This is a genomic window from Pseudomonas sp. LARHCG127 (genome assembly GCF_052871455.1).
Map to the genome: position 1 here is coordinate 109919 of NZ_JBIXJT010000012.1, position 56194 is coordinate 166112.

58 protein-coding genes (2 of these 58 cut by a window edge) are annotated in these 56194 nt (G+C 61.8%); 14 read left to right on the forward strand and 44 right to left on the reverse strand.

Translation table 11 applies throughout. The annotated features are described in order from the left end of the window. The 11 genes from ACIPQ1_RS20590 to ACIPQ1_RS20640 form a co-directional block, all read right to left on the reverse strand. Positions 1–415: the start of a DNA polymerase III subunit delta' gene (locus tag ACIPQ1_RS20590; RefSeq protein ID WP_411385284.1), read on the reverse strand. Its footprint begins 572 nt before the window's first position; the window shows 415 of its 987 coding nt (coding positions 1–415); the start codon lies at positions 413–415; its stop codon lies off the left edge, out of view. Then, positions 408–1040: a dTMP kinase gene (gene tmk / locus ACIPQ1_RS20595; RefSeq protein WP_411387541.1), complete on the reverse strand. Its 633-nt coding sequence runs from the start codon at positions 1038–1040 to the stop codon at positions 408–410. Before tmk ends, ACIPQ1_RS20590 begins: the two co-directional genes overlap by 8 nt. 19 nt (positions 1041–1059) lie before the next feature. Further along, the gene (gene mltG, locus ACIPQ1_RS20600) at positions 1060–2220 is read right to left on the reverse strand and encodes an endolytic transglycosylase MltG (protein WP_434703318.1); all 1161 of its coding nucleotides are present in this window, start codon (positions 2218–2220) and stop codon (positions 1060–1062) included. Between the two features lie 3 nt (positions 2221–2223). Next, entirely contained in the window at positions 2224–3039 is an 816-nt protein-coding gene (gene pabC / locus ACIPQ1_RS20605; RefSeq protein WP_446534711.1) for an aminodeoxychorismate lyase, read from the reverse strand. After that, on the reverse strand, positions 3039–4283 hold the full coding sequence (gene fabF / locus ACIPQ1_RS20610) for a beta-ketoacyl-ACP synthase II (protein WP_018613569.1): 1245 nt from the start codon (positions 4281–4283) through the stop codon (positions 3039–3041). The genes pabC and fabF overlap by 1 nt, the downstream gene beginning before the upstream one ends. A gap of 108 nt (positions 4284–4391) precedes the next feature. Continuing rightward, a complete protein-coding gene (gene acpP, locus ACIPQ1_RS20615; RefSeq protein ID WP_003175607.1) occupies positions 4392–4628 on the reverse strand; it encodes an acyl carrier protein in 237 nt (78 codons plus the stop codon). Between the two features lie 191 nt (positions 4629–4819). Next, on the reverse strand, positions 4820–5563 hold the full coding sequence (fabG, locus tag ACIPQ1_RS20620) for a 3-oxoacyl-ACP reductase FabG (RefSeq protein ID WP_186707194.1): 744 nt from the start codon (positions 5561–5563) through the stop codon (positions 4820–4822). 15 nt (positions 5564–5578) lie between these two features. Then, a complete protein-coding gene (fabD, locus tag ACIPQ1_RS20625; protein ID WP_186707193.1) occupies positions 5579–6517 on the reverse strand; it encodes an ACP S-malonyltransferase in 939 nt (312 codons plus the stop codon). 123 nt (positions 6518–6640) lie between these two features. Then, the gene (gene plsX, locus ACIPQ1_RS20630) at positions 6641–7651 is read right to left on the reverse strand and encodes a phosphate acyltransferase PlsX (RefSeq protein ID WP_411385287.1); all 1011 of its coding nucleotides are present in this window, start codon (positions 7649–7651) and stop codon (positions 6641–6643) included. A 4-nt stretch (positions 7652–7655) separates the two neighbouring features. Beyond that, positions 7656–7838 carry a 50S ribosomal protein L32 gene (gene rpmF, locus ACIPQ1_RS20635; RefSeq protein ID WP_003179396.1) on the reverse strand — a complete coding sequence of 61 codons (183 nt, stop codon included), beginning with the start codon at positions 7836–7838 and terminating at the stop codon, positions 7656–7658. Between the two features lie 13 nt (positions 7839–7851). After that, a complete protein-coding gene (locus ACIPQ1_RS20640) occupies positions 7852–8379 on the reverse strand; it encodes a YceD family protein (RefSeq protein ID WP_003204262.1) in 528 nt (175 codons plus the stop codon). Between the two features lie 105 nt (positions 8380–8484). Between ACIPQ1_RS20640 and ACIPQ1_RS20645 the strand changes: the two genes are divergently transcribed. Beyond that, a complete protein-coding gene (locus tag ACIPQ1_RS20645) occupies positions 8485–9063 on the forward strand; it encodes a Maf family protein (RefSeq protein WP_446534712.1) in 579 nt (192 codons plus the stop codon). Positions 9064–9198: 135 nt separating this feature from the next. Here ACIPQ1_RS20645 and ACIPQ1_RS20650 read toward each other — a convergent pair whose 3' ends face one another. From ACIPQ1_RS20650 to rluC, 3 genes are read right to left on the reverse strand one after another with little or no spacing between them, the layout of a single operon-like run. Beyond that, on the reverse strand, positions 9199–10188 hold the full coding sequence (locus ACIPQ1_RS20650) for a S49 family peptidase (protein WP_250962543.1): 990 nt from the start codon (positions 10186–10188) through the stop codon (positions 9199–9201). A gap of 19 nt (positions 10189–10207) precedes the next feature. Next, positions 10208–10870 carry an HAD-IA family hydrolase gene (locus tag ACIPQ1_RS20655; protein WP_186707189.1) on the reverse strand — a complete coding sequence of 221 codons (663 nt, stop codon included), beginning with the start codon at positions 10868–10870 and terminating at the stop codon, positions 10208–10210. Next, positions 10860–11816: a 23S rRNA pseudouridine(955/2504/2580) synthase RluC gene (gene rluC, locus ACIPQ1_RS20660; RefSeq protein WP_060743156.1), complete on the reverse strand. Its 957-nt coding sequence runs from the start codon at positions 11814–11816 to the stop codon at positions 10860–10862. The genes ACIPQ1_RS20655 and rluC overlap by 11 nt, the downstream gene beginning before the upstream one ends. Before the next feature lie 699 nt (positions 11817–12515). Here rluC and rne point away from each other — a divergent pair. Continuing rightward, positions 12516–15713 (forward strand): ribonuclease E, encoded by a 3198-nt coding sequence (gene rne / locus ACIPQ1_RS20665; protein ID WP_446534713.1) that lies wholly within the window; start codon positions 12516–12518, stop codon positions 15711–15713. 733 nt (positions 15714–16446) lie between these two features. Here the strand turns inward: rne and ACIPQ1_RS20670 are convergent. The 12 genes from ACIPQ1_RS20670 to ACIPQ1_RS20725 form a co-directional block, all read right to left on the reverse strand. Next, the gene (locus tag ACIPQ1_RS20670; protein ID WP_446534714.1) at positions 16447–17037 is read right to left on the reverse strand and encodes a nucleotidyltransferase family protein; all 591 of its coding nucleotides are present in this window, start codon (positions 17035–17037) and stop codon (positions 16447–16449) included. A gap of 20 nt (positions 17038–17057) precedes the next feature. Next, on the reverse strand, positions 17058–18029 hold the full coding sequence (locus tag ACIPQ1_RS20675) for an XdhC family protein (protein ID WP_411385290.1): 972 nt from the start codon (positions 18027–18029) through the stop codon (positions 17058–17060). Continuing rightward, a complete protein-coding gene (locus tag ACIPQ1_RS20680) occupies positions 18029–20344 on the reverse strand; it encodes a molybdopterin cofactor-binding domain-containing protein (RefSeq protein WP_446534715.1) in 2316 nt (771 codons plus the stop codon). The genes ACIPQ1_RS20675 and ACIPQ1_RS20680 overlap by 1 nt, the downstream gene beginning before the upstream one ends. Next, positions 20341–20811, reverse strand: coding sequence for a (2Fe-2S)-binding protein (locus ACIPQ1_RS20685; protein ID WP_250962537.1), 471 nt, complete (start codon positions 20809–20811; stop codon positions 20341–20343). The genes ACIPQ1_RS20680 and ACIPQ1_RS20685 overlap by 4 nt, the downstream gene beginning before the upstream one ends. A 266-nt stretch (positions 20812–21077) precedes the next feature. Beyond that, a complete protein-coding gene (gene murB, locus ACIPQ1_RS20690; RefSeq protein ID WP_411385292.1) occupies positions 21078–22097 on the reverse strand; it encodes a UDP-N-acetylmuramate dehydrogenase in 1020 nt (339 codons plus the stop codon). Beyond that, the gene (locus ACIPQ1_RS20695) at positions 22094–22558 is read right to left on the reverse strand and encodes a low molecular weight protein-tyrosine-phosphatase (protein WP_186707183.1); all 465 of its coding nucleotides are present in this window, start codon (positions 22556–22558) and stop codon (positions 22094–22096) included. The genes murB and ACIPQ1_RS20695 overlap by 4 nt, the downstream gene beginning before the upstream one ends. After that, on the reverse strand, positions 22558–23322 hold the full coding sequence (gene kdsB, locus ACIPQ1_RS20700; RefSeq protein WP_186707182.1) for a 3-deoxy-manno-octulosonate cytidylyltransferase: 765 nt from the start codon (positions 23320–23322) through the stop codon (positions 22558–22560). The genes ACIPQ1_RS20695 and kdsB overlap by 1 nt, the downstream gene beginning before the upstream one ends. Next, a complete protein-coding gene (locus tag ACIPQ1_RS20705; protein WP_003179363.1) occupies positions 23319–23504 on the reverse strand; it encodes a Trm112 family protein in 186 nt (61 codons plus the stop codon). Before ACIPQ1_RS20705 ends, kdsB begins: the two co-directional genes overlap by 4 nt. Positions 23505–23527: 23 nt before the next feature. Next, positions 23528–24538: a tetraacyldisaccharide 4'-kinase gene (lpxK, locus tag ACIPQ1_RS20710; protein ID WP_411385293.1), complete on the reverse strand. Its 1011-nt coding sequence runs from the start codon at positions 24536–24538 to the stop codon at positions 23528–23530. Then, a complete protein-coding gene (locus tag ACIPQ1_RS20715; RefSeq protein WP_250962532.1) occupies positions 24538–24966 on the reverse strand; it encodes an ExbD/TolR family protein in 429 nt (142 codons plus the stop codon). Before ACIPQ1_RS20715 ends, lpxK begins: the two co-directional genes overlap by 1 nt. Next, a complete protein-coding gene (locus tag ACIPQ1_RS20720) occupies positions 24963–25598 on the reverse strand; it encodes a MotA/TolQ/ExbB proton channel family protein (RefSeq protein WP_024616893.1) in 636 nt (211 codons plus the stop codon). Before ACIPQ1_RS20720 ends, ACIPQ1_RS20715 begins: the two co-directional genes overlap by 4 nt. 95 nt (positions 25599–25693) lie before the next feature. After that, positions 25694–27940, reverse strand: coding sequence for a DNA internalization-related competence protein ComEC/Rec2 (locus ACIPQ1_RS20725; protein WP_411385294.1), 2247 nt, complete (start codon positions 27938–27940; stop codon positions 25694–25696). Between the two features lie 145 nt (positions 27941–28085). Here ACIPQ1_RS20725 and ACIPQ1_RS20730 point away from each other — a divergent pair, with 145 nt between their 5' ends. Next, positions 28086–28601, forward strand: coding sequence for a DUF2062 domain-containing protein (locus tag ACIPQ1_RS20730; RefSeq protein ID WP_046063671.1), 516 nt, complete (start codon positions 28086–28088; stop codon positions 28599–28601). 200 nt (positions 28602–28801) lie between these two features. Here the strand turns inward: ACIPQ1_RS20730 and ACIPQ1_RS20735 are convergent, their stop codons facing one another. The 4 genes from ACIPQ1_RS20735 to ACIPQ1_RS20750 form a co-directional block, all read right to left on the reverse strand. Then, a complete protein-coding gene (locus ACIPQ1_RS20735; protein WP_411387542.1) occupies positions 28802–29581 on the reverse strand; it encodes an ABC transporter permease in 780 nt (259 codons plus the stop codon). 2 nt (positions 29582–29583) lie between these two features. Next, positions 29584–30516: an ABC transporter ATP-binding protein gene (locus tag ACIPQ1_RS20740; RefSeq protein WP_186707178.1), complete on the reverse strand. Its 933-nt coding sequence runs from the start codon at positions 30514–30516 to the stop codon at positions 29584–29586. A 136-nt stretch (positions 30517–30652) separates the two neighbouring features. Beyond that, the gene (locus ACIPQ1_RS20745) at positions 30653–31276 is read right to left on the reverse strand and encodes a glutathione S-transferase family protein (protein WP_446534716.1); all 624 of its coding nucleotides are present in this window, start codon (positions 31274–31276) and stop codon (positions 30653–30655) included. 44 nt (positions 31277–31320) lie between these two features. Beyond that, entirely contained in the window at positions 31321–31980 is a 660-nt protein-coding gene (locus ACIPQ1_RS20750) for a transglutaminase-like domain-containing protein (protein WP_411385296.1), read from the reverse strand. Positions 31981–32395: 415 nt separating this feature from the next. Between ACIPQ1_RS20750 and ACIPQ1_RS20755 the strand changes: the two genes are divergently transcribed. Both ACIPQ1_RS20755 and ACIPQ1_RS20760 read left to right on the forward strand, forming a co-directional pair. Continuing rightward, a complete protein-coding gene (locus ACIPQ1_RS20755; protein ID WP_411385297.1) occupies positions 32396–34843 on the forward strand; it encodes an acyl-CoA dehydrogenase in 2448 nt (815 codons plus the stop codon). Positions 34844–34931: 88 nt separating this feature from the next. Then, positions 34932–35339, forward strand: a complete 408-nt coding sequence (locus tag ACIPQ1_RS20760) for a PA2817 family protein (protein ID WP_186707174.1) — start codon at positions 34932–34934, stop codon at positions 35337–35339. Between the two features lie 183 nt (positions 35340–35522). Here ACIPQ1_RS20760 and ACIPQ1_RS20765 read toward each other — a convergent pair whose 3' ends face one another. Beyond that, positions 35523–36521: a LysR family transcriptional regulator gene (locus tag ACIPQ1_RS20765; protein ID WP_411385298.1), complete on the reverse strand. Its 999-nt coding sequence runs from the start codon at positions 36519–36521 to the stop codon at positions 35523–35525. 91 nt (positions 36522–36612) lie between these two features. Here ACIPQ1_RS20765 and ACIPQ1_RS20770 point away from each other — a divergent pair, with 91 nt between their 5' ends. The 6 genes from ACIPQ1_RS20770 to ACIPQ1_RS20795 all read left to right on the forward strand — a co-directional run bounded on the left by ACIPQ1_RS20770 (position 36613) and on the right by ACIPQ1_RS20795 (position 41411). Continuing rightward, on the forward strand, positions 36613–37239 hold the full coding sequence (locus ACIPQ1_RS20770; RefSeq protein ID WP_250962526.1) for an alanyl-tRNA editing protein: 627 nt from the start codon (positions 36613–36615) through the stop codon (positions 37237–37239). A gap of 63 nt (positions 37240–37302) precedes the next feature. Continuing rightward, a complete protein-coding gene (locus ACIPQ1_RS20775) occupies positions 37303–38073 on the forward strand; it encodes a 2OG-Fe(II) oxygenase (protein ID WP_250962525.1) in 771 nt (256 codons plus the stop codon). Position 38074: 1 nt separating this feature from the next. After that, positions 38075–38713: a LysE family translocator gene (locus ACIPQ1_RS20780; RefSeq protein WP_250962524.1), complete on the forward strand. Its 639-nt coding sequence runs from the start codon at positions 38075–38077 to the stop codon at positions 38711–38713. A 412-nt stretch (positions 38714–39125) separates the two neighbouring features. Further along, positions 39126–40349, forward strand: coding sequence for a type II and III secretion system protein family protein (locus ACIPQ1_RS20785; protein ID WP_250962523.1), 1224 nt, complete (start codon positions 39126–39128; stop codon positions 40347–40349). Positions 40350–40405: 56 nt separating this feature from the next. Further along, positions 40406–41119, forward strand: coding sequence for a tetratricopeptide repeat protein (locus ACIPQ1_RS20790; RefSeq protein ID WP_250962522.1), 714 nt, complete (start codon positions 40406–40408; stop codon positions 41117–41119). Positions 41120–41141: 22 nt separating this feature from the next. Beyond that, a complete protein-coding gene (locus tag ACIPQ1_RS20795; protein WP_186707169.1) occupies positions 41142–41411 on the forward strand; it encodes a DUF3613 domain-containing protein in 270 nt (89 codons plus the stop codon). An 847-nt stretch (positions 41412–42258) separates the two neighbouring features. Here the strand turns inward: ACIPQ1_RS20795 and ACIPQ1_RS20800 are convergent. The 12 genes from ACIPQ1_RS20800 to ACIPQ1_RS20855 all read right to left on the reverse strand — a co-directional run bounded on the left by ACIPQ1_RS20800 (position 42259) and on the right by ACIPQ1_RS20855 (position 52507). Further along, the gene (locus tag ACIPQ1_RS20800; RefSeq protein WP_411385299.1) at positions 42259–43224 is read right to left on the reverse strand and encodes a type II secretion system F family protein; all 966 of its coding nucleotides are present in this window, start codon (positions 43222–43224) and stop codon (positions 42259–42261) included. 27 nt (positions 43225–43251) lie between these two features. Continuing rightward, on the reverse strand, positions 43252–44238 hold the full coding sequence (locus tag ACIPQ1_RS20805; RefSeq protein WP_411385300.1) for a type II secretion system F family protein: 987 nt from the start codon (positions 44236–44238) through the stop codon (positions 43252–43254). Then, a complete protein-coding gene (locus ACIPQ1_RS20810; protein WP_411385301.1) occupies positions 44235–45677 on the reverse strand; it encodes a CpaF family protein in 1443 nt (480 codons plus the stop codon). The genes ACIPQ1_RS20805 and ACIPQ1_RS20810 overlap by 4 nt, the downstream gene beginning before the upstream one ends. A gap of 3 nt (positions 45678–45680) precedes the next feature. Further along, the gene (locus tag ACIPQ1_RS20815) at positions 45681–46901 is read right to left on the reverse strand and encodes an AAA family ATPase (protein ID WP_186707165.1); all 1221 of its coding nucleotides are present in this window, start codon (positions 46899–46901) and stop codon (positions 45681–45683) included. Further along, positions 46895–47389 carry a TadE family protein gene (locus tag ACIPQ1_RS20820; protein ID WP_207964778.1) on the reverse strand — a complete coding sequence of 165 codons (495 nt, stop codon included), beginning with the start codon at positions 47387–47389 and terminating at the stop codon, positions 46895–46897. Before ACIPQ1_RS20820 ends, ACIPQ1_RS20815 begins: the two co-directional genes overlap by 7 nt. Next, positions 47389–47853 carry a TadE/TadG family type IV pilus assembly protein gene (locus tag ACIPQ1_RS20825; protein WP_250965233.1) on the reverse strand — a complete coding sequence of 155 codons (465 nt, stop codon included), beginning with the start codon at positions 47851–47853 and terminating at the stop codon, positions 47389–47391. The genes ACIPQ1_RS20820 and ACIPQ1_RS20825 overlap by 1 nt, the downstream gene beginning before the upstream one ends. 8 nt (positions 47854–47861) lie before the next feature. Next, the gene (locus ACIPQ1_RS20830; protein WP_411385302.1) at positions 47862–49178 is read right to left on the reverse strand and encodes a TadE/TadG family type IV pilus assembly protein; all 1317 of its coding nucleotides are present in this window, start codon (positions 49176–49178) and stop codon (positions 47862–47864) included. A gap of 71 nt (positions 49179–49249) precedes the next feature. Beyond that, on the reverse strand, positions 49250–50065 hold the full coding sequence (cpaB, locus tag ACIPQ1_RS20835; protein WP_411385303.1) for a Flp pilus assembly protein CpaB: 816 nt from the start codon (positions 50063–50065) through the stop codon (positions 49250–49252). A gap of 15 nt (positions 50066–50080) precedes the next feature. After that, positions 50081–51409, reverse strand: coding sequence for an AAA family ATPase (locus ACIPQ1_RS20840; protein ID WP_411385304.1), 1329 nt, complete (start codon positions 51407–51409; stop codon positions 50081–50083). A gap of 2 nt (positions 51410–51411) precedes the next feature. After that, positions 51412–51942 carry an A24 family peptidase gene (locus ACIPQ1_RS20845; RefSeq protein ID WP_186707159.1) on the reverse strand — a complete coding sequence of 177 codons (531 nt, stop codon included), beginning with the start codon at positions 51940–51942 and terminating at the stop codon, positions 51412–51414. 28 nt (positions 51943–51970) lie between these two features. After that, positions 51971–52165 carry a Flp family type IVb pilin gene (locus ACIPQ1_RS20850; protein ID WP_411385305.1) on the reverse strand — a complete coding sequence of 65 codons (195 nt, stop codon included), beginning with the start codon at positions 52163–52165 and terminating at the stop codon, positions 51971–51973. A 144-nt stretch (positions 52166–52309) separates the two neighbouring features. Continuing rightward, a complete protein-coding gene (locus ACIPQ1_RS20855) occupies positions 52310–52507 on the reverse strand; it encodes a Flp family type IVb pilin (protein WP_186707157.1) in 198 nt (65 codons plus the stop codon). 300 nt (positions 52508–52807) lie between these two features. Here ACIPQ1_RS20855 and ACIPQ1_RS20860 point away from each other — a divergent pair, with 300 nt between their 5' ends. After that, complete coding sequence (locus tag ACIPQ1_RS20860; protein ID WP_411385306.1) at positions 52808–53677, forward strand: response regulator transcription factor; 870 nt, start codon at positions 52808–52810, stop codon at positions 53675–53677. A gap of 9 nt (positions 53678–53686) precedes the next feature. Here the strand turns inward: ACIPQ1_RS20860 and ACIPQ1_RS20865 are convergent, their stop codons facing one another. Continuing rightward, a complete protein-coding gene (locus tag ACIPQ1_RS20865) occupies positions 53687–54118 on the reverse strand; it encodes an Lrp/AsnC family transcriptional regulator (protein ID WP_060741195.1) in 432 nt (143 codons plus the stop codon). 199 nt (positions 54119–54317) lie between these two features. Between ACIPQ1_RS20865 and ACIPQ1_RS20870 the strand changes: the two genes are divergently transcribed. After that, positions 54318–55031, forward strand: a complete 714-nt coding sequence (locus tag ACIPQ1_RS20870; RefSeq protein ID WP_411385307.1) for a YczE/YyaS/YitT family protein — start codon at positions 54318–54320, stop codon at positions 55029–55031. Positions 55032–55128: 97 nt separating this feature from the next. Further along, positions 55129–56194: the 5' portion of an AmmeMemoRadiSam system radical SAM enzyme gene (gene amrS, locus ACIPQ1_RS20875; RefSeq protein WP_411385308.1), read on the forward strand. 419 nt of this gene lie beyond the right edge of the window; the window shows 1066 of its 1485 coding nt (coding positions 1–1066); it begins with the start codon at positions 55129–55131; the stop codon falls past the right edge of the window.

The following is a 56194-nucleotide window of genomic DNA, read 5'->3' on the forward strand; positions in this document are numbered from 1 at the left end:
ACACGGTATCGCCAGAAGGCTCTTCGAGGCTCTTGAGCAAGGCGTTGGCAGCGTTGATGTTCATCGACTCGACCGGCTCGATCAGCACCACTTTGCGCCCGCCCATCTGCGAAGTCTGGACCACGAAGCTGACCAGGTCGCGAACCTGGTCGACTTTGATCGCCTTGTCCGCCTCTTCCGGCTCCAGCACGTAATTGTCGGGATGGCTGCCGGCCTTGAGCAGCAGGCAGGACTTGCATTCGCCGCAAGCGTTGGAGACACCCGGGCGTTGGCACAACAGGCTGGCCATCAGCCGCTCGGCCAGCGCCCGCTTGCCGATGCCGACCGGGCCGTGCAGCAGATAGGCATGGGCATGCTGGGCACGACCGGCCAGTTGCTGCCAGAGACCGTCTTGCCAGGGATAGGCTTCAGCCACGGACACGCTCCAGCAAACGTGGCAACAAGCTATCCAGGGACTGCTGGACCTGGGCCAGCGGCTGTGCGGCATCGATCAGCAGGTAACGCGCCGGATCGGCCTTGGCGCGCCCCAGGAAGGCATTGCGCACGGCATTGAAGAAAGCCTGGCCTTCAAGCTCGAAACGATCCAGCCGGCCACGGGCACTGGCGCGGGCCAGGCCGATTTCCACCGGCAGGTCGAACACCAGGGTCAGGTCTGGGCGCAGCTCACCTTGGACGAAGCTTTCCAACGCGGCGATGCGTTCCACGGACAAGCCCCGGCCGCCGCCCTGGTAGGCATAGGTCGAATCGGTAAAACGATCGCAGAGCACCACGGCGCCACGGGCCAGCGCCGGGCGGATCACCTCGGCCAGATGCTGCGCCCTGGCGGCGAACACCAGCAGCAGCTCAGTGTCAGGGTTCATGACTTCTTCGAGGGGCGCCAGCAGCACCTCGCGAATTCGCTCGGCCAGTGGCGTACCGCCCGGCTCACGGGTCAATACCACCTCGATGCCAGCGGCCCGCAGGCGTTCGGCCAGGTATTCGCGGTTGGTGCTCTTGCCGGCGCCTTCCGGGCCTTCCAGCGTTATAAACAAGCCAGTCACGGGCGATCCTTAATCAAAGTCATTGCGGGCTCGGTGGCTCGCTGGCGTCCGGTTCGGGGGCCGGTACCTGAGGTGGCACATGGGGCACCGCTTCAGGTGCCGTGTCGGGCGATGCCGCCGGGATCGGCGCCTGCTCGTCCGGCGTTACCGGCGCCGGACTTGAGCGGTAATCGGCACGGCGCTTGAGCTGGAACTCGCGCACCGCGTTGTTGTGCGATTCCAGGTCATCGGAAAACACATGGCTGCCATCGCCACGGGCGACAAAATAAAGACTGTTGCCCGGTGCCGGGTTCAACGCGGCATGAATCGCTTCGCGCCCCACCATCGCAATTGGCGTCGGTGGCAAGCCCGGGATCAGGTAGGTGTTATAGGGGTTTTCTTCTTTCAAATGGGCGCGGGTGAGCTTGCCGGTGTAGCGCTCACCCAAGCCGTAGATCACTGTGGGATCGGTCTGCAGCAGCATGCCCAGGCGCATGCGCCGGACAAAGACGCCGGCAATTTGCCCACGCTCCTGGGGTACGCCGGTTTCCTTCTCCACCAGGGACGCCATGATCAGCGCCTGGTACGGCAGGGTGTAAGGCACATCGGCGGCACGCTGTGCCCATTCCTTGGCGAGCACGTCTTCCAGACGGTCGTAGGCTTTCTTCAGCAAATCGACATCCGATGTGCCGCGCACGAAGCGGTAGGTGTCCGGGAAGAACCGGCCTTCGGGAAATACCCCCGAATGACCCAGACGGTCCATGACCTCGCTGTCGCTCAGGTTGGCAAGGGTCTGCTGGAGTTTTTCATCCTTGGCCAGTGCGGCGCGCACCTGGCGAAAATTCCAGCCCTCCACCAGCGTCACGCTGTACTGCACCACTTCACCGCGTTTCCAGACACCGATCAGCCCCTCCATGGTCATGCCTGGCACCATCCGGTATTCACCGGAGTGCAATGGCTGGCCGGCAAGATTGAAGCGCCAATAGACACGCAGCCAGAAGGCGTCCTTGATCAGGCCATCGGCCTCGAGGCGCTTGAGGGTTCCGGTCGGGGTGGTTCCGTTGGGCACGTCCAGCAACTCTTCCTGGGTAATGTTCAGCGGCTGTTGCAGCGCCGAATGAATTTTCCAGGCCGAAGCGCCCAACAACAGCCCTGCCAGGACCAGTCCGGTCTCCAGCAGCAGCAAGAATTTACGTCTCACGAATCAAGCATCCAATAGCGCACGGGCAAGGGTCTGCAGTTTACGGGTGAGCGGGCCAACCGACCAGCACGCCGAACCGCATCCGCGTACCGGCCACACGCCATATACGCTGTTGCAGACGAAGACTTCATCGGCCTGGTGCAGTTGTTCGAGGCCGATGTCGGTGATTTGCGTGGCGATGCCCTGGGACTTTGCTTGAAACAATAATTCCGCGCGCATCACGCCGGCCACACCGCAACGGCTCAGGTCCGCCGTGAACAAAACGCCATCGCGCACCAGGAACAGGTTGCTGAATACGCCTTCGATTACCCGCCCGGACGCGTCCAACATCAAGCCTTCGGCGTACTGCGCATCGCGCCATTCGGCACGGGCCAGTACTTGTTCCAGGCGGTTGAGGTGCTTGAGGCCGGCGAGCAAGGGCTGCTCGGACAAACGCACGGCGCAGGGAAACAGGTGGATGCCTTGTTCGGCATGGGCGGTGGGATAAGTGGCCGGCGGGTTCCCTTGCAGGATGCGCCTGGCCGGCACCGAAGGATCAGCGGCATAACCGCGCAGGCTGTCGCCACGGGTCACGATCAGTTTCAGCACGCCATCACCCAGGCAACCGGCGTAGGTGCTCAACTCTGTACTCAATGCGCCCATGTCGACGTTGAGCGCCAGCCGCTGGCAACCCGCTTCCAGGCGCTGCAGGTGGCGTTCCAACAGCACCGGGGTGCCATCGTGCACGGCGATGGTTTCGAATAACCCATCGCCGTAAGCCAGGCCGCGATCTTTCAGCGACAGGACGTCGGCCGGCTGACCGTCGACCCAGCTTTCCATCACCCGGCGAACCGGCGGAACACCAGCGAACCGTTGGTCCCGCCAAAGCCGAAGGAGTTGGACAGCACCACATCGATATCCATGCTGCGGGCCGTGTGCGGCACGAAGTCCAGGTCGCAACCTTCGTCCGGCTCATCGAGGTTGATGGTCGGCGGCGCGGTCTGGCTGTTGATCGCCAATACGCTGAAGATCGCTTCCACCGCCCCTGCCGCACCCAGCAGGTGACCGGTCATGGACTTGGTCGAACTGACCGCCAGCTTGTAGGCGTGCTCGCCGAACACGGTCTTGATCGCCTGGGCTTCGGCCAGGTCGCCGGCCGGGGTCGACGTGCCGTGGGCGTTGATGTACTGCACCTGCTCGCCGTTGAGCTTCGCGTCACGCAAAGCGTTGGCGATGCAACGGGCCGCACCGGCGCCATCGGCCGGTGGCGAGGTCATGTGGTACGCATCGCCACTGGTGCCAAAGCCGATCAGCTCAGCATAGATGGTCGCGCCGCGCGCCTTGGCGTGCTCCAGTTCCTCGAGCACCAACGCACCGGCACCGTCGGACAACACGAAGCCATCACGGCCCTTGTCCCACGGCCGGCTCGCACGGGCGGGCTCGTCGTTGCGGGTCGACAGTGCACGGGACGCGCCGAAACCGCCCATGCCGAGGCCGCAAGCGGCCATCTCGGCGCCACCGGCAATCATCACGTCGGCTTCGTCGTACATGATGTTGCGCGCGGCCATGCCGATGCAGTGGGTACCGGTGGTGCACGCCGTGGCGATGGCGTAGTTGGGTCCCTGGGCACCCAGGTGGATGGACAGGAAACCGGAAATCATGTTGATGATCGAGCCCGGCACGAAGAACGGAGAAATCCGTCGCGGCCCCGATTCGTGCAGCGTGCGGCTGGTTTCTTCGATATTGGTCAAGCCGCCAATACCCGAGCCCATGGCCACGCCGATGCGTTCACGGTTGGCGTCGGTGACTTCCAGGCCGGCGTTACGCACCGCCTGAAAACCGGCTGCCAGGCCGTATTGAATAAACAGGTCAAGCTTGCGGGCTTCCTTGACCGACAGGTATTCCTCGACATTGAAGCCCTTTACCGAGCCGCCAAAACGGGTGGAATAGGCAGAAAGGTCGGTGTGTTCGATCAGACCAATGCCACTGCGGCCGGCCAGAATGCCCTGCCAACTGCTCGGCACATCCGTGCCCAGTGGCGACAACATACCCATACCGGTGACTACGACGCGTCTACGCGACACAGCACTCTCCTTTTTCTAATGACGACTTTGCATCAGGCCTAAAGAAAAAACCGCACGCCGTGACGGCAGTGCGGTTTTTCCATGACAGCTAGCGACGACTAAATACGATTACGCCTGGTGGCTGGTAACGTAGTCGATAGCAGCTTGTACAGTAGTGATCTTCTCAGCTTCTTCGTCAGGAATCTCGGTCTCGAATTCCTCTTCCAGAGCCATCACCAGCTCAACGGTGTCAAGGGAGTCGGCACCCAGGTCTTCTACGAAGGAAGCGGTGTTCACAACTTCTTCTTCTTTAACGCCCAGTTGCTCGGCAACGATTTTCTTGACGCGCTCTTCGATGGTGCTCATACCTTGTTTTCACTCCTAATGGACAAATTCAGGCAGCTGGCCGGTGGGTAAGTGTATAGAAGAACTTTTCGGTTTTTCAACCGAAAGCTTCACTCCTCAAACCCAGCGGCCCGCCGTCTATAAATTGATTGCAGCTTTATAACGGATTTTAGACAGCTCGTATGACATTTTTTTGAAGCAATCCGTCACATTTAACTCATGTACATCCCGCCGTTCACCGGGATTGTAGCCCCGGTCACGTATGCCGCACCGTCCGAAGCAAGAAAAGCGACCACGGACGCGATTTCTTGAGCTTGCCCCAGACGACCCAGCGGAATCTGCGTCAACAAGGCTTCACGCTGTGCTTCCGGCAGTTCACGGGTCATGTCGGTGTCGATGAAACCCGGTGCAACCGAGTTTACCGTAATCGAGCGCGAACCCACTTCACGCGCCAGCGCACGGCTGAAACCTTCCAGACCGGCCTTCGCCGCAGCATAGTTTACTTGGCCTGCGTTGCCCATGGCACCCACAACCGAGCCGATACTGATAATTCGACCCCAGCGCGCCTTGGTCATGCCACGCAGAACGCCCTTGGACAGCCGGTACAGACTGTTCAGGTTGGTGTCGACCACGTCGAACCATTCGTCATCTTTCATGCGCATCATCAGGTTATCGCGGGTGATACCGGCATTATTGACCAGGATCGCCGGCGCACCGAACTGCGCCTGAATGCTCGCCAGCACCGCCGCAACGGATTCGTCGCTGGTGACGTTCAGCTCAAGGCCGGTGCCCTGGATGTCGTTTTCCTTCAGGGTCGCAGCGATACGCTCGGCGCCCGAAGCGGAAGTCGCGGTGCCGATGACGATGGCGCCTTGACGACCCAGTTCCAGGGCAATGGCCTGGCCGATGCCACGGCTTGCACCGGTCACCAGTGCAACTTTACCTTGCAGACTCATGCAAGCTTCTCCTGTTCAGGCCTGCGCTGCACGGGTGGCAGCGAAGGCATCTGGGGTATTGAGGTTGGAAGTCGACACGCCTTCGGCGCAGCGTTTGTTCAGGCCTGCCAGCACTTTGCCAGGACCGCATTCGACCAGTTCGGTCGCGCCCTTGGCTGCCAGGGCCTGTACCGATTCGACCCAGCGAACCGGCTTGTAGAGTTGTTCCAGCAGATCACGCTTGAGGGTCTCGAGATCTGGCGCCACGTTGGCGCTGACATTCTGCACCACGGGAATCTGCGGAGCCTGCCAGTCGATGGCAGCGATGGATTCGGCAAAGCGCTCGGCGGCCGGACGCATCAGCTCACAGTGCGACGGCACGCTGACCGGCAGCGGCATGGCACGCTTGGCACCACGAGCCTTGCAGCCTTCGATGGCACGCTCGACAGCCGCCTTGGCACCGGCGATGACTACCTGGCCCGGGGAGTTGAAGTTCACCGCGCTGACCACATCGCCTTGCGCCGCTTCGGCACAGGCAGCGAGCACATCAGCGTCTTCCAGCCCCAGGATCGCGGCCATGCCGCCCTGCCCGGCCGGAACGGCTTCTTGCATCAACTGGCCACGACGCTCCACCAGTTTCACCGCGGCGCCCAGGCTCAGGCTGCCAGCGGCCACCAGGGCGCTGTATTCGCCCAGGCTGTGACCGGCGACGAACGCCGGGCGCGCGCCGCCTTCAGCCAGCCACAAGCGCCACAAGGCGATCGAGGCGGTGAGGATGGCCGGCTGGGTTTTATCGGTTTGATTGAGCTGCTCTTCCGGCCCTTGCTGGGTCAATGCCCACAGGTCATAGCCGAGCGCATCGGAAGCTTCTTTGAATGTTTCGAGGACCAGCGGGTATTGCGCGCCCAGCTCGGCCAGCATGCCGAGGGACTGCGAGCCCTGTCCTGGAAAGACGAATGCGAGGGAAGCAGACATGAAAACAAAGCCCCTAATGATCTTGTCGTCAAAAATTGACGCCCCTGGGGGCGCTAGCAAACTGAAAGTTGGATGGCGGGTTGAACCGACCGGTCACATTTAAGCATTGTCGGACGAAAACGCCTAAGTTAACAAATCCTCGAGGCGACCGTGCAAACGCTCCGGCAGGTTCTCCTGGATCTCGATCACCGCTCGGTTGATCGCACTTTGGAAACCCTGCACGCCCGCCGATCCGTGACTCTTGATCACGATACCTTGCAGCCCGAGGAAACTCGCTCCGTTGTGCCGCGCCGGCGCCAGGTCCGCCTGCAACCGGCGCATCAACGGCAGCGCCAAGGCGCCGACCACCCGCGAGGCGAGGCTTTGCCTGAACAAGGTTTCGATGCGCTGGCCGATCATGGTGGCCAGCCCCTCGCTGGATTTGAGCAGGATATTGCCCACGAAGCCATCACAGACCACCACATCAGCCTCGCCACGGTACAAGCCATCGCCCTCGACGAAACCGATGTAGTTGATACCCCGCGCAGCCTGCAACAATGTGGCCGCCAGTTTTACCTGCTGATTGCCCTTGATGTCTTCGGTGCCGATATTCAACAGCGCCACGCGAGGACGCACGATGCCCAGGGTTTCAGCCGCGACCGAGCCCATCACCGCAAATTGCAGCAAATGCTCGGCACTGCAGTCGACGTTCGCCCCCAGGTCGAGCAACTGACAGAACCCACGCTGGGTCGGGATCGCCGCCACCATCGCGGGCCGGTCGATACCCGGCAAGGTCTTGAGGACGTAGCGCGACAGTGCCATCAGCGCACCGGTATTGCCGGCGCTGACACAGGCCTGGACCTTGCCATCGCGCAGCAGCTCAAGGGCCACCCGCATCGAGGCGTCAGGCTTGCCGCGCAGGGCCTGGGCTGGCTTTTCGTCCATGGCGATGATTTCAGACGCCGGGACAATCGTCAGGCGCGCGCGATCCACAGCCGATTGGCCGCTGAGCATGTCTTCCAGGAGAGGGGATTGACCGACGAGGGTCAGGTGCAGCGAGGGAGTAGCATTCAGGCAAGCAAGGCTGGCCTGAACAATGCTGCGGGGACCGAAGTCCCCGCCCATTGCGTCAATCGCGATGACTTGAGCGGACAAGTGATTACTCGTCGGCGCCCTTGTCGATCACTTTACGGCCACGGTATACGCCTTCTGGCGATACGTGGTGACGCAGGTGAACTTCACCGGTGGTCTTTTCTACGGACAGGGTGCTAGCCTCGAGAGCGTCGTGCGAACGGCGCATGTCACGGGCAGAGCGGGATTTTTTGTTCTGCTGAACAGCCATAATTGATTAACTCCTAAACGTTTGGGTCACGCTTTAACTGCGCCAATACACTGAACGGGTTGGACCGCGTTACCTCGTCCTCGCTCGGTTCGGGCTCATCTGCTCCCGCCGGCTGCTGGCATTCTTCCGGATGATGAGCAGGCACAATGGGCAAGGCGAGCAGAAGCTCCTCCTCGATCAGTGACTGCAGATCCAATGGATCTTCGCCCAGTTCCAGCACGTCATAACCTTTCGGCAACGACTGGGTATTCGCACCCTCCTTCACCACGGCGTAACTGCATTCGCTGTGGATCGGCAGGGTGACCAGCTCAAGACAACGCTGGCAAACCATTTTGACTTCGGTGTCGATAAAGCTGTGGATAACCACAGATTTACGTTCATCTCGTTCAAAAACGAATTTGGCCTGGACCGTACCGACATCGTCGGAAAGCGGGTCGCAGAGTCTCTTCAAATCGGCCAGCAGCAGTTCACCTTGAAGGGTGGTGCCACGGTCAGCCAATTTGCGCGGGTCAACGTGAGGTGGAATCGGGTCATTCAACATAGGCGCAGCATTATAGGGATGCCCCCAGCCATGTCAAAGGAAATTCAGCCCTGTCCGTCACTTGCGTGCCTCGCTAGAATTCACCCCTGCCTCCTGGAGACGTCCATGCTGCCTTTATTACTTGCCTCGAGCTCGGTCTATCGCCGGGAATTGCTTGCCCGCCTGGGACTGCCGTTCGTCTGCAGCTCACCCGATATCGACGAAAGCCATCGCCCCGGCGAGCCCGCCGTCGAGCTGGTCAAGCGCCTGGCCCGGGAAAAAGCCCTGGCGCTGGCCGACAGCCATCCGGCACACCTGATCATCGGTTCAGACCAGGTCGCCGTGCTCGGCGAGCGCATCCTGGGCAAACCCCACATCTTCGACAATGCTCGCGAGCAACTGCTGGCCGCCAGCGGCACCAGGGTCACGTTCCTGACCGGCCTCGCACTGCTCAACAGCCAGACCGGCGCCTGCCAGGTCGATTGCGTTCCGTTTACCGTCAACATGCGCACCCTGGATCCTGGGCGCGTCGAACGCTACCTGCGCACTGAACAACCCTACGACTGCGCCGGCAGCTTCAAGGCCGAGGGGCTTGGCGTAAGCCTGTTCCAGAGCACCGAAGGGCCAGACGCCACCAGCCTGATCGGGCTGCCGTTGATTCGTCTTGTGGATATGTTGCTGGCCGAGGGCGTGCAGGTTCCCTAGCGCTAAAATCCGTGGCGAGGGAGCTTGCTCCCGTTCGGTTGCGCAGCGACCGCAAAATCTGGGGCCGCTTCGCAGCCCAACGGGAGCAAGCTCCCTCGCCACAGGGGAACTTGCACCCACTATATCGCGAGACGCCTAGCGCAGCGTAGGCCCCTGGAACCCCATCCACATCGCCAGATGCTGGGCGACACTGGCACCCAGCTTCTTCGAGAAGCGGTCGATCGGTGACTCTTCGACGGTGAAATCCACCAACTCTTTCTCACCAATCACATCCCGAGCCACGGAACTGGCGCTGCCCAGGCCATCGATCAAGCCCAGCGGCAACGCCTGCTCGCCCGACCAGACCAGCCCGGAGAACAACTCTGGATGCTCTTTGTCTTTCAGACGCTCGCCCCGCCCTTTCTTGACGCTGGCGATGAACTGTTTATGGGTGGTGTCGAGCACACCCTGCCAGAACGCCGTTTCCTCAGGTTTTTGCGGCTGGAACGGATCAAGGAAGGATTTGTGCTCGCCCGCGGTATAGACCCGACGCTCCACCCCAAGCTTGCCCAGCGTCTCGACGAAGCCATAACCGGCCGCCGTTACGCCAATGGAACCCACCAGGCTGGCCTTGTCGGCGTAGATCTGGTCCGCCGCACTGGCGATGTAATAGGCACCGGAGGCGCCGAGATCGGCAATCACCGCGTAGAGCTTGATGTCCGGGTGCGCGGCACGCAAACGAACGATTTCGTCATAGACGTAGCCGGCCTGTACCGGACTGCCGCCCGGGCTATTGATGCGCAGCACCACCCCTTTGACTTTCGAGTCTTCGAACGCAGCTCGCAGGCTACCGATGATGTTGTCCGCGCTGGCCGCTTCCTTGTCGGCGATCATGCCTTCGATATCGATGACCGCCGTATAGGCTGCACCGCCTCCCGGACTCGTTTTCCCGTCAACCGCCTGGTAGATCATCGCCAAGCCGAAAAACAGATAGATAAAGACCAGGCACTTGAAGAAGATCCCCCACCGGCGCGCACGACGCTGCTCTTCCACCCCGGCCAGCAGGGTCTTTTCCAACAGCTTCCAGCTTTTTTCGTCACCGTTGTCAGCGCTCGCTTTGGCCGGTGCCTTCCATTCATCGGTCATACATGCATCCTCAACAGACTTAATCAGCGCGCCGGCTCAGCCAGGCGTGCAATTCAGGAAAATGGTCGATCGCCAGTCGCGGCTCGAACGCCTTGAGCGCCTCGATGGACTGCGCACCATAGCTGACAGCCACCGAACCCATGCCGGCGTTACGCGCCATCTGCAGGTCGAACGAGGAATCCCCCACCATCAACGCCTGCGCAGGCTCCACCCCACAATGGGCCAGTATCTGCTCGAGCATCAACGGATGCGGTTTGCTGGCCGTCTCATCGGCGGCACGAGTGATATCGAAATAATCATCCCAACCATGGGCCTTCAATACCCGATCCAGCCCCCGACGAGCCTTGCCGGTCGCGACCGCCAAGCGATAACCCTCGCCTTTCAAGGTTTCAAGGGTATGAACCACGCCCTCGAACAACGGCGAAGGCTCAGCCTCCAGCGCAATGTAGTGATCGGCATAGTGCTGGCGAAAAACCACCAGCGCATCGTCATCGATATCCGGATACAAGCTGCGAATCGCTTCCGGCAATCCCAGGCCGATGATGCCCTTCACTGCAAAATCGTCGCACCGGGCCAAACCGGAACGATCCGATGCGACATGCATCGCTTCGACAATCCGACCAACAGAGTTCGCCAGAGTGCCGTCCCAATCGAAGATCAGCAATTTGTAGTCAGGATGCACTCAACCGCTCCACGGTCTTGGCCCACATGTCATCCACCGGGGCCTGCAACTTCAGCTCGCCACCATCGGGCAGCGGCACGGTGAGCATATAGGCATGGAGAAACAGGCGCTTGCCGCCCAGGTCGCGGATTTCCTTGGTGAAATCGTCGTCGCCATATTTGCTGTCACCGGCAATGCAGTGGCCGGCGTGCAGGGTATGGACGCGGATCTGGTGCGTACGCCCAGTCACCGGCTTGGCCTCGACCAAGGTGGCGAAGTCGTCGAAACGGCGCAATACCTTGAACACCGTCAGCGCCTCCTTGCCCTCCTCGTTGACTTCCACCATGCGCTCGCCGGAACGCAGGTTGCTCTTGAGCAGCGGCGCACGGACCTGCTTGATGGAGGTCTCCCAGCGCCCACGCACCAGCGCCATGTAGCGCTTGTCGACACCATCGCCGCGCAACTGCTCGTGCAGGTGGCGCAACATGCTGCGTTTCTTGGCAATCATCAGCAGGCCGGAGGTGTCGCGGTCGAGGCGATGGACCAGTTCCAGTTCCTTGGCGTCCGGACGCAACTGACGAAAGGCTTCGATCACGCCGAAATTCAGGCCGCTGCCGCCGTGGACCGCAATGCCCGCGGGCTTGTTGATTACGATCAGGGCCTTGTCTTCATAGACGATCGAGGCTTCAAGGCGTTGCAACAATCCCTGGGCCAGGGGCACCGGCTCATCGCGTTCGGGCACGCGAACCGGGGGCACGCGCACGATGTCGCCGGCCTGGAGCTTGTATTCAGGCTTGATCCGACCTTTGTTCACTCGCACTTCGCCTTTGCGCAAAATGCGGTAGATCAAGGTCTTGGGCACGCCTTTGAGCCGGGCCAGCAGGAAATTATCGATTCGTTGGCCGGCATATTCCGGCGAGACCTCGAGCAGTTGAACGCCAGGGGTCGAAGGGGCAGTAGTTGTCATGGCGGCGATCATAACAATTTTTTATGGAATTGAAGCACTTAATCATTGCTGCTATAGTCGCGAACGCCGCCAAAAGTGGCTGGACAGTGGACCAGCGGTCAAAAACCGGCCCTGACCAACGCAATTCACGAGGACGAGAGGCCGTCCTACGGGGCTTTCGCTACGTAACGGTAGAGTTTTCAGGTGTAACGAGCGCAGGTGACATGAGGCCTGAGATACGCCGCAAAGCAGAGTTTTGACTCGCTTTGCGCGCCACATTCACGGCCAGTTCACAAAGTGCAGTCAGCTGCGAACGACCCCGAGCGAGAGCTTCGGAAACAACGCCTAAATTAGCCATGATGCGTGACCTCCCCTTCCGGAGCTCACGGTAAATGCCAACCCGCTGCGGATTCTGCGCGCGGCAGCACCCGAATTATCAGGGATACGTGTAGGGTGGAGACGTACAACCGTCGGACTGTGTAGCACTAGGCTTATATTTAGACGCTTCATCTCGTCCACAGACGCCGGTTGATTCCTCCTCCTGACTGAGTGCTTGAGTACCAGCAAGCAGGACGCGTCCGTCGCGACTTCGCCATCATTGGGCCGAACTCGCTGGACACTGGAATGGCCTTGCCACCTCCAGGACGCACCTGACACCGACCGTGAGAAGTCGTGTGTGCCGAACGCCGTTTCCGGCAGCCCGGAAACCGACGGTACTACATGAAAAGAATGCTGATTAACGCAACTCAACCCGAAGAGTTGCGTGTTGCACTGGTAGACGGCCAGCGCCTCTACGACCTGGATATCGAATCCGGTGCACGCGAGCAGAAGAAGGCCAACATCTATAAAGGCCGGATTACTCGCATCGAACCAAGCCTTGAGGCTGCCTTTGTCGATTTCGGCTCCGAGCGCCACGGCTTCCTGCCCCTCAAAGAAATCTCCCGCGAATACTTCAAGAAGGCCCCTGAAGGCCGCGTCAACATCAAGGACGTCCTGAGCGAAGGCCAGGAAGTCATCGTCCAGGTCGAAAAAGAAGAACGTGGCAACAAGGGCGCCGCCCTGACCACCTTCATCAGCCTGGCCGGCCGTTACCTGGTCCTGATGCCGAACAACCCGCGTGCCGGCGGCATCTCCCGTCGCATCGAAGGCGAAGAGCGCAACGAACTGCGTGAAGCCCTCAATGGCTTGGTCGCACCGGCCGACATGGGCCTGATCGTGCGCACTGCAGGCCTGGGTCGCAGCAGCGAAGAAATGCAGTGGGACCTCGATTACCTGCTGCAACTGTGGACCGCCATCAAAGAAGCCTCGCTGGATCGCTCCGCGCCGTTCCTGATCTACCAGGAAAGCAACGTGATCATCCGTGCCATCCGCGATTACCTGCGCCAGGACATCGGCGAAGTGCTGATCGACAGCGTCGAAGCCCAGGACGAAGCCCTGACCTTCATTCGCCAGGTGATGCCGCAGTACGCCAGCAAGATCAAGCTCTACGAAGACAGCGTTCCGCTGTTCAACCGTTTCCAGATCGAAAGCCAGATCGAGACCGCCTTCCAGCGCGTCGTCGAACTGCCGTCCGGCGGCTCCATCGTCATCGACCCGACCGAAGCCCTGGTGTCCATCGACATCAACTCGGCGCGCGCCACCAAAGGCAGCGACATCGAAGAAACCGCCCTGCAGACCAACCTTGAAGCGGCCGAGGAAATCGCCCGTCAGTTGCGCCTGCGCGACATTGGCGGCCTGATTGTCATCGACTTCATCGACATGACCCCGGCCAAGAACCAGCGCGCCGTGGAAGAAAAGGTCCGTGAATGCCTGGAAGCCGACCGCGCCCGCGTACAGGTCGGTCGTATCTCGCGCTTCGGCCTGCTGGAAATGTCCCGTCAGCGCCTGCGTCCATCCTTGGGCGAAAGCAGCGGCATCGTTTGCCCGCGTTGCAACGGCACCGGCATCATCCGCGACGTCGAGTCGCTGTCCCTGGCGATCCTGCGCCTGATCGAAGAAGAAGCCCTGAAAGACCGCACCGCCGAAGTTCGCGCCCAAGTGCCGATCCCGGTGGCCGCGTTCCTGCTCAACGAAAAACGCAACTCGATCACCAAGATCGAACTGCGCACCCGCGCCCGTATCGTCATCCTGCCGAACGATCACCTCGAGACGCCGCACTTCGAAGTGCAGCGCCTGCGCGATGACAGCCCGGAAGCCCACACCAACCAGTCCAGCTATGAAATCGCTGCTGCCGCTGCCGAAGTGGAAGAAGTCCAGCCGGCCGCCGCCACTCGCACCCTGGTTCGCCAGGAAGCCGCGGTCAAGACCGCACCGGCCCGCGCCAACGCTCCGGTTCCGACCGAAGTGGTTGCCCCGGTTGCCGCCCCGGCCGCAGCCCCGGAGCCCAGCCTGTTCAAAGGCCTGGTGAAGTCGCTGGTCAGCCTGTTTGCAACCAAGGAAGAGCCTGCTGCCCCGGCCGCCGTCGCCAAGCCTGCCGCTACCGAGCGTCCGGCCCGCAACGAAGAACGCCGCAACGGTCGCCAGCAAACCCGCAACCGCAACGGTCGTCGCGACGAAGAGCGCAAGCCTCGCGAAGAACGTGCACCGCGTGAAGAGCGCGCGCCACGTGAGCCGCGTGAAGAACGCCAACCGCGCGAAGCCCGTGAGGAAGCGCCAGCCGTAGCCCGCGAAGAACGCGCACCGCGTCCGCCGCGTGAAGAACGCCAGCCGCGCGCACCGCGTGAAGATCGCAAGCCACGTGGCGAGCGTGAAGAGCGTGTTCGCGAACTGCGCGAGCCACTGGATGCAGCCCCGGCCGTGGCTGCTGCCACTGCTGAAGAGCGTCCGGCTCGCCCGCCTCGTGAAGAACGCGCGCCGCGTCCGCCACGTGAGGAGCGCCAGCCTCGCGCTGAGCAGGCAGCCGCCGCTGCCAGCGAAGAAGAAGTGCTGAACGCCGAAGAGCAGTTGCAGGAAGACGGCCAGGACACCGCCGAAGGTGATCGTCCACGCCGCCGCTCCCGTGGCCAGCGTCGTCGCAGCAACCGTCGTGAGCGTCAACGCGACGCCAACGGCAACGTGATCGAAGGTTCGGAAGAGTCCGAGTCCAGCGAAAACGCCGAAGCGCCAAGCGCTGCGGACCTGGCCGCCGGCCTGGCCGTGACGGCGGCCGTTGCCAGCAGCGCGATCAGCGCTCCGGCCGAAGCCCAGGCGCACGAACAAGCCGAACGTGCCACCGCTGCGGTGGAAAGCGCGCCGGTTGAAGCGCCTGCGGTCGAAGCCACCACCCCGGTAGAAGCCACCGCTTCGCCAGAAGTGGAACTCGCACCGACGTCTGAAGCCCAGCCTGAAGCTGAAGCTGAAGTCGCCGCCGAGCCTGCACCGGTCGTCGAGACGCCAGTGGTGGCTGCCGAACCGGTCGTCGAAGCACCGGCCGAGGAAAAGGCACCCGAGCCTGTCCGCGAAGAGCAGACGGCGTTCAACTGGACCGCCGAGCCAGCCGCACCGGCACCGGTTGTCGAGCCTGAGCCGGCACCAGAGCCCGTGAAAGCGGTCGAGCCAGAAGTGGTCGAGCCTGCTCCAGTGGTCGAAGCGCCCGTGGTTGCCGAAGCCCCTGCCCCGCTGGAAGAGCCTGCACCGGCCAGTGCCCTGACCGCGAATGGCCGCGCGCCGAACGATCCACGTGAAGTGCGTCGTCGCAAGCGTGAAGCCGAGCGTCTGCAGAAGGAAGCCGAACAAGCTGCCGCTGCCGCCGCTCAAGCGCCTGCCGCCGAGCCAGCTCCAGTCGTGGAAGAAGTCGCCGAGGCAGCCCCTGCCCCGGTCGCAGAGGCCCCGGTTGAATCGACTCCGACGTTCGACGAACCTCAGCACGTCGCTGAAGAAATCGCACCGCGTCACACTGAAGCCCTGGAAAAAGAGCACGAGCCTAAACCTCACGCCTGATTCCACCGCCCAGTAAAAAGCCCCGCCTGGTAACGCCAGGCGGGGCTTTTTTATGCCTGCAGACTTATCCACAGGGGAACTGGGCCGGACACAAGACTTATATCCGCCGAAGCTCCAATGTGGGAGCGAGCTTGCTCGCGATAGCGTCGTCTCAGCCTGCATCAATGTTGAATGCCAAACCGCTTTCGCGAGCAAGCTCGCTCCCACAATGGACTCGTGGCGAGCACGATACCTGAGAGCAACTCGGAAAAAATGTGGGAGCGAGCCTGCTCGCGAAGGCGCCGGCTCAGCTTGCATCAATGGTAAATGCCAGGCCGCTATCGCGAGCAGGCTCGCTCCCACAGGAGGCCGGGGCCCGGCACAAGGCTTATATCCACTGAGATCCAATGTGGGAGCCGAGCTTGCTCGCGATAGCGTCGGCTCAGCCTGCATCAATGTTGAATGCCAAACCGCTTTCGCGAGCAAGCTCGCTCCCGCAATGTTTATTGTTGATCAATCTGTGCCGTGATGGCTGGGACGCTTTTGTGGCGAGGGAGCTTGCTCCCGCTTGACCGGGCTGGCGCTCCAGTGCGCAGCGCTCATCGCTTTCTGGGGGCCGCTGCGCGACCCAGCGGGAGCAAGCTCCCTCGCCACAGGACCGTGCTGCTCCCAGAGACCTTGTGGGTATCCACCATCACTGCAAATTGACCCTCAGCCATCGCGAGCTTGCTCCCAAAGGGTTTTGCGTCGCCTGTTATTTGAAGGTCAGGGCCTCTGGCACATCGACATCCCACGTCACGCCTGGATCGTCCACCGGTACTTCGACCACCTGCACCCCAGCAAACAATGCCTTGGCGCCACGATCTCCAGTCAACGCCATCAATTTCGGCCCAAACCCACGACCAAATCCCACCGGATGCCCGTACTCCCCTGCCAGGACCGGCACGCTGATCCCATCCTCATGAATCCCCGCCGCCACCTGCTCGATGCTCGACGGCAAGATGAAGGGCATATCGCCCAGCACTATCAGCCAGCCATCAAGATCAGGGCAGGCCTGGACACCCGCGGCGATGCTGTCACCCAGGCCGGGGGAGTCCAGCTCCACGAAATCGCAGCCATAGGCCTGGGCCATGCGTATGGCTTGTGGCCGGTCCTTGCTCGTCACCAACACACGCTTTTCCAGGGAGGCCGGCAGATTCACCAGCACCTGCTCGATCACCGACCGCACGGCGCCGTCACGCCCGGTGCAATCGGCGAGCAATTTATCCTTGTCGGGACCTGCAATCCGGCGGAAACGGCTACCCGCTCCCGCTGCCAGGATGATCACGCCAATCGACTCGCCCATACGTCCTCCTTGCCCATGGCTTACAGCGGCTTTTTCTGCCGCAGCTCCACGCCATTCTTGATGGCCACGATTTCCGCCAGCAACGACAAGGCGATTTCCGCCGGGGTGTGACTGCCGATGTGCAAGCCAATCGGTCCATGCAAGCGTTCAATGGCCTCTGCTGACAAGCCTAGCTGAGCCAGGTTGTCCCGGCGCTTCTGGCTGTTGACCCGCGAACCCAGGGCGCCGACATAAAAAGCCTTGGAGTCCAGCGCCGTGAGCAGCGCCATGTCGTCCAGACGTGGGTCATGGGTGAGGGCCACAATGGCCGTGCGCTCGTCCGTCTGGATGCTCAGCACCGCTTCGTCAGGCATGCCGGAGACGAAGCGCCCATGCTGCTCCTCCCAACCGTAGACGAACTCCTTGCGCGGATCGCAGATCAGCACCTCGAAATCCAGCAGCCGGGCCATTTCCGCCACGTAGCGCGACAGTTGTCCGGCCCCGATCAGCAGCAGCCGCCAACGCGGGCCGTAAATGGCCCGCAACACCTGCCCATCGAACATCAAAGCGTCGGTCTTGCTGGCCGGGGTCAAGACCACGTTGCCGCTGGCGACGGTCAGCTCACGGGCAACGATTTCATGGGCCTCGCAACGCTCCAGCAACTGGGCGACCCAATGCGGATCGCCCACCCGCTCTTCGGTCAGGCGCAGGGTGCCACCGCACGGCAGGCCGAAGCGCGCCGCCTCTTCGCGAGTAACGCCATAGGTGATCAGTTGCACCGGCGGACCGTCCGCCGGAATGCGGCCGTCGTGCAACCGGGCGATCAGGTCATCCTCGACACAACCGCCCGACACCGAACCAATCACCACGCCATCTTCACGCAGGGCCAGCATCGCCCCCGGCGGCCTGGGCGCGGTGCCCCAGGTCTGGACCACGGTGAACAACACCACCCGCTGCCCGGCGCGACGCCATTCAAGCACGCTGCGCAAGACATTCAGATCGACGCTGTCCATCAGGCCTTGGCCTGTTGCCAGCCTTGCAGCTGATAGCGCACAGGCAGGTTACGGATACGCTTGCCCGTGGCGGCGAAGATCGCGTTGCACAAGGCTGGCGCAATCGGCGGCACGCCCGGCTCGCCGACACCGCCCAACGGCACCTCGCCCGGCGGCGTGACCAGATGCACCGCCACTTCCTTGGGCGCCAGGGACATGCGCGCGATTTCATACATATGGAAGTTGTCCTGCTGCACCTTGCCGTCCTTGAAGCTGATCTCGCCCACCATCGCATTGCCCAGGCCCATGACACATGCGCCTTCGAACTGTGAGCGGATGCGTTCGGGGTTGATCTGCGGACCGCAGTCCACGGCGATGTCCGCCTTGTGCACGATCACCGTGCCGTCATCCTTGACCTCGACTTCAATCGCCGCCGCCACGTAGGTGACGAAGCTGTAATGCACCGCCAGCCCCAACCCTCGGCCCTTGGGCAACTCGCGCCCCCAACCGGCCGCCTTCGCAGCGGTTTCCAGCACCGTGCGGATCCGCGCCGTATCGATCGGATAACGCTCGGGGGATTCGCCGTAGTTCCAACTGTCATTGAGGCTATTCGGATCGATCTTGCGGTCCGGGCCCAGCAGCTTGAGGTGGTACTTCAGCGGATCCTGGCCGGCCTTGTGGGCCAACTCGTCAATGAAGCTCTGGATCGCAAAACCATGGGGAATGTTCGACACCGAGCGGTACCAGCCCACCCGGGTATGGGCCGCCGCCTCGGGGTTTTCCAGGCGCAGGTTGGGAATGGCGTAGGCCATGTTGGTCACGCCCATGCCCACTTCGAACGGCGCCTCGTGGGTCATGCCCGGTGCAAACAATGCGGTGATGGTCGGGGCCACGGTGCGATGCAGCCAACCGGAAGGCATGCCGTCCTTGTTCAAGCCAGCCTTCAGGTATTCGGCCGACACGGTGTGGAAATACGAGTGGTGGATATCGTCCTCACGGGTCCACTGCACGCGTACGGCCTGGCCGGGAAATTCCTTGGCGAGCACCGCCGCTTCGACGACAAAATCGGGTTTCGACTTGCGTCCGAAACCGCCGCCCAACAAGGTGATATTCACCGTGACCTTCTCGAAAGGAATGCCCAGGCGCTCAGCGACACGTTCACGAGTGACCTGCGGTGCCTGGCTCGGTGCCCAGGCCTCGCATTGGCCGTCCTTGAACCGGGCGACGGCAACCATCGGTTCCATAGGCGATTGCGACAGGTGCGGCAAGTAATACGATGCCTCCCATGTCGAATCAGCCTTGGCCAGCGCATCGTCGAGGTCGCCGCTGCTGCGCACGACTTTTCCAGGCTTGAGGGCCGCCGCTTCCAACTCCTTGCGATAGGCAATGGAGTCGTAGCCGACATTCGGACCGTCGTCCCACTGGATCTTCAGGGCCTCGCGACCCTTGATCGCCGCCCAGGTGTTCTTCGCCACCACCGCCACACCGCCCAACGGCTGGAACTCCGAGGGCAGCGGTCGCCCTTCAATCGACACCACCTGGACCACGCCCGGCACCTTCAACGCCGCGCTGCTGTCCACGCTCTTGACCTTGCCGCCATAGACCGGCGGACGCGCGATGACGGCATAGAGCATGCCCTCGAAATGCACGTCAGCCCCGAAGACTGCGCGACCGTTGACGATGTCCGCGCCATCGATGGCCCGGCTCGCTTCCTTGCCGATATAGCGGAACTCGGAGGGTTGTTTGAGACGCAAGCTGTCACGGGCCGGCACCGGCAAGGCGCTCGCGGCAGCGGCCAACTCGCCATAGCCCAGTTCGCGCCCCGAAGGCTGGTGCACCACTTTATGCAGCTGGGCACGGCATTCGCCTACTGGCACCTTCCACTGCGCAGCGGCGGCCAGTTCCAGCATGGTCCGGGCGGCGGCCCCGCAACGGCGCATCGGCTCGTACCAGTGACGCATGCTGCGCGAGCCGTCGGTATCCTGGTTGCCGAAACGCGCCTCATCGGCCGGCGCCTGCTTGACCTTGATGAGTGCCCAGTCGGCCTCCAGCTCATCGGCCACGACCATGCTCAGGCTGGTGCGCACGCCCTGGCCCATTTCCGAACGGTTGCAGATCACGGTCACGCTGCCATCGGCGGCAATGCTCACATAGACCTTGGGATCGTCGACCGCGCCATGGGGCATGCCCTCGGCGCCGAATTTCTTCTCTTCGGCAAAGGCATCCGGCAGGCCCCACGTGGCCGCCAGCACCAGCACACCGGTGGCGCTCGCGCCCTTGAGGAAACCACGACGGCTGAGGTTGCTCAGCACGAAATCATCGGGCAAGCGGCTCATGCCTTGGCCTCCTTCAGGTGAGTGGAGGCTTGGCGGATCGCGGTCTTGATCCGGTTGTAGGTGCCGCAACGGCAGAGGTTGCCGACCATGGCTTCCTCGATCTGCTCATCGCTCGGGTTGGGGTTGGTCTTGAGCAGCGCCGTGGCGGACATGATCTGCCCGCCCTGGCAGTAACCACATTGGGCCACAGCGGTATCGAGCCAGGCCTTCTGGACGACTTGCCCGACCGGATCGGCGTGAAGCCCGTCGATGGTGCTGATGGGCTGCCCTTTCACCGAGCCGATCGGCGTGATGCAGCTGCGCGCCGGGGCACCGTCGATGTGGATGGTGCAGGCGCCGCACAGGCCCATGCCGCAGCCGAATTTAGTGCCGTTGTAACCGGCCACATCCCGGATAGCCCACAGCAGCGGCATGTCCTCGGTCACATCCAGTTGATGGTCTTTTCCATTGAGTTTCAGGGTAATCATGGGCACGCCCGCACAGTGATCGAATGATGGGGTCGAGCAATCTGCCGCTGGGTTAGCGGTTCGGTTCGCGCAGACTGGCTCAGGCTGATCAGGCTCTCTTATGCAAGCGCACGCAGGCGTCTGCATCGGGCCTTTTGGATGCGATGGTCGCATCGTCAGGAGGCTAAATTAACCCAGGATCAAGCAAAACGCCCTGCACAATCCTGCACAAATGATCGTGCGCAGGGTGTGCAGGGCGTTTTTTCAGGCGATTGCGAGAAGGCCGCTCAGTACCGATTGGGTTCCATTTCCAGCTCGACCTGGAAACATTCGGCAATGTCTTTCTGGATGCGCAGGGCCAGGTCCAACAATTGCGGGCCGGTAGCGTTGCCGTAGTTGACCAGCACCAACGCCTGCAACTTGTGCACCCCGGCATCGCCCTCGCGAAAACCCTTCCAGCCGGCCCGTTCGATCAGCCAGCCAGCAGCGATTTTCATCTGCCCGCCAGGCTGTGGATAAGCCACCAGGTCGGGGTATTGCTGCTTGAGATGCGTCACGTGCGCGGCCGGCACCAGCGGGTTCTTGAAGAAGCTGCCGGCATTGCCCAGCACGGCCGGGTCGGGGAGTTTTTCGCTGCGGATGCTGCAAATGGCCCGGCTCACATCCGTCGGCGTCGGCTGATCGATGCCCTGCTCGGTCAATCGCTGGCGGACCGGGCCATACTCCAAGTGCAAGTGCGCAGCGCGACTGAGGGCGAAACGCACCCGCAGGATCAACCAGCGCCCGGCCTGTTGCTTGAACAGGCTGTCACGGTAGGCGAAACGGCATTCTTCGAGGGTGAACTCGTGCAATTCGCCGGTCTGGCGATCCAGCGCGGTGAGGCCAGCGAAGACATCCTTGATCTCCACACCGTAGGCGCCGATGTTTTGCATCGGTGCCGCGCCTACAGTACCGGGAATCAGGCTGAGGTTTTCCAGGCCCGACCAGCCTTGCGCCAGCGTGTGCTGGACGAAGGGATGCCAGGGTTCCCCGGCTTCGGCCTCGACCACCACCCGCTCGCCGTCATCGCTGAGCAGGCGGATCCCCTGGCTGGCCATGCGCACCACCAAGGCGTCGATGTCGCCGGTCAGCAGCAGGTTGCTGCCGCCGCCGATCACCAGCAACGGTACGACATGCTCGCTGGCGTAGTCCAGCGCCTGGCGTACATCGGCGTCGCTGTGGGCTTCGGCGAACAAGCGGGCGCTGACGTCCACGCCAAAACTGTTGAAGGGCTTGAGGCTGACGCCCGCCCGCACCTGCAAGGTCATAACCGCCCCTTCAATTCGATCACCAGGCGATCCGTGGCGCGCTCGATCAAGTCCAGCACCTGCTCGAAGCCCTGCTCGCCGTCGTAGTACGGGTCCGGCACATCGTCGAGTTCGGCTTCGTAGCGCCGCAGGAACAGATCCAGCTCGGCCCTGCCCTTCGCCGGTTGCAGGGCCTGGAGGTTGCGCAGGTTGCTGCTGTCCATCGCCAGGATCAGGTCGTAGGCGGCAAAGTCGGCGCGCGTCACTTGTTGCGCGCGCTGGGCCGACAAGTCGTAGCCACGCCGCAGGGCGGCGGCCTGGCTGCGCTTGTCCGGGGCCTTGCCGACATGCCAGTCACCGGTGCCGGCGGAAGCGACTTCCACCTGCCCGGCCAGCCCGGCCTCGCGCAGCTTGTGGCGCAAGATGCCTTCGGCGGTGGGCGAGCGGCAGATATTGCCGAGGCAGACGAACAGGACCCGCATCAGGCCTCCAGCAGGCGACGAACGCGCTCGAGGTCTTCGGCGGTGTCGACACCGGTCGGCGGGGCGATCAACGCATCGGCGACATGGATCCGCACGCCATGCCACAAGGCCCGCAGTTGTTCCAGCGCTTCAGTGTTTTCCAGCCAGCACGGGCCCCAGGTGACGAAGTCCTGGAGGAAACCGGCGCGGTAGGCGTAAATGCCGATGTGACGGCGGTACGGCACGCCTTCTGGCAGCACGTCGCGGTCTTGGGCGAAGGCATCCCGCGCCCAGGGCAACGTCGCACGGCTGAAGGTCAATGCCAGGCCATTGAGGTCGCTGACCACCTTGACCACGTTGGGGTTGAACAAGGTCTGCACATCCTCGATCGGCTCGGCCAGGGTGGCCATGCGCGCTTCGGTGTGGGCCGCGAGGTTGGCGGCGACCTGATCGATCACGCTCGGCGGGATCAACGGCTCGTCACCTTGCACATTGACGACGATCGCGTCGGCGGCCAGACCAAGCTTCGCCGCGACTTCCGCCAGGCGATCGGTGCCGGAATTATGGTCTTCGCGCGTCAGTACGACCTCGGCGCCAAAGCCCTTGCAGGCCTCGACGATGCGCGCATCGTCAGTCGCCACCACGACGCGCTGGGCGTTGCTTTTGCAGGCCTGTTCCCAGACATGCTGGATCATCGGCTTGCCGGCAATCGACAGCAGCGGCTTGCCGGGCAGGCGCGTCGAGGCAAAGCGCGACGGAATGACAACGGTAAAGGCGGTAGTCATTTATCCAGGCGCTCGTCGGTGGTCAGGGTACGGGCTTCGCTTTCGAGCATCACCGGGATGCCGTCGCGAATCGGGTAAGCCAGGCCGGCGCCCTTGCTGATCAGTTCGGTCTTGTCGGCGCTGAGCTTGAGCGGGCCTTTGCAGACCGGGCAGGCCAGAATATCGAGCAGTTTGGTGTCCATGGAATTCCCTTGGGTAAAAGGTGTTAAGGCAAGAGCCGATCCGGCAACAGGCGCATCAACTGCGTATCGAACCAGGCCGCGAAGGCCGGCGACGGCACGGCATCCACCGCCAGGTACCACCAGTCGGGCGCGGCGAAGGCACGGCATTTGACCGCGTCTTTTTCCGTCATGACCACCGGCAGGGATGGCGTGAAATTCAAGGCCTGGGCGCTGTATTCCGCATGGTCGGCAAACCCGTGCGGTATGGGCCGCCAGTGTAGCGTTTCGAGGGTCTTGAAGAAACGCTGGGGATTGCCGATGCCGGCCACGGCGTGCAAGGCCTGGCCGGATGGAAAATGGTCGAGGGGACGGCGCTCGCCGCTCGCCAGGTTCACCAGTTCGGTGGGACGCAGTTGGAAGGCGAAGCCGTCTTCGCGGTCGGCACTGGCACCGTTGTACAGCACGGCGTCGACCGATTGCAGGCGCTCCACTGGCTCGCGCAATGGCCCGGCGGGCAGGCAACGTCGGTTGCCGAGGCCGCGGGCGCTGTCGATCAGCACCAGCTCAAGGTCCCGGGCCAATCGATAATGCTGCATGCCATCGTCGGACAGGATCAGGTCCAGCGGTTCGCTCTCCAGCAGCGCCTGGACCGCGCGACTGCGATCGGGGTCGATCATCAGCGGCACGCCCGTGCGCTGGACGATCAACAGCGGCTCGTCCCCCGCGACATCGGCGCCCTGCTCGGCCGCGACCCGCCACGGCAGTTGCGGCGGCTTGGCACCATAGCCCCGGCTGACCACCCCGACCCGCAGGCCACTGCGCTGGCAGTGCTGGATCAGCCACAGGATCAACGGCGTCTTGCCGGTGCCCCCAACAGTGATATTGCCCACCACCACCAACGGCACGGGCGGCTGGTAGATCAGGCCTTCACCTGCCAGGAAACGCTCGCGCTTGCCCACCACCACCCGCCGGTACAACCACTCCAGTGGGCGCAGCAGGGTCAGGGCCGGGTGACCGTCATACCACGCGGCAAGCAATCGATCGGACATGGCCATCAGGGTGCCGGAGCCGCCTCGACCGTGGTCATGCGCAGATGGCTGAAACCAAGCTTGCCGGCCGCGTCCATGGCGGTGATCACCGATTGATGAGGGGTCTTGCCGTCGGCGCTGATGGACAGCGGCAGGCTGGTGTCGCCGCCAGACTCTTTCTGCAAGGCCTCGATCAGGCTCGCCAGGTCGCTCTTGGGCAGCAATTGGTTGTTCACCGAAAACGCCCCTTCGGCGCTGATAGTGACTTCCAGGTTCTTGAGTTGCTGGTCTTCGGCCGGCGAGCCGCTGACGGCTTCCGGCAATTCAACCTTGAGCTGGGTTTCCCGGGTGAACGTGGTGGTCACGACGAAAAACAGCAGCAGGATGAACACCACGTCGATCAGCGACGCAAGGTTGATCTCGATGTTTTCCCGGGGCTTGCGGCGGAATTTCACTTCTTGCCCCCAGCCAGGTCCACGTCACGATCACCCTGCACCACCTCGACCAGCTTGATGGCTTCCTGCTCCATGCCCACCACCAACTCGTCGACGCGGCGTTGCAGGAATCGATGGAAGAACACCGCCGGAATACCGACCATCAGGCCAGCGGCGGTGGTGATCAGGGCCTTGGAAATCCCCCCCGCCAGTACTGCGGCGTTGGTGGTCATGCCGGAACCGGTAAATGCGCTGAAGATGTCGATCATGCCCAACACCGTACCCAGCAGGCCCAGCAGCGGGGACATGGCGGCGATGGTGCCCAGGGTATTGATGTAGCGCTCCAGTTCATGGATGACCCGGGCGGCGGCCTCCTCGATGCACTCCTTCATGATCTCGCGACCATGCTTGGAGTTCGCCAGGCCAGCCGCGAGGACTTCCCCCAGCGGCGAACTGGCCCGCAGCTCCTTGAGCTTGTCCTTGTTCAGCTGCTTGTCCTTGATCCAGACCCAGACCTGCCCGAGCAGATGCTCCGGCGTCACGCGGCTGGCCCGCAGGGTCCACAGGCGTTCGGCAACGATACCCAGTGCCGCGATGGAACTCAGAATGATCGGCAACATCATCCAGCCGCCGGATTTGACCAATTCCCACACAGTGACTGCCCCCTCGAAAAAGTGCGCCACTTTATCACACAGACTCGCCTTGCAGACCCGCTCCGCCGATAAGCGCATCCGCCGATTGCCCTGGATCAATGTTGCCGCGGTGGCCCGACGCCGGGCGGATCGCGCCAGTAGCGTCGGTGCCCGGCCTCGGTGCGCGGCAACTCGAACGCGCCCAGTTGCAGACGAATGGCACCCTGCTCGGCGCTGTCGTAAATCGCCAGGCCCGAGCGGCGGTACCGGGCCATCACTTGGGGATGGGGATGACCGAACGCGTTGCCCTGCCCTCGGGAGATCAGCACCGAATGCGGCTTGAGGCGCGACAGCAAGGCCATCGACGACGAGCTGCGGCTGCCGTGATGAGGCGCGGCCAGCCACTGGATCGGCAGCGCCAAGGCTTCGTCGAGCAGGGCGCGCTCGGCGTGGGTGTCGATATCGCCGGTCAGCAGCAGGCGTTCGCCGCCGGCCTCCACCAGCAGCACGCAGGACTTCTGGTTGCTTTCGACGGCAGAGGCCCACCGCCACAGCTCGAACCCGACGCCATCCCACTCCCAACGCCTGCCGCTGTCGCAAGGCCCAGCCTGCAATTGCTCAGGCAGCGCGTCGGGATCGCCACTGATCACTTCCATCGTCGGCAGTCCCTTGCGCACGGCGCGGGCGCCGCCGGCATGATCGGCGTCTGCATGGCTGAGGAGCATCAGGTCCAAGCCATGCACGCCGAGTTTACGCAAGGTCGGCAGCACGACACGTTCGCCCACATCGGCCTCGCCAAAACGCGGCCCGGCGTCGTAAAGCAAGGTGTGATGCCGGGTGCGTACCAGCACCGCCAGTCCTTGGCCGACGTCCAGTTGCCAGACCTCGGCGTGCCCTGGCGGCAGGTTCTCTCGCGGCGGGAACACCATCAGCAAGACCATCGGCCACCCCAGCAAGCGCAGCGGCACCCCTTTGGGCAATAGCAGCAAAAAAGCCCCCAGGGCGGCGATACCCAAGGCCCAGGACGGGACCGCAACCGGCACCCAGGCGGGCAATCGCCCGGCCACCAACGCCAGCCCCCTGAACAGCAGATCGAGTAAACCGCCGGCGATCCACAGCAGCCCTTCACCGATGAGCGGCACCGGCAACAACGCCGTGCCGAGCAGCGCCGGCGGCAAGACCAGCAGGCTGATCCACGGCACCGCGATCAAGTTCACCAGCGGTCCGCTGAGGCTGACCGGCAAGCCCACGATCAACAGCAGCGGACACAGGCCGAGCGCAACCAGCCACTGGGCTCGGGTCCAGGTTTGCCACCAGCGCCAGGGCCCCAGGCGAGCACCAAAGGTGAACATCAAGATGGCGACGGCCGCGAACGACAACCAGAATCCCGGCCGCAGGCTGGCGAGCGGGTCGAACACCAGCACCCCGGCGAAGGCCAGTAGCCAAGCCCACCAGGGATCAGGCTGCTTGAAGCGCAAGCGCCACAACAACACCAGGCCGATCATCGCGCAGGCCCGTCGCACCGGCACCTCGAACCCGGCGAGCAAGCCGTAGCCCAGGGCGGCGCAAAAGGCCAGCGCACAGGCCCAAGGCAACCACGCGAGCCCCGCCGGCCAAAGGCCATAACGCGCCGCGCCGGCCACCAGCAGGTACACCAGGCCGGCAAGCAGGCCGATGTGTTGCCCGGAAATTACCAGCAAATGAACGGTGCCGGTGTCCTGCAACACCTGCCAATCCTCGCGACTCAGCCCGCCACCGTCACCCAGGACCAATGCCGCCAGCGCACCGGAGCGGCCGTAGGCATCGACCTGTGCCAGCGCCTGGCGCACCTCGTCACGCCAGGCGCCCCGGGCCGCTTGCAGGAGACGCCCTTGCTTGATCGTCCCGGTCGCGCCGATACCCCGGCTCAACAACCAGGCGGCATAATCGAAGCCGTGCGGGTTCAGCAACCCGGCGGGTCGCTTGAGCTTCACTGCCAATCGCCAGCGTTCGCCGCTGTTGATGGGCGGGCCACCAAACCAGGCGAGGCGCAGCGTTTTCGGTAACCGGGTACGACGTGATTGGACATCGGCCAGTCCGAAGCGCACCACGCCGTCGCCCTGTTGCGGCAAACCGACGACGCGCCCTTCGACCCAGCGGGTTTCTCCGTCCAGGGTAGCGGGTAACCGGTCGTCCAGCGCCCACTGCGCCGACAGGCAGGCCCAGGCCAGCCCGAACAGGAAAAAACCCAGCGGGTAGGTTCGAAACGGCAACACCATCAACGCCAGCAGCGGCATGGCTGCAACCAGCCACAACGGCGGCAGTGCCGGTAAAAAAATCGGGGCCACCAGCCCCAGTGCAAGCGCGACTAATCCTGTGCGCATAACCCGTCCTTGAGAGTGCCCCCTTCAGGCATAGACGGTTCGCGGCACCGCTGGCGTTATCAATTGTCACAAAGTCTGAATCTGCCAGCCGTAGAATCCAGACATACTTGCGGCTTTAATTGCGTTGAACCGACCGAGAAGCCTTATGCCCCGGCGCCTATTCAAACGTTACATGCCAGACCCAGAAAGCATTCGGGAACATAAGTCCTTACGTTTTCTCGGTACCCTGCTGCACGATCCCAATCTTTGGCACCTCAATCGGCACTCAGTGGCCCGGGCGATGGCCGTTGGCCTGTTCGCCGCGTTCCTGCCGATCCCGTTGCAGATGTTGCTGGCCGCGGCGCTGGCCGTTACGGTGCGCGGCAATATGCCGATTGCGGTGAGCCTGGTGTGGCTGACCAACCCGATCACCATGCCGGCGGTGTTTTTCTGCACCTACCAGACCGGCGCCTGGCTGATGGACGTACCCGCCCGGACGCTGCCCGAAGAACTCACCTGGGAATGGATCAGCGGCCAGTTGTCCACCTTGTGGCAACCGTTCCTGCTGGGCTCGGTGGTGACCGGCCTGGTGCTCGGCGCCCTGGCCTACTTCGTCACCATGAGTTATTGGCGCTGGTGGGTGGCGCGGCAGTGGCGGCGGCGCAAGAAAAGCCGGATGTGAGATGCACAAAGGCCTCCTGGGAATGGAGGCCTTTTTTGTGGTGCATTGACTGCCCCCCTGTGGGAGCGAGCTTGCTCGCGAAAGCGGTGGGTCAGCTTGCATCGGTGTTGGATGTACCGCCGCCATCGCGAGCACGCTCGCTCCCACACTGGATCTCTAGTGAACACAAATCTTGTGCCCTCCCACAGGGGAGTTCGGGGTCAGGTCCGCATCCCGCGCCCGCTGACCAGCAACCGCGCGCAACCGATGTAGAGCACCACGGTCGCCACCAGCATGAAGGTGATGGCGATGCTGATCTTGATGTCCGACACACCGAGGATGCCGTAGCGAAAGGCGTTGACCATGTGCAGCACCGGGTTGGCCAGGGACACGGTCTGCCAGAACGGCGGCAGCAGGGAGATCGAGTAGAACACCCCGCCCAGGTAGGTCAGCGGCGTGAGCACGAACGTCGGGATGATGGAGATGTCATCGAAGTTGCGCGCAAACACGGCATTGATGAAACCCAGCAGCGAAAAGATCGTGGCCGTGAGCACCACCACCAAGACCGTCACCCCCAAGTGATGCACCTGCAGATCGGTGAAGAACAACGACAGCAGCGTCACGATCAGGCCCACCGCCAGGCCGCGCAGCACGCCGCCCAAGGTGTAGCCAACGAGGATCGTATGGGGCGACACCGGCGACACCATCAACTCTTCGATCGAGCGCTGGAACTTGCTGCCGAAGAAGCTCGATACGACGTTGCCGTAGGAGTTGGTGATCACCGACATCATGATCAGCCCCGGCACGATGTAGTCCATGTACGTGAAGCCACCCATGTCGCCGATCTGCCGGCCGATCAGGTTACCGAAGATCACGAAGTACAGGACCATGGTGATGGCCGGCGGCAGCAGCGTCTGCGGCCAGATCCGCATGAAGCGGCGGACTTCACGGTAGACGATGGTATTGAGGGCGATGAGGTTGGGGCGCAGTTCGGAACTCATGCTCATACCGCCACCTTCGCCAGATTTTTCTCTACCAGGGACACGAACAACTCCTCGAGGCGATTGGTTTTGTTGCGCAAGCTCAGCACTTCAATGTTTTGCAGGGCCAGTTGGGTGAACAAGCCTGTGATGCCCGCGGCTTTGTCCACTTGCACTTCCAGGGTGTGGCTGTCCACCAGGCGAGCCGGATAACCGATGAGCTGGGGCGCGGTCGCCAGGTCGCCTTTCAGGTCCAGCAGGAAGGTCTCCACATGCAGTTGGCTGAGCAACTGGCGCATGCTGGTGTTCTCGACAATGGTGCCGTGGTCGATGATGCCGATGTTGCGGCACAACTGCTCAGCCTCTTCCAGGTAGTGGGTGGTGAGGATGATGGTGATGCCTTTCTGGTTCAGCTCGGTCAGGAAGCTCCACATCGAACGACGCAGCTCGATGTCCACGCCAGCGGTCGGCTCGTCGAGGATCAGCAGGCGCGGCTCATGCACCAACGCGCGGGCGATCATCAGTCGACGTTTCATGCCGCCGGACAGCGAGCGGGACGGCACGTCACGCTTGTCCCACAGGCCCAGTTGGGTCAGGTACTGCTCGGCGCGCTCGTTGGCGATCTTCGGCGGGATGCCGTAGTAACCGGCCTGGGTCACGACGATGTCGAAGGTCTTTTCGAACTGGTTGAAATTGAACTCCTGGGGCACCACGCCGATGCAACGCTTGAGGGCGGCGGGCTCGCGATCCAGGTCGTGACCAAAGACATTCACCGTGCCGCTGGTCTTGTTCACCAGGGTGGAAAGAATGCCGATGGTGGTGGATTTGCCGGCACCGTTAGGGCCGAGCAAGGCGAAGAAATCACCTTCGGCGACATCCAGATCGATACCACTCAGGGCCTGGAAACCGTTGCCGTAGGTTTTGGTTAACTGCCGGATGGACAGAGCGGAACTCATATCGGATTACGCACCAAGAAGGGAGGGAAGAAAAGAATAGATAAGGGCGGGCGGCGAGCAATACAACCACGGCGCACGAAGGCAATGGTGCTTGGCGTCGCCGCACAAGTACAGTCAAGTGTGTCGATAGTAAGTATTAAGTCAACGCGGTCATGACGGCCTTGCGGTAGGCCGTACGCTCCTGCAACCGCGCGTACCAGGCCTGCACACCAGGCCGCTCGGCGCGCTGGATGGGCATCTCGAACCAGGCATAAATGAAACTGCCCAGGGGAATGTCGCCCATGCCGATTTCATCACCCGACAGGTAAGGTTGCTCGCTCAAGGTCTGCTCGACCATCGCCAGCAAGTCGTCACATTCCTGGATCGCCGCATCGATGGCCGACCAGTCCTGTTGTTCGGCCGGGGTACGCAAGACGCCCCAGAACACCGTGCGAAACGGTGCGGCAAAGCTGGATGTGGTCCAGTCCATCCACTTCTCAGCCTGGGCCCGTGCCTGCACGTCAGCCGGATACCAGGCCGAGCCCGACGCATGGCGCGCCGCCAGGTAGCGCACGATGGTGTTGGATTCCCAAAGTACGAAGCCGTCGTCTTCGATCATCGGCACGCGGCCGTTGGGGTTTTTCGCACGGTACTCGGGCGTGTCCACCACACCGAATGCCCCGCCGGCATCGATGGTCTCGTAGGCCAGCCCCAACTCTTCTGCGCACCACAACGCCTTGCGCACATTCGATGAATTTTTCCGGCCCCATATCTTCAGCATCACGGCGTCCTCGATGGATAAATGCCGCAGCAGCATACGCCGGATCAGGCGCGACTCAAATCGCCCTGCATGTCGCCGAGCAAGAGCGGCACCTGCTCGCCGAACAGGTGCGGATAGCATTTTTCCAGGTGTTCGAAGAAGAAGGCCTCGGGCACATCGGCGAACTGGCCGTGCTCGGTGACGTACTCCATCAGCTTCGCCCCTTGCCGATTGAACGGGTGGAAGACGCTGTCGTGGCGACCGTCGAACTCCAGCGGGGCCACATCGAACAACTCGCACAACCCCTGGTTGAAAGCCGGCGTGGCCTTGACCCAGCGGTCGTTCAGGTACAGCTCGGTATAACCGTGCATGGCAAACACGTCGCTCCTGAGCAATTCCAGCAGGCGCGGCGTAGACAGGTGATTACGGACGTCCGCCAGGCCAATACGCGCCGGGATGCCGCAATGCCGGGCACAGCCGGCCAGCAAGGTGGCCTTGGGCACGCAATAGCTTTCGCCGGCCATCAACGCGTAACTGCCCCGCAGGGTCTCCGGGTCACGGCTGAAGGTGTAGGGGTTGTAGCGCACCGCCTCGCGCACGGCGTAATACAGGCTGACCGCCTGGGCCAGCGGGTCGCGATCGGCGCCGCGGTGGGTTTCGGCGAAGTCGATGACCGCGGGGTGGTCGCTGTCGGTGAAGCGGCTGGGGTTCAGGTATTGCTGCATAAAAGGAAGACCTCTTGGGAAAATCACCGCTGGTATGCCGAACCCGATCCTTGTGGCGAGGGAGCTTGCTCCCGCTGGGATGCGTAGCGGCCCCCAGCTTTTACGGTTGCTGCGCAACCGAGCGGGAGCAAGCTCCCTCGCCACAGTAAGTGTCTTCACCACAAGGGTTGGTGTATTGGCACCGGGAAAACACGAGTCTATCCACAGCCCCAGCCCAGCGATAACGGCATTCCGGCCAAACAATGGCGTTTTCTCACTTTGATAACGAACGATTTCCCACGGCTGTTGCCAACCAGACTGGCGCAATGAACCCAGGGTTTCCCACGAAATCAATCACATCGCGCTGACCGCCGGTTTTGCAGATGCCGTCTAAGCTCTGAAGGTCGGTTTTGCCTTGGTTCACGGAGGATTACATATGCTGTTGTTGTGGATACTGGTCTTGGTCGTCGGGATCGCCTGGCTGGCGCATCGGCGCACCGACCCGCTGCCCGCGCTGGGTATCGTCGCGGTCTACCTGTTGGCCATGGGCATTTTCAGCCATGCGCCCGGCTGGCTGCTGCTGATCCTCTGGGTGGCGCTCGCGGCTGTCGCGGCCCCGCTGCTGCTACCGGACCTGCGCCGCAAATATTTCAGTGCGCCGATGTTCGACTGGTTCCAGAAAACCCTGCCGCCCATGTCCGAGACCGAGCGCGACGCCATCGATGCCGGTACGGTGTGGTGGGACGGCGAACTGTTCAGCGGCCGCCCGGACTGGGACTTGTTGCTGTCTTACCCCAAGGTGCGACTGACCGAGGAAGAGCAGGCGTTCCTCGACGGCCCCACCGAAGCACTCTGCGCGATGGTCAGCGACTGGCAGATCGGCCAAGCCATGGACCTGCCACCTGAAGCCTGGGCCCATATCAAGGAGCACGGGTTCTTCGCGCTAATCATCCCCAAGGAATATGGTGGCAAGGGTTTCTCCGCCTATGCCCACTCCCAGGTGGCGATGAAACTGGCCACCCGCAGCGGCGACCTGGCCTCCACCGTCATGGTCCCCAACTCCCTCGGCCCGGCGGAACTGCTGCTGCACTACGGCACCGACGAACAACGCGACCACTACCTGCCGCGACTGGCCCGTGGCGACGATATTCCCTGCTTCGCCCTGACCGGGCCGCTGGCCGGCTCCGACGCCGGAGCCATGCCCGACACCGGCATCATCTGCAAGGGTGAATGGGAGGGCCAGGAAACCCTCGGCCTGCGCCTGAACTGGGAAAAGCGCTACATCACCCTCGGCCCGGTGGCCACCCTCTTGGGCCTGGCATTCAAGGCGTATGACCCCGACCACCTGCTGGGTGACGAAGAGGACCTGGGCATCAGCCTCGCCTTGATTCCCACCGACACCCCTGGTGTGCACATCGGCCGCCGTCACCTGCCCCTCGGCGCCGCGTTCATGAACGGGCCGAACTGGGGCAAGGACGTGTTCATCCCGCTGGACTTCCTGATTGGTGGCCAGGCCATGCTCGGCAAGGGCTGGATGATGCTGATGAACTGCCTGTCGGTCGGACGCTCGATTTCCCTGCCGGCGGTGGGCACCGGTGCAGCGAAGTTCACCAGCCTGGTAACGGGCCAGTACGCCCAGGTGCGCGAGCAGTTCAACGTACCGTTGTCGGCATTCGAAGGCATCCAGGAAGCCATGGCGCGCATCGGCGGCAATGCCTGGATGATGGATGCGGCACGCATGCTGACCGCCAACGCGGTGGACCTGGGGGAAAAACCCTCGGTGCTGTCGGCCATTCTCAAGTACCACCTGACCGAACGCGGTCGCGAGTGCATCAGCCACGCCATGGACGTGCATGGTGGCAAGGGCATCATCATGGGCCCGAACAATTACCTGGGTCGCAGTTGGCAAGGTGCGCCGATCTTCATCACGGTCGAAGGCGCGAACATTCTGTCGCGCAACCTGATGATCTTCGGCCAGGGCGCCATTCGCTGCCATCCGTTCGTGCTCAAGGAAATGGCCTTGGCGACCCGTGAAGACAAGGACCAGGCACTGGTCGAGTTCGATGCCTTGTTGCTCAAGCACATCGGTTTCGCAGTCAGCAACGCCGCCAGCACCCTGGTGCTCAACTTGGGCCTGGGGCATTTCGAGAGAGCACCCGGCAATGCCTTGAGCCAGGGTTATTTTCGCGCCCTCAACCGCCAGGCAGCGGCATTCGCCCTTCTGGCAGACCTGAGCATGATGCTGCTGGGCGGCGAGCTCAAACGCCGCGAACGCCTGTCGGCCCGCTTGGGCGATGTCTTGAGCAACCTGTACCTGGCGTCCGCCGCGCTCAAGCGTTATCACGACCTCGATTCGCCGGAGCACATGGCGCCGCTGTTCAACTGGGCCATGGAGGAAAGCCTCGGCCAGGCGGAACACGCGCTGGATGAGCTGCTGGGCAACTTTCCGAACCGGGTACTGGGTTGCCTGTTGCGCCTGGTGGTGTTCCCCTTCGGTCGTCGTCACAAAGGCCCGAGCGACAGGCTCGACGCCGAGGTGGCCGCGGTCATTGGCCGACCCAAGGGTGACCCGACCCTCGAAGAGTTGTTGCGAGGTTGCTATCGTCCGCAATCGACCGACGACCCGGTGGGCGCCCTGCAACACGCCGCCGATCTGCTGGCGGCCGCCCATCCGCTGCACAAGAAACTGCACGGAGCGCTCAAGCAGGGCCAGCTCAACCCCGCACCAGGCGAACCCCTCATCGATGCGGCGCTGGAAGCCGGTGTGCTGCAAGCCGGCGAAGCGCAGACCTTGCGCGCGGCCGAGGCGGCGCGGCGCAAGGTCATCGATGTGGATGATTTCGATAAGGATGAGCTGACACTGGCGCAGGACAAAGTCCGGTGACCTGACGACCAGGTACGTGCATCACCTATAAAAGCGGGCGCAAGGGCTTTATACTCCTGCGCCCGTTTTGCTCTTGAGGACTTATCTCGTGTCCAACATCGTTGCCGATCACCTTATCTTGCTTGACCACTTGCGCAGCATCCTGGTCGCCGTGGGTGAGGCCGAACAGGTGCCCGAAGAAAGCCACGCCTTGTTCCTGGAGCGCTTCGACGAATTGCGCGCGCAACTGCCCGTCGACCCGATCGAAAGCCAGTACCTGGGTCAGGACCTGCTGTGCCAGGTAATCGTCCGTTATCCACAGATCGCCCACCTGGTGCCTCGCGACCTGCTCTGGTACTTCGCCGGTGACTGCCTGCACTACATGCCCGACGAAGAAATCGCCCTGTACCAAGCCCTGGAAGAGCGTCGTTTCGAAGCCGAGCAGAACGACGAGCCTTTCGACTGGAACCAGGAAAAGCAATTGCTGGCGATGTCGGACCAGGACAGCAAGCACTGATAACGACCCGTCATGCAAAAGGCCCGCACGGTTACCCTGCGGGCCTTTTTTTGTCTGGGCAAAGTGTGTTGCCTGGATGGGCCTCATCGCGAGCAAGCTCGCTCCCACAGGGGCTGTAGCGGACATGAACTCCTATGATCAACGCAACCAGTGTAGGAGCGAGCTTGCTCGCGATGGCGCCCGTCAGAACAACCCATCACTCTCCGGCAACTCATAGTGCGCCGCGACCTTGCCGGACCGACTCCCTGTGCCCACTTTGTTCAAGGTCGGCTCCTTCGCCAGGCACTCCACCAGATAATCAATGAACACCCGCAGCTTCGGCGGCAGGTAGCGGGTCGGCGAATGCAGCAACCACAAGCCACCGTGGTAGGAAGCCAGGAACGTCCAGTCAGCCAGCACCTGCACGATCAACCCCTGTTCCAAGGCATGTCGGGCGGTAAAATACGGCAGGCTACCGATGCCGATGTGCTGCAAAACCGCCCCCAACCGCACGCCCGTGTGATTGGCCGCATAGCGTCCGCGCACGGCTACGGTGACGGCCTTGCTGCCCTTCTTGAATTTCCAGCGCGCATCGTTCGGGGTTTCTCCCAGGTAAACGCAGCTGTGCTCCAGCAGATCGTGGGGATGCATGGGAACACCGTGTTCCGCCAGGTATTGCGGCGTGGCGCAGAGCAAGTGGTCAATGGTCAGCAATTGGCGCCCCACCAGGCCGGCCGGCGGTTGATCGGTAATCCGGATGGCCAGGTCGACATGATCATCGATCAAGTCGACCTGTCGATCTTCCAGGAACAGCTCCACATCGACCTTGGGATAACGGCGCAAGAATTCAGGCATGTGCGGATGAATCACGAAACGCCCCACTGCCTTGGGCACACTGACGCGGATACGTCCTTGCGCTTCCTGGGTGAACTGGCCGCTGATTTCCATCACCGACCGAGCGGCGGCGACCATTTCCTGGCAGCGCTTGAACACCTCTTCCCCGCCATCGCTCAAACGCAACTTGCGGGTGGTGCGCTGCAACAATCGGGTCGCCAGGGCTTTCTCCAGGCGGGAAATGCTGCGGCTGATGGCCGACGGCGATGAGCCTGATTGACGGGCCGCTTCGGAAAAACTGCCGGTCTCCACGACCTTGACGAAGATGGCCATTTCGGCAAGCAACGGCAACGGTAGATTTGTGCTCATGGCGCAACAGTCCTTTGAAATTCGAACGGATTATCACCCTTTTACACGCTACCTATAATCCCGTCACAATTTCTGGATGTGGGTATGGACCATGACGCTTCGCCTCTTTTTCCACAGCGATGACCTCAAGGCCAACGTGGAAGTCCTGGAATGCAGCCCCCAGGAGAATGAATATGCCGTGGTGCTGCGCGCCACCCTGTTCCACCCCCAGGGCGGCGGCCAGCCTTGCGACACTGGCTGGATAGGTGAAAGCCAGGTCATGCGCGTCATTCAGGACGGGCAGCAGATCATTCATTACGTCGACCGTCCGATAGCCCCGGGCATGGTCGCGATCCGCGTGGATGAACAGCGGCGGTTGCTCAATTCACGCCTGCACTCGGCCGGGCATCTGATCGGGCATTTCGCCGAAAGCCGTGGCTGGAAGCCGATCAAGGCCCACCACTGGCCCGGAGAAAGCCGCGTACAGTTCCAGCCCGGCGAACACTTTGAGGAGCTGGATGTATCGATCATCCAACAGGGCATCGATGTATGGATCGCCGCGGACCTGCCGCGCCTGATCGCACTTCGCCAAGGCACCCGGGAAGTCGGCTTCGGTGAGCTGGCGGCTTATGGCTGCGGCGGCACCCATGTCAGGCGGCTGCAAGAGCTGGGAGCCGTCACCATCGCCTCGCTTTCACAAAAGAAAGGAATGTTGTCAGTTCACTACCACGTGGCCTGATATTCAGCCTTGCGGCCAGGAATTGCTCGCAAGCCCCTCCCCCTATTCAGACGGACCTGTCTCATGATGCTTGATGTTGAGCACCTCGATCAGTGGTGTATCAAGAAATTGATAGATGGCGAAGTGCTCGCTGTGCGCTTGAAAAACTTTCTGTCGGAATCATTGGCCATTGAAATTGGTAACAAGATCCTTGCCCCCGGTTTCGAAGGTTATATCAACGCCCCCAGCATCGGGCGCATCGGCATGGCTTTCTATGAGGCCGAGAATCAGCCACCACTGATGGAAGACTACTTCCGCCAGGCCGGTCGCAATATCGTCGAGCTGCGCAACCGTTGTGCACCGTATTCCTCGCCAGTCGACACCTTGCGCTGCATGCTCGACGAAACCTGGCCAGCAGGGGCGCACCTGGAAAGCCTTTACGGCCGAAAGATGTACGTAGGCCTGTCTCGTGTAGTGAAACCCGGCGTGTGTTTCCTGGCCCATCACGATATTTTCGCCAAGGACGCGCCCGACAGTTTCCAGGCCCACAGCCTGCAAGCCCAGTTCGCCTGCAACCTCTATCTCAACATGCCCTCCGAAGGCGGCGCACTGCAGATATGGGATAAGCACGTCTCCCCAGAGCTGTTCGATGAAATGCGCGGCGACAGCTACGGCATAGACCCCGCCCTGCTCGGCCGCCCGACCCTGGAAGTACGACCGCAACCCGGCGACTTCATCATGTTCAACTCGCGATACATGCATTCGGTCAGCCCCGGTGTGGCCGCCCCACGCCTGAGCCTTTCGTTTTTTGTCGGTTATCGCGGCGATTCCTCGCCCCTGACCTTTTGGAGTTGAAATGCTATCCAACTACCTTGGCGAATTTCTGACCCTGGCTACCCTCCACTTTCTCGCGGTGGTCGCGCCCGGTCCGGATTTCGCCGTGACGATTCGCCAGAGCGTTCGCTTCGGTCGCTGGGTCGGGATCTGCACGGCACTGGGAATAGGTGCTGGCATTTCGGTGCATGTCCTCTACACCTTGCTCGGCGTCGGTGCGCTGATGCATACCACCGCGTGGTTGCTGACGGCGGCCAAGATCGTGGGCGGAGCATACATTATCTACTTGGGCATCAGCCTGCTGCGCAGCCAACCCAAGTCCTCCCTTGAAAACCAGCAGGACAACGAACAGGCCATCGCCCGACAAACGCCCTTTAAAGCTTTTGTCACCGGCTTCCTGACCAACGCCACCAACCCCAAGGCCACGCTGTTCTTCCTGGCGATTTTCACCACGTTGATCAGCGCGACGACGCCGCTGCAAATCCAGGCATTGTATGGGGTCTGGATGTGCTTGGTGAACGCACTGTGGTTCGTCGTCGTGGCGCTGTTTTTTTCCAGCGCAAAGGTGCGGGAGGTATTCCTGCGCATGGGCCATTGGTTCGAGCGGACCATGGGAGTCGTACTGATTCTGTTTGCCGGCCGGCTGATCCTTTCCATGTGAATACGTCAACCGAAAACCGCAAGAAAAGACAGATTATTGACGCGAATTTTGTCTGCCTTTCCCACCCGTCAGCTTTTAGTCATTTTTTTGTCCCGAGGCGTGGCGCTTTGCCATGCTTGAACTACCGTCAAACACAAGCGAGGACGGGGTCGGTAAAAAGTGCCTCAAACGCCCTGATCGATACCGTCACTGCCCTCGACAATCCCGGAGATCCCGGGGCTCAGAAAGGTTGTTCGCAAGCTGCCTGTCGTTCAGTCGGGCCGGTGTAATGCGCCCGTTGCTGGTAGCGACGAGGTCTGACGCCGGCATTGACTAAATAAGCTGGCGAGATGAAAAGGGGCAGCCCGGGCCTCTTAAGTGATCCGAGGCATCAGGCAAGCCTAGGGAAGGCCTCTCCATCGAGGATCACTTCATGACCCAGCGCACCGCACCCGTTTTAAAACATTTCATTCACGGCCTGTTCTGGATGAGTCTTGGCCTGGAGGCGGCTCAGGCCGCAACGGCAAACTGTTCGCAACTGGACAGCTTGCCGGCGACCTTCGAGGTTGGCCAAGGGCTCCAGAGCGAACTGCGCATCCTTGCCCCCGTGACGAAACTGGCCGTCGGCGACCCGAAAATCGCCGATGTGCAACCCAGTGGCAGCGATGCCTTCATTCTCACGGGCCTGGCGCCCGGCGCCACCAGCCTGATGGTCTGGACCGACTGTTCGAAAATACCGCGCCAGAGCATGGTCTTTGTCAGAGGCCGGGCCACTGAGGCGCTGACGAGCGCTGCGAGCATGCCTTCCGAAGACCCGATGCTGCTCGCCCAGGTACAGACCGACATCCGTTTCGTGGAAGTCAGCCGGACCAAGCTCAAGGAAGCCTCGACCTCGATTTTCGGCACCCGCGGCAATTTCCTGTTCGGTTCGCCAAGGACCTTGCCCACCATCGGCGGTGTGGTCCGGCCTTCATTGCCGGTCAATAACGACATGTTCAACCTGTCGTTCGCCACCGGTAAGACCCTGTTGATGATCAACGCCCTGGAAGGCAGCGGTTTCGCCTACACACTGGCGCGGCCCAGCCTGGTGGCCCTCAGCGGGCAGAGTGCGAGTTTCCTGGCCGGCGGCGAAGTGCCGATCCCGGTGCCCAGTGCCGGCAGCGACAACGTGTCCATCGAGTACAAGGAGTTCGGCATCCGCCTGACCCTGACCCCCACCGTCATCGGCAAGAATCGCATCGTCTTGAAGGTGGCGCCGGAGGTCAGTGAGCTGGACTTCACCAACGCCGTGAACATCGCCGGGACATTGGTACCCGCCCTCACGGTACGCCGCACCGATACCAGCATCGCCCTGGCCGATGGCGAAAGTTTTGTCATCAGCGGCCTGATCAGCACCCGTAACAGCTCCCAGGTGAACAAGTTTCCAGGGCTGGGCGACGTGCCGATTCTCGGCGCGTTCTTTCGTGACAATTCCATCAACCGCGAAGAACGCGAACTGCTGATGATCGTCACCCCACACCTGGTCCAACCCTTGGCAGCCAACGCGCAACTGCCGAGCTTGCCCGGCGAGCAATTGCGCAATTACGACCCGAACTTCTATCGCATGTACTTCCTTGAAAGTGGCGAGTTTGACAACCGCAGCGGGCTTTCCCAATGAGCCGGCGCCTGATGTGCAAGGCGTTCGATGTCCAACGGCTCGCCAAGGGGTATTCCATGAAAACAGTGATCGCTTTAACGGCGGCCTTGATGCTTGCCGGCTGCGCCAGCAACGGTGTGGTGGCTTCACGCTCGGCCGATTGTGCCAAGCCCGGGGCCGACCAGGAGTTGGCCCTGAACATGGCGGAAGACATGGCCAACGAGGGCCGTCTATACGCCAGCCTGGCAAACCTCGAACGCTTGCCCGAAGACTTGGTCCAGGTCCGCCTGCGCAAGGCTCGGGTGCTGCGGCTGATGGGCCGCAACGAGGCCGAACCGCTGTATAAAAGCCTGCAGGGGACGTGCCTGGCCGCTGACGGTGAACATGGCCTGGGTCAGCTGGCGGCGGCCAAACAGGACAATGCGGCCGCGACACAATACCTCGAACGCGCCGCGAAAATGGCCCCGACCGAGGGCAAGATCCGCAATGACCTGGGGGTGGTCTACCTCAACCAGCGGCGCATTTCAGAAGCCCGCTTCGAGTTCATGACCGCCATGGAGCTCCAGCAGTCCGACACGCTGGCCGCGATCAACATGGTGACCCTGCTGATTTACCAGGACAACTGGAAGCAGGCTGCCGAGCTCGCCAACATGGCCAAGCTCAGTCCCCGGCAAGTGGCAGATGCCCAGGCCCGTGCGGAAAAAATCAGGGGCTCGGCCCCTCAGGCAGTGACGTCACCCGCCAACCGCCTGACCGAAGTTGTCGATGCTTCAACCGGCGCGGTCAAGTAGAGCGTTACGAGGAGTTCAAGAAATGATGACCAAACAATTGATGATCGTGTGCATGGTGGGCCTGTCCACCGCCGCCTGGGCCATTGAGCCAGGCCCCTCCTCGGCCGCTCAGCAAGGCACCGAGAGCTGGATGCAACTGCAGATTCGCGGCGTGGCGGCGTCCACCCACCTGCAAACCGCCTCGGCCGCCGAACGTGAGATGGCCATGCAGCGTTGGCTCAACAGCTTCAACTATCCGATCCCGGAGTTCTTTGACCAGGACTCGGCAGGAGAAATTACCAGCGGCAAATGAAACACGCTGGAAACGAACACCGCAGCCTTCGACAGTTCCTGCATTTGATCCGATGCAGGGACTGCCGAGGGCTGCGGTCTTTTAGCTTGAGCGGCCGGCAGACCACAGGCCCGCTCCTACAATGGTGCAGAACCGCCGCAAGAAGCCGGGGCCGCTGCGCACCACAGGTGCGGGGTTTCGATTGGAATGATCAGCAGGCGGGTGTCAGAAAAACCGGTGGTGAACACAAGCCTCATGAACACCCAAGATCACCTGTGGGAGCGAGCTTGCTCGCGAAGGCGGACTGCCATTCAACACTTCACTGACTGACCCACCGCTATCGCGAGCAAGCTCGCTCCCACAATGGTGCAGAGCCGCCTCAAAAACCGGGGCCGCTGCACAGCCCAGCGGGAGCAAGCTCCCTCGCCACAGGTGCGGGGGTTTCGATTGGAATGATCAGCAGGCGGGTGTCAGAAAAACCGGTGGTGAACACAAGCCTCATGAACACCCAAGATCACCTGTGGGAGCGAGCTTGCTCGCGATGGCCGACTTACATTCAATACCTAACTGACTGCCCCACCGCTATCGCGAGCAAGCTCGCTCCCACAATGGTGCAGAGCCGCCGCAAGAAGCCGGGGCCGCTGCGCAGCCCAGCGGGAGCAAGCTCCCCCGCCACAGGTGCGGGGTTTCGATTGGAATGATCAGCAGGCGGGTGTCAGAAAAACCTGTGGTGAACACAAGCCTCATGAACACCCAAGATCACCTGTGGGAGCGAGCCTGCTCGCGAAGGCGGACTGACATTCAACGCTGTCATTGACTGTCGAACCGCTATCGCGAGCAAGCTCGCGCCCACAAGAACCCCGGTGCTTTACATATTCCCGAAAGCCCTGAACACCCCGATCATGGCCGGCCCAATGGCGACCAGGAAGAAGCTCGGCCACAGGCAGAAGATCAGCGGGAAGATCAGCTTGGTGCCAATCTTGGCGCCCATTTCTTCCGCGGCCTGGGTCCGCCGGTCGCGAAACTCGTCGGCGTAGATCCGCAGGGTATCGGCCACGCTGGTGCCGAAACGGATACTTTGCGCCAGCAGGCTGACCAGGCCCTGGATATCCTCCAGGCCGGTGCGCACGGCCAGTTGCTTGAGCGCCTCGGTGCTGGTGATGCCCGCCCGGATCTGCGCATTGACCAACGCCAGTTCCTCGGCCAGTTCCACCTGGCTGACCGACATTTCCTCAGCCACCCGCTCAATCGTCGTCGGCAGGGCCAGGCCCGACTCGACGCACACCACCATCAGGTCCAGCGCATCCGGGAACGCGGCGCGCAGCCGGCCTTGGCGGGCCTGCTTGCGTTTGCCGACGTAGATCGCCGGGATCAACCAGCCAATGCCCGCCACGAGGGTCACCCCCAGCAAGCCAATGGCCAATGAAACCTTGACCATCGGCAGCAGCAACAACGCAACGCCAACCAGCAACAGCGGCAACATCAGGCGCACGGCCCAGTACATCTGCACCGCCGAGGCAGACCGGTAACCGGCGTGGGTCAGCAAAGTCTGGGTGGCGGACGTGTGGGCCTGGTCGGTCGAGGCAAAGCGCTGGCCGATCCGCTCCAGCAAGAGCTGCAGGTTACCCGGTGCCTCTTGCCCGGCGCTGTTGCCGGCGTAACCGCGCTTGATCAGCGCCAGGCGCCGCTGCACCGGATCCTGCAAGCCCAACACCAGCAGCAGGAGCGCAACGGCCGTCAGCACCGTGCTGAGGCCAATCGCGGCGATGAACAACAGGCGGGCCAGTTCTTCGTTACCGGTGAACCGACTCAACAATCCGAGCAGAAAGTCCATGGCTGAAACCTCTCGACGCAACAGCGCTTAAACCTGGATCCGGATGATTTTCCTGATCCAGAAAATCCCGATCAACATGGCGCAGAACGCGCCGATGATCAGCTTGTGCCCTATGGGGTCATTGATCAGCACCGGCATGTAGCTGGGGCTGGTGAGCACGATGGCGATCGCCAGCACGAACGGGATCGCCACCAGCACCCAGGCCGACATGCGCCCTTCCGCCGACAGCGTCCTGATCTTGCGCTGGAACCGGAAACGCCCGCGGATCAAACGGCTCAGGCGCTCCAGCACTTCGGTCAGGTTGCCACCGGTCTCGCGGTGAATGAGGATCGAGGTCACCAGCATCATCACCGTCATGCTCGGCATCCGCTCCAGCAAGCCGAGCATGGCCCGGCGCACATCGTTGCCGTAGTTGATGTCGGAAAAGGTCATGCCGAATTCCTGGGCGACCGGCCCCTTGTGCTCCTCGGCGACCAGACGCAGGGTTTCGTTGAACGGGTGCCCGGCGCGCAAGGCCCGGCACATGGCGTCCAGCGCATCCGGCAGACCTTCCTCGAACGCGGCGAAACGCTTGTTGCGGTCCCGCAGGATTTTCAGCACCGGCACCCAGGTCACGGCAAAGGCCGCCAGCAGCGCCATCCACCAGACTGGCGAAACCATCAGCACCAAGGCCCCGGCCGCCGCCCCCAGGACCAGACCGAGCAGCATGACCCGATAGGCCCGGTATTCATGGCCGGACTGCTCGATCAGTTGCGTCAGGTTGGCCATGAATGGCAGCTGCTCCAGCCGCGCTTCCAAGGGTGACAGGCGCGTCAGGTATTTCTGCCGCAACACCGTCTGCATGTTGGGCAAGTGGTTGGCCTTCTCCAGCACATGCAGGCGCCCACGAATACGTTTGCGCATCCTGCCGGCCTCACCGAACACCGGCACCACCACGCCCTGGGACAGCAGGAACACGGCGATGAACACCATGCCCAGGAACATCAGGATGAACTCGCTGGGGATATTGCTCATGACGTCCGGCCCTCCATCCACTCAGGGCGAAACAAGGTCAGCGGCAACTCGATGCCGCGCTTGGCCAGCACATCGCGGAAGGCCGGGATCATGCCACTGGGCCGATACTCCCCAAGCACCTCGCCATGTTCACCGATGCCCTGGCGCGCGAAGGAGAAAATTTCGGTCATGGTGATGATCTCGCCTTCCATGCCGTTGATCTCTTGCATGCTCACCACGCGGCGCTTGCCGTCTTCTTGACGCTCCAGCTGGATGACCACATCGATGGCCGAGGCAATTTGTTGACGCATGGCCTTGATCGGAAACGTCGCCCCGGTCATCGACACCATGTTCTCGATTCGCCCCAGGGCATCCCGTGCGGTATTGGCGTGAACGGTGGTCAGCGAACCGTCGTGGCCGGTGTTCATCGCCGTGAGCATGTCCATCGCCTCGGCGCCGCGCACCTCGCCGATGACAATGCGGTCCGGGCGCATGCGCAGGCTGTTGCGCACCAATTCCCGCTGGCTCACCTCGCCACGCCCCTCGATGTTCGACGGCCGGGTTTCCAGGCGTACCACGTGGGGCTGCTGCAGTTGCAGCTCGGCCGAATCCTCGATGGTGACGATGCGCTCGTTGTGGGGGATGAAACTGGAGAGCACGTTGAGCATGGTGGTCTTGCCGCTGCCGGTCCCGCCGGAAATCAGCACGTTCAAGCGCCCGCGAACAATGGCCTTGAGCAGCAAGGCAATGGCCGGTGTCATGGTGCCGACCTGGATCAAGCTGTCGGTATTGAGCAGGTCCACGGCGAAGCGCCGGATCGACATGCTCGGACCGTCGATGGCCAGCGGCGGAATGATCGCGTTGACCCGCGAACCGTCCTTGAGCCGAGCGTCCACCAACGGCGAGGACTCGTCGATGCGCCGCCCCAGGCTGGAGACGATGCGGTCGATGATGTTCAACAGATGCTGGTCGTCGCGAAAACGCACGTCGGTGCGTTGCAGCTTGCCGAAGCGTTCGACGTAGACCGAAGCAAAGCCGTTGACCAGGATGTCGGACACGCTATGGTCAGCCAACAACGGTTCCAGCGGCCCCAGGCCGAGCACTTCGTCGGTGATCTGCTTGATGATCAACTGTCGGCTGACGGTACTCACCGGCGCGGAATGTTCTTCCAGCAAGCGCTGGCAGATATCGCGAATCTGCCGCGCGGCCTCGGCTTGTTCGAGGGCATCGAGCAACGACAGGTCCATGACCTTGAGCAATTGCTGGTAGATCTTCTCCCGCCACTCGGCCTCCACCGGCGTGACCTGGCTGCGGGTTTCATAGAGCACGTCGGGAATGGCCTGTTCCCAGGCCATCAAGGCGTCCGTCGGGTCCGGCAAGCTGTCGCCGGGCTGGGCACCCGCCGAGGTGCCAGGTTTGGCGGGCTGTTTGCGCAAGCGGTTACGAAAGTCGCTGATCATGGGTCATCCCCCGAAGAAACGGTTGAAGGCGCGTTTAAGCAGGCCCTTGTTCGTGGCCATCTGGTGACCGACCAGGTCTTCGGTCAAATCGCGCAGGGCGGCGGTGATGGCCGCCTTCGGCGCATGCAGCCCCAACGGCACGCCAGTGTTCTGACTCTGGCTGACCAGGTTGAAGTCATTGGGCAATTTCGACAGGTTCGCGCAACGCAGGGCCTCGCCGATGTCCTTGAGGCTGACGGCGGCGTTTTTGTCATAGCGGTTGATCACGATCTGCAACTGGTCCCCGCGCACACCGAGGTCTTCGCGAAGAATCCGCACCAGGGCGCTGGCATCACGCAGGTGGCTGACGCTCTGTTGCACCACCACGTACACCCGGTCCACCTGTTCCAGCACCGAGCCGGTGAGGTGATCGATCTGCCGCGGCAGGTCCACCACCACCCAGTCATAGCTGGCGCGGGCCAGTTGCAGCAGGGCATCGAGCTGTTCAGGCTGGGCGTCCTGGGGCAGGCACAACTCACCGGCCCGACCACCCAATACGTGCAGGGTCGGGCTGAAGTGACTGCAAAAGCCTCGCAGCGCGACGCTGTCCATCTCATCGACCTGCTGCAGCACTTCCAAGTGACTGTGGGACTGCGCCACGTCCAGGTAATGGGTCACGCTGCCAAATTGCAGGTCCATGTCCAGCAGCAGGGTATTGCCTGCCCGGGCGCTGAGCTGCTGGGCCAGGTTGCAGGCCACCAAGGTGCCGCCGGAGCCGCCCTTGGCGCTGATCACCGCGACCAACTTCCCTTCGTTGCCGTTGCCGAGACGAACGTCCGCCACCAGGCGATTGAGCGCCGCCACCAGCTCCGTATCGGCGATGGGTTCGGGCAACACATCCCGGGCACCGGCCTGCATCGCCAGGCGCATGCCTTCCTGCTCGCCCAATGGACCGCACACCAGCATCGGCGGCCGTTCATGGGCCGGACGTTGCAGCAACGCCGACAGTTCCTCTCGCCACAAATGGCTGACCCGCAGCAGCAACAGATCGGGCATGCGATCCAGCCCATAGAGCGGGTCGACATGCCCGTTGCTGACCAGGCGCGTGCTGACCTCAAGGCCCGGCATGCGCTGGCAGACGCATTGCAGGTCGCGCAGTGCCGTGGCATCGCGACTGCTGATCAGTATCCGCAGCCCGGCTCTGCCAGTGGTGGTCGAAAGCGGATTTTCCCTGGTGTTCAGCATGGTGTGATCTCCGCGGAATCGGAATGACGCCCAAGGCTTTCGCGTGGCAAGGTTGCCCGGAACGTCGGCAAGGTAATGGGCACGCCCAAGCCGGGAATGAACAGGTTGAAAACGAAGTTCTGCACGCTCAGCCGTACATAGCGGATGGCACGAAAGCCGGTGGTGCCGGACGTGTTGGTGGGGTTCGCCACCACGGCGCCATTGACGTCCAGGTAGGTCAGCGCCAGGTTCGAGGTCGCCAGGTTGCTGATCAACTGACTGGTGCCAGCGTCCGTCGCGGCGTTGAAAATGGCCCGGCGCAGGACCACCGGGTCGCTGACATTGCACACCGCCGCCAGCCTCGCGCCACGGCGCGCCGCTTCATCCAGGGCATTGACCGTGAAGTACAGCCGGCCCATTTCCACCACGCCGAACAGCAGGATGAACACCAGCAAGCCGACGAAGGAGAACTCCACGATGTAGGTGCCGCCCATGTGTTTGCGATTCATCACAGCGCCCTCATGACGGTGGTCGCCACCAGTTCGATGCCCAAGACGGTGGACGCACCGAAAAAACCAGGGATCACCGTGCCGATCACCGGTGAGAAGGTGTGCTTGATGGTGACGCGCACATGATCGATGCCCTCGGTGACGACCTCCACGTCGGCCGTGGTCAACCCGGACACCACGGCGTCGCCGGCAGCGCTGGGCACGCCATACACCGCCACGTTTTTCGTCTGGGTCAATAGGGTGTTGTTCAGCGTGATGCCGCCCAGGGTGGTGTTCCACGCCTGGCTGGCGACGAAGCGATCGGCATCGCGGCTGGCCTGCAACAGCACGTTGTACTGGTAGAGCATCCGGCCGAACTCGCCGAAGGCCAGCAGCAGCAACAGCAGCAACGGCAGCACCAGGGTGAACTCCACCAGCGCCACGCCTTTTTGGGCTCTTGCGGGTTTGAAATGAGAAAGTCCCATGACGCCTCCTACGAGTCGGTGCTCGGCGTGCCGCTGCCGTTGAGATAGGTTTTGTAGAGCTGGATGATCTGTGGGCCGGAGTCGGAAGATGGCGTCGGGCCGGGCACGTTGTCGCCCTCGCACTCCTGGACGAACTGGCCGAAGATGATCGACTCCGAACCACCACCGTTCACCGGCTGCAGGACGAAATAGCAGCCAAACCCCAAGACCGGAATCGACGTCGAGCCGCTCAGTTTCCCGGCACAATCGCCAATCACGATCTTCAGCATCCGGCGCTCGAAGACGCCATTGCTTTCACAGCCGCTGGCGCCCCCCGCCACACAGGCGGCGACTTGGGCCCGCCAGTCGTTGTAGTCCTGTATCGCCTCGCCGCCCGCCGAGAGATCGCCGTTGCTCGAGGTGATCGCCTGGCCTTTGTATTCCGGCCGGGGGACCGAATCGTTGTAGGTGATCGCCGGGCTGCCTGAAGACGTGACCAGGTCCGGTGGATAGTCCGAAGCACTGACCGGACCGTTATAGACACCGAAACGGGTGTTCAAGCCTTGGGAAGTCGGGCCGGCTTTATTGCCCGGCGCCGTCTGGACGTTGTCGCCAACGCTGCGGCAGACCGAGCCCCCGCCGGCCAGGTCCTCGCGGACCGCACTGCCGCCGGAGCCGAAATCCAGCAATTGGAAGTTGCCCGGGCCGATGGGCGAGGTGTTCCCCGCCGCCGTCTTCAGGACTTCCAGATCGCCAAATTGATACCCCCAGAAGTTGCCGGCAGCCGGGTTGTACTCAGTGGGCTCGCCACAGACCATCAACGGCGCCAGGTCACACGGCGAGGTGGGGCTGGGACCCGCCGTGGCAATCGCCGCCACGCGCTTGTTGCCGAGCCCGGCGCTGCCCATGGTTTGCACGAAGCTCCAGAAAAAGCCGTCCAATTGATAGCTGGCCACCGACACCCGCACGTATTTGGCATCGCTAGGCCCAGGGTAGGAGAACGGGCCATAGACGCTGCTGGCCAGTTCCACCACGGCGAACGCGCCCGGGTTGCCGGCAACCGCAGTGGCCAGTTCGGTGTTGCCCACGGCGCTGGCATTTCTGTTCAGCGTATCCAGGGCAGCCGCGCGGGTGGTGCTGGCCATGTTGATGCCGCCACTCACTTGGCTCAGGGTCTTGGCGCCGCCCAAGGCCGCGGCATCCACCGCATTTTGCAGGCGCGTCTTGTTCAGCAGCATGTGCCCGCCATCGAGGGCCAGCGCGGCCATCATGGAAATCGCCACCAACGCGATCACCATCAGTACACTCACCGCCCCTCCCTGGCGCCGGATATTGGCATTCATCATCGAGCCCTCGCCTACAACGTTTGAGGATCGGCATCGCCACGGCCCGCAAAGGCCTGGCATGGAGGGGTCACTCAGCGAACATTGATCACGCTGCTTTCAACCCCGCGGATCAACGTGACAGCCCCGCCTTGCGGCTTGGCACTGCGCTGCACCACAGGTTTGGGCAACGGGGCGGCCGCCATGGCGATGACCGGCGCAAGGGCTGGCGGCGCAACGGCGACAGGTTTTTTCTCCAGGTTCAACGGGTTGCGCAGGGCCAATTGCAGCTTGCCTTCGGTCTGCGCGGTGACCAGCGCTTCCGCTTCGGTGACCGACATTTCCAGGGTCACGGCCCGCACCACCACCGGCTGGGTCTTGTCAGTGCCCGCCGTCTGGTCCACCGCCAGCACCCGCAGGTTTTCCAGGATGGTCCGCGACGTGGCGCTGTTGCTGCCGGCGTTGGTGGTCTTGGTCGCCAAGACATCGACCCGGTTACCTGGCAAGAGGAAGCCCCCCACGCCAACCACATCGTCCACACGTACCGAAATGGCGCGTTTGTCCGGGGCGATCAACGAAGCCAGGGTGCTGCCGCCCAGGTGCTCGCTCAGGCGCGCGCCCCGCACAATGTCGCCGCGCAGGATGTCGAAGGTGGCGATCTTGCCCACGGCCTGTTCGCTGGCATCGAAGGCATCGTCCGGGATCGTGTCCATGGGCATGCGCACGGTCGTGACCTGCTGGGCCTCGACCATTTGCCCGAAGGGAATTTCCACCGTCGCGACCACCACGCTTCGCAAGTGATCATCGGGGGTCGCGTTGAGTCGCGCGCTCAGCCAGGAGTCAGCCATCCATGCGGCACCAAGGCCCAGCACCAGGGAAACGCCTATCAGCGGAAGCGTACGAGAGCTCATGTCGGTATCTCCAGATCAAAGGAAGTCGAGCTGAACGAAGTAGTTGTGCCAGGCCCAATCCAGCTCTTGCGGCGACAGGGGTCCGGAACCGCCCAGGTAACGCTGGCGGTCGAGCGCCATGTTCAACAGGTCACGGGGATGGCAAGGCACCAGCGGCATGCCTTCGCCGCCATACAACCGCTGCAGGACATAACGCACCAACAACGGGTCATAGGGGATGCCCAGGCGTTCGCATTCCTGGCGCCAGATGCGTTCGTACTCCTCGGGCTTGAGGTAGCCGAACTGGACCTTGTAGCCAATGCGCCGCAGGAAGGCCTCGTCGGCCAATTCGAGGGGATTGAGGTTGGTGGAAAACACCAGCACCAGGTCGAACGGCAACTCGCAATGCCGACCGCCGCCCAGGTTGATGAAGTCGCGCTTCTCCTCCATGGGCACGATCCAGCGATTGAGCAACTCGGCCGGGGCCATGCGCTGGCGACCCATGTCGTCAATGATGAACAGGCCGTTGCTGGCCTTGAGCTGCAACGCCGCCTGGTATTGCCGGGTGAACGGGTCGTAGCGCACGTCCAACTGCTCCATGCTCAACTCGCCGCCGGTGATGACGATCGGGCGTTTGCAGCACAGCAGCCGGCGGTCAATGCCTTCGTTGAGCATCAGGTTGTTGGTTTGGCTGTTGTCATCCAGGCGCTGGTGCACCTGTGGGTCGTAGATTTCGATCACCGACTCGTTGATGACAATCGCGTGGGGCACCCAGATGGCTTCGGCGAACAACCGGATCAACCGGCTGCTGACGTAGGTTTTGCCGGTGCCCGCCGGGCCGTAGATCATGATTGCCCGCCCGGAATTCAGGGCGACGCCCAACTGGTCGAGCATGCCTTGGCTCAGCACCATCCCCGCCAAGGCCTGGTTCATGTCCTTGGCGGTGATGCGGCCGTGGTGAATGGTCTGGATCTTGATCAGCGAGCGATAGGTGCTCACCGGAAACGGCGCAGCGCCGATGTAGCCACTGCGGGCCAGGGCATCACGGGCGGAGCTGCGGCCGCGCTCGGTCAGGCCATAACGCAACGTCTGCCCACCGGTCTGGCCCAACTGACCCAGCACTTCGACGCGACCGTCCTTGCGCAGGAACGCCAGGACTTCTTCCAGTACCGCGCCGGTCAGGGCCAGGCGCTCCACCAGCCGCGTCATGTCCAACACACCGGCGTCGTGCAGGTGCTTGCATACCAGTTCGCCGAGGAAGCTGTCGCTCAGGCCGGTGTCGCGAATGGTGCATGGCTGGGGTGCCAGGCGTTGCACCGCTTCCCGTTCGCTGGGGTAGGCATCGCTATCGTTGATGACGTGCATGACTAGACTCCCCAGCCGCCGGCAACCAGTTGCCAGTAGACGCTGTTCAAAGTACCGATCAGGATCGCAATCGAATAAGGAAAGGGTTTGCCGGCCACTTCATCCGACGTCGGCGCCAGGTAGGACTGGGCTCGCACCATCAACCAGTAGCGTCCCAGGGTCTGGAGCAGTTGGCCGCGGGCCAGGACGATCAGGAAACCGCACACACCGCCGGCGATCAGGCTGAACAGCGCCGCCCACAGTGCGTAATGAAAAGGCAGGAAGCTGCCGACCATGGTCATCAGCTTGACGTCGCCGGCGGCCATGCCACCCACTGCGTACATGGGCAGGAACAACCCGAAACAGATCAGCATGCCCAGCAGGCTGTCGCCCAGGCCACCGATCCCGCCGGTATAGACCTGGCCAGCCAATCCCAGGGCAATCCCCACCAGGACCAGCGTGTTGGGGATGCGATGGCGACGCAGGTCGCTCACCACCGCCACACCCAGCAATCCCAGCAGCAATACCGTCGACACCAGCAGTTCCATGGACATGATGCGTCTCCCTAGGGTGTGGTTATCGTTAGCAGGCGACGTTGCCATTGGCGGCTTGGCACAGCGCCCGGATCCTGGTATCCACGACGCCGCCCAGGAGGACGAATGCCGCGGCGACCAACACCGTGATCAAGCCACCCGCCACCGCGTATTCAACGATGGTCAGGCCAGCTTCATCTTTGGCGAACTTGCGGATCGAAGTTCTGATTGTCTGGAGAGTCATTTCGTATACCTCACGCTGAGAAGAAGTCACGGCTTGATGGGAGGGGACAGCGTGAAGTCCATTTGATTGATGCGTTGTACTCACTGCAAAAGAGTCGCAAGCGTTATTCCTTGAGCGTTACCGTGTCCCCGGGCAATGACTGGCTTACGCGCAGGCAACGTTGCCGTTGACCGCCTGGCACAGTGCACGGATCTTGGTATTCACCGCACCGCCCAGAAGCACAAACGCGGCGGCCACCAATACGGTGATCAACCCACCGGCCACGGCGTATTCCACAATGGTCAGGCCATCTTCATCTTTGGCGAACTTCACTACCGAAGCCTTGATTGTTTGAAGAGTCATTTCGCACACCTCATTGGGGTTGTTTTCTCAAGAGGCAGTACATTGCGAACTGCCTGATGCAACCCTAGTCAGCGGGTGGTCATTGCCGTTAGGAGGATTTTGCACATCGCTAGGATTTTTTTGCGCGGGGTGGGAAAGAGGCCGAGGCGGGGAATTCGTCCTGCGACAGCCCTGGGCAGGTGTCCCGCGAGAGGATGGCGCGAAGAAATTGGATTTTTATAAAAAATAATCCGGCGAAGTGATAGCACAGTGACAATACTGCTAGCTAAAGGGCAGAAAGAACCTGTGAGTAGTCGTCCTATGGCACCCAATCCGACTGGAAAGCCAAAGCTGTTATGGTTCGATCTGACCCATGATCGGTCCACTCAGGAACTCGTTTCCCAGTTCCGGGACACCTGCGACTGCACGCTGGCAAAAAACGCCATGCTGCCCAGCGCGGAACAGGTCGACATGATCTGCATCCATTTCGACCGCCCGGACACGCCGGGCCTGCGACGCTTGCTTGAGATCAAGCGGACCGTTCCCGGCACCCCCATCACCATGTTCACCGTGCAGCACTCCGAGGAACTGGCGGTGTGGGCGATGCGCTCCAGCGTCTGGGAATACATGGTGCTGCCTTTGTCCGTCGCCGAGCGAAAGCGCTACCTCACCGCCGTGGTCCAGCTGTGTGAGCTGCGCCGCAATACCGGTGGCCGGGGAAGAACCTCGCAGATCGACCACTCCCCGACCCTGCCGGACAGCATTCGCCTGACTTCCGGGCACCAGAAGCACCAGGCCCTCAGCCACATCATGCTGTACATCGACCAGCATTTTCGCGACAGCATCGATCAGCGCGACCTGGCCAAGCGCTGTGGCATGACGACGTTTCGCTTCAGCCGGGTGTTCAAGGAAGCCAATGGGCTCGGCTTCACCGACTACGTACTGAACAAACGCATGAGCTTCGCCAAGGAACTGCTCGACAACAGCCAGATGCCCATCACCAGCATCGGCTATGAGGCCGGCTTCAAGGACCCCTCCTACTTCGCCCGCGCCTTCAAGCAATACGCCAGTTGCACGCCCAGCGAGTACCGTCTCGCGTACCAGATGCGCAGCGCGAGTCCTGCACCGGAGCCTCCGGATGAGGCGGCCCTGGAAGCGATTGAAAACCTGGTGCACAGCCTTGAGGGTTGATATTCAGGCTCACGGGGCGAGCTTTCTTCTCTCGATTGGAATGGACAGCACGATGCTGGTCCGCGTCTCTCCGTACGCGTTGATTTTCGCGATGATGTCCTCGATCTCAGCCATGGACCTGGCGTAGATCCGGATCAGATAGGAGTCATTCCCCGTGATGTGCAGGCACTCGACGACCTCGGGTATGTCGGTGAGCGTCGCGATCAATTTGGCTTTTGCCGGCTTGAGGGTGGTGATGCCGACGACGGCCGATATGCCGTAGCCCAGTTTGGTAGGATCCAACTGGGCGCAATAGCCCTTGATGACCCCGGAGTCTTCAAGTTTGCGCAACCTGTCATTGGTGGCAGGAATAGAAAGCCCAGCATGCTTGGAAAGCTCTGTGATGGAAATGCGACCACAGTCCTGTACCTTACCCAGGATTTTGACGTCTATACGATCCATGTGCGTTTTCCCCGGTTCAAAGTATAAATTTTAATGAAAACCCCGCATTTTTCATTAAAAAAAGCATGCACCAAAATAAAGCAGCGCGCTAGTCTATTCCCAGCCTGAAAAACCTGAAAAAGAATCCGGGTAATCAATAGCCCTGCTCTTTAGCGTGACGCACTCATAATAAAATATTCTCTCCAGGGATGGTGTTCGCATGGAAGATGAAAAGAAAAAGTGTGGAGAAAAGCCCCACCCGTTGATTCAGCACATTGGCACGCAAGTCCTAAATCTCCGCCACTTCAAGAAAGACCAGATACTGATGTACCTGATGGGCGTCAGCTTCTTTTCGCTGGGTGCCAAGTGTTTCATCATCAGTCAACTGGGTACCGATCCTCTAGACGTCTTGATCATCTCGATCGATAAAATGCTTATGCTCGGCATGGGTGTTTGTTCGGCTATCGTGTCGCTGTTCTTCCTGACTTGGTGGATGCTCTGGAACAAAAAATACCCGCCGATAAGCCCCTTCATTACCACGACGCTGACCGGACTGCTGATTGATCTCTGGTCGTGGCTGGGGCTCGGAGAGTACTTGATCGTCAGGATGAACGAGTATGCGTTATTGGCCTCGGGGCTGATGCTATGTGCCTATTCATCTGCATTAATCATCATGAGCGGTATTGGCATCAGGATCATGGATCTCGTGGTATTGACCATGGTATCCAAATGGAACTGGTCATTCACCAAAGCCAAGATGATCATTGAAATCGGCATCTTTTCCAGCGGTTGGCTTTTAGGCGGGCCGTTCGGTATAGGAACGATTGCATTCCTGCTGGTAATTGGTCCGCTTATTCAACCGTTCATGAACATGAATGCCAAGCGCTTTGCACTTAAGAACTATGGATTGATGAGCGCTTCATCCGCTTACTAATAAGAAACATGACTGCCCTATAGGGCGGCAGGATGGCTTCGCCTCGACTTTTTAAACCGATGCTATTGATGGCAACTTCCGTGATGAGGAGTGAAAGATGGACACTACAAAAAATAAAAACTGGACCTTGGAAAGCAGCCCGGCAAAATTGGAAGAAATACTCCCCGGGGGAGCCGTGAAGTGTCATCTTTCCCCACGCAACTGTGTCATTCAGGAAGGCAAGGTAGGGTTTTGCAAGGTGCGCGGAAACCGCGGGGGCAGGCTCGTTACATTGAACTATGGCAAGGGCGTCCACAGCACCGAGGAAACAATCGAAACCGAAGCCGTTTTCCACTTTGCCCCCGGTGAGCGGATCCTGTCCCTGGGCAATATCGGCTGCATGCTCAACTGTGGTTACTGTCACAACTGGAAGACATCACAGGCCAAGTACGTCACCGACAAGGACGTTTACTACTACACCCCCGAACAGGTGGTGGAGACCGCGCTCAAACACGGCATACGCGTCATTTCCTGGACCTATAACGATCCGGTTGTCTGGCATGAATTCATCCTCGATACAGCAAAGCTGGCCAAGGAAGCCGGCCTGATCAATCTTTATAAATCGGCGTTTTTCATCAGTGAAGAAGCCATCGACGAGTTGTTGCCGGTCATCGATATTTTCTCGATTTCGCTGAAATCCATCTCTCCGGAGTACTACCGCAAGGTCACCACAGGCTGGGTAGAGCCCGTCCTGGCCGGTATCAAGAAAGTCTACGACGCTGGCAAATATGTCGAAGTCAGCACCTTGATGGTGACCGACATCAGCGACGACGAGGAAACGGCCCGGAAAATCAGCCAGTGGGTATTGGATGAACTGGGTCCGAACGTACCGCTGCACTTCGTCCGGTTTCACCCCGATTACAAAATGAGCAACAGCATCCGTACACCTGTGGACAGGCTGCTGAAGGCTCGGGACGTCGCTCGGAGCATGGGCGTCGAGCACGTCTACCTGGGTAACGTGAATGATGTCGAAGGGACCAATACCAGTTGCAACCACTGTAACGCCCTGCTCGTCACCCGGTATGGCCTGAACGCGGACATCATCGGACTGGACAGCAAGGGGTGCTGCTCCCAATGCGGGCATGATGCGCACTTCAAATTACTCGGCGAGCACCAGGCGTACG

Coding starts and splice junctions, on each gene's coding strand:
- pabC (WP_446534711.1), bottom strand. CDS start 3,039: ATGGAAAGCTGGGTCGACGGTCAGCCGGCCGACGTCCTGTCGCTGAAA.
- acpP (WP_003175607.1), bottom strand. CDS start 4,628: ATGAGCACCATCGAAGAGCGCGTCAAGAAAATCGTTGCCGAGCAACTG.
- fabG (WP_186707194.1), bottom strand. CDS start 5,563: ATGAGTCTGCAAGGTAAAGTTGCACTGGTGACCGGTGCAAGCCGTGGC.
- fabD (WP_186707193.1), bottom strand. CDS start 6,517: ATGTCTGCTTCCCTCGCATTCGTCTTTCCAGGACAGGGCTCGCAGTCC.
- rpmF (WP_003179396.1), bottom strand. CDS start 7,838: ATGGCTGTTCAGCAGAACAAAAAATCCCGCTCTGCCCGTGACATGCGC.
- ACIPQ1_RS20640 (WP_003204262.1), bottom strand. CDS start 8,379: ATGTTGAATGACCCGATTCCACCTCACGTTGACCCGCGCAAATTGGCT.
- ACIPQ1_RS20645 (WP_446534712.1), top strand. CDS start 8,485: ATGCTGCCTTTATTACTTGCCTCGAGCTCGGTCTATCGCCGGGAATTG.
- ACIPQ1_RS20650 (WP_250962543.1), bottom strand. CDS start 10,188: ATGACCGATGAATGGAAGGCACCGGCCAAAGCGAGCGCTGACAACGGT.
- rluC (WP_060743156.1), bottom strand. CDS start 11,816: ATGACAACTACTGCCCCTTCGACCCCTGGCGTTCAACTGCTCGAGGTC.
- rne (WP_446534713.1), top strand. CDS start 12,516: ATGAAAAGAATGCTGATTAACGCAACTCAACCCGAAGAGTTGCGTGTT.
- ACIPQ1_RS20670 (WP_446534714.1), bottom strand. CDS start 17,037: ATGGGCGAGTCGATTGGCGTGATCATCCTGGCAGCGGGAGCGGGTAGC.
- ACIPQ1_RS20675 (WP_411385290.1), bottom strand. CDS start 18,029: ATGGACAGCGTCGATCTGAATGTCTTGCGCAGCGTGCTTGAATGGCGT.
- ACIPQ1_RS20680 (WP_446534715.1), bottom strand. CDS start 20,344: ATGAGCCGCTTGCCCGATGATTTCGTGCTGAGCAACCTCAGCCGTCGT.
- ACIPQ1_RS20685 (WP_250962537.1), bottom strand. CDS start 20,811: ATGATTACCCTGAAACTCAATGGAAAAGACCATCAACTGGATGTGACC.
- murB (WP_411385292.1), bottom strand. CDS start 22,097: ATGACCTTGCAGGTGCGGGCGGGCGTCAGCCTCAAGCCCTTCAACAGT.
- ACIPQ1_RS20695 (WP_186707183.1), bottom strand. CDS start 22,558: ATGCGGGTCCTGTTCGTCTGCCTCGGCAATATCTGCCGCTCGCCCACC.
- kdsB (WP_186707182.1), bottom strand. CDS start 23,322: ATGACTACCGCCTTTACCGTTGTCATTCCGTCGCGCTTTGCCTCGACG.
- ACIPQ1_RS20705 (WP_003179363.1), bottom strand. CDS start 23,504: ATGGACACCAAACTGCTCGATATTCTGGCCTGCCCGGTCTGCAAAGGC.
- lpxK (WP_411385293.1), bottom strand. CDS start 24,538: ATGGCCATGTCCGATCGATTGCTTGCCGCGTGGTATGACGGTCACCCG.
- ACIPQ1_RS20725 (WP_411385294.1), bottom strand. CDS start 27,940: ATGCGCACAGGATTAGTCGCGCTTGCACTGGGGCTGGTGGCCCCGATT.
- ACIPQ1_RS20730 (WP_046063671.1), top strand. CDS start 28,086: ATGCCCCGGCGCCTATTCAAACGTTACATGCCAGACCCAGAAAGCATT.
- ACIPQ1_RS20735 (WP_411387542.1), bottom strand. CDS start 29,581: ATGAGTTCCGAACTGCGCCCCAACCTCATCGCCCTCAATACCATCGTC.
- ACIPQ1_RS20740 (WP_186707178.1), bottom strand. CDS start 30,516: ATGAGTTCCGCTCTGTCCATCCGGCAGTTAACCAAAACCTACGGCAAC.
- ACIPQ1_RS20745 (WP_446534716.1), bottom strand. CDS start 31,276: ATGCTGAAGATATGGGGCCGGAAAAATTCATCGAATGTGCGCAAGGCG.
- ACIPQ1_RS20750 (WP_411385296.1), bottom strand. CDS start 31,980: ATGCAGCAATACCTGAACCCCAGCCGCTTCACCGACAGCGACCACCCC.
- ACIPQ1_RS20755 (WP_411385297.1), top strand. CDS start 32,396: ATGCTGTTGTTGTGGATACTGGTCTTGGTCGTCGGGATCGCCTGGCTG.
- ACIPQ1_RS20765 (WP_411385298.1), bottom strand. CDS start 36,521: ATGAGCACAAATCTACCGTTGCCGTTGCTTGCCGAAATGGCCATCTTC.
- ACIPQ1_RS20770 (WP_250962526.1), top strand. CDS start 36,613: ATGACGCTTCGCCTCTTTTTCCACAGCGATGACCTCAAGGCCAACGTG.
- ACIPQ1_RS20775 (WP_250962525.1), top strand. CDS start 37,303: ATGATGCTTGATGTTGAGCACCTCGATCAGTGGTGTATCAAGAAATTG.
- ACIPQ1_RS20780 (WP_250962524.1), top strand. CDS start 38,075: ATGCTATCCAACTACCTTGGCGAATTTCTGACCCTGGCTACCCTCCAC.
- ACIPQ1_RS20785 (WP_250962523.1), top strand. CDS start 39,126: ATGACCCAGCGCACCGCACCCGTTTTAAAACATTTCATTCACGGCCTG.
- ACIPQ1_RS20790 (WP_250962522.1), top strand. CDS start 40,406: ATGAAAACAGTGATCGCTTTAACGGCGGCCTTGATGCTTGCCGGCTGC.
- ACIPQ1_RS20795 (WP_186707169.1), top strand. CDS start 41,142: ATGATGACCAAACAATTGATGATCGTGTGCATGGTGGGCCTGTCCACC.
- ACIPQ1_RS20800 (WP_411385299.1), bottom strand. CDS start 43,224: ATGGACTTTCTGCTCGGATTGTTGAGTCGGTTCACCGGTAACGAAGAA.
- ACIPQ1_RS20805 (WP_411385300.1), bottom strand. CDS start 44,238: ATGAGCAATATCCCCAGCGAGTTCATCCTGATGTTCCTGGGCATGGTG.
- ACIPQ1_RS20810 (WP_411385301.1), bottom strand. CDS start 45,677: ATGATCAGCGACTTTCGTAACCGCTTGCGCAAACAGCCCGCCAAACCT.
- ACIPQ1_RS20815 (WP_186707165.1), bottom strand. CDS start 46,901: ATGCTGAACACCAGGGAAAATCCGCTTTCGACCACCACTGGCAGAGCC.
- ACIPQ1_RS20820 (WP_207964778.1), bottom strand. CDS start 47,389: ATGAATCGCAAACACATGGGCGGCACCTACATCGTGGAGTTCTCCTTC.
- ACIPQ1_RS20825 (WP_250965233.1), bottom strand. CDS start 47,853: ATGGGACTTTCTCATTTCAAACCCGCAAGAGCCCAAAAAGGCGTGGCG.
- ACIPQ1_RS20830 (WP_411385302.1), bottom strand. CDS start 49,178: ATGATGAATGCCAATATCCGGCGCCAGGGAGGGGCGGTGAGTGTACTG.
- cpaB (WP_411385303.1), bottom strand. CDS start 50,065: ATGAGCTCTCGTACGCTTCCGCTGATAGGCGTTTCCCTGGTGCTGGGC.
- ACIPQ1_RS20840 (WP_411385304.1), bottom strand. CDS start 51,409: ATGCACGTCATCAACGATAGCGATGCCTACCCCAGCGAACGGGAAGCG.
- ACIPQ1_RS20845 (WP_186707159.1), bottom strand. CDS start 51,942: ATGTCCATGGAACTGCTGGTGTCGACGGTATTGCTGCTGGGATTGCTG.
- ACIPQ1_RS20850 (WP_411385305.1), bottom strand. CDS start 52,165: ATGACTCTCCAGACAATCAGAACTTCGATCCGCAAGTTCGCCAAAGAT.
- ACIPQ1_RS20855 (WP_186707157.1), bottom strand. CDS start 52,507: ATGACTCTTCAAACAATCAAGGCTTCGGTAGTGAAGTTCGCCAAAGAT.
- ACIPQ1_RS20860 (WP_411385306.1), top strand. CDS start 52,808: ATGGCACCCAATCCGACTGGAAAGCCAAAGCTGTTATGGTTCGATCTG.
- ACIPQ1_RS20865 (WP_060741195.1), bottom strand. CDS start 54,118: ATGGATCGTATAGACGTCAAAATCCTGGGTAAGGTACAGGACTGTGGT.
- ACIPQ1_RS20870 (WP_411385307.1), top strand. CDS start 54,318: ATGGAAGATGAAAAGAAAAAGTGTGGAGAAAAGCCCCACCCGTTGATT.